At 54.8% G+C, this 54876-nt stretch carries 62 protein-coding genes, 2 tRNA genes and 1 pseudogene (2 of these 65 running past the window's edge); 28 read left to right on the plus strand and 37 right to left on the minus strand.

The genetic code is table 11. From position 1 onward, the window contains the following. A protein-coding gene (gene icd, locus AO726_RS14105; protein ID WP_058068694.1) for an NADP-dependent isocitrate dehydrogenase crosses the window boundary here: on the plus strand, positions 1 to 628 show its 3' portion. 629 nt of this gene lie to the left of the window's left edge; only the last 628 of its 1257 coding nucleotides appear in the window; the start codon falls outside the window, past its left edge; its stop codon occupies positions 626 to 628. 59 nt (positions 629 to 687) lie between these two features. Here icd and cspD read toward each other — a convergent pair whose 3' ends face one another. Then, the gene (cspD, locus tag AO726_RS14110) at positions 688 to 933 is read right to left on the minus strand and encodes a cold shock domain-containing protein CspD (RefSeq protein ID WP_058068846.1); all 246 of its coding nucleotides are present in this window, start codon (positions 931 to 933) and stop codon (positions 688 to 690) included. A gap of 229 nt (positions 934 to 1162) precedes the next feature. On the opposite strand from cspD, the gene clpS reads away from it, so the two are divergent. Beyond that, positions 1163 to 1525 carry an ATP-dependent Clp protease adapter ClpS gene (clpS, locus tag AO726_RS14115; RefSeq protein WP_058068695.1) on the plus strand — a complete coding sequence of 121 codons (363 nt, stop codon included), beginning with the start codon at positions 1163 to 1165 and terminating at the stop codon, positions 1523 to 1525. A gap of 28 nt (positions 1526 to 1553) precedes the next feature. Next, positions 1554 to 3824 carry an ATP-dependent Clp protease ATP-binding subunit ClpA gene (gene clpA / locus AO726_RS14120; RefSeq protein WP_058068696.1) on the plus strand — a complete coding sequence of 757 codons (2271 nt, stop codon included), beginning with the start codon at positions 1554 to 1556 and terminating at the stop codon, positions 3822 to 3824. 89 nt (positions 3825 to 3913) lie between these two features. On the opposite strand, the gene infA is transcribed toward clpA, so the two are convergent. The 4 genes from infA to trxB form a co-directional block, all read right to left on the minus strand. Next, positions 3914 to 4132 carry a translation initiation factor IF-1 gene (gene infA, locus AO726_RS14125; protein WP_002553999.1) on the minus strand — a complete coding sequence of 73 codons (219 nt, stop codon included), beginning with the start codon at positions 4130 to 4132 and terminating at the stop codon, positions 3914 to 3916. Positions 4133 to 4231: 99 nt separating this feature from the next. Then, the gene (locus AO726_RS14130; RefSeq protein WP_058068697.1) at positions 4232 to 4939 is read right to left on the minus strand and encodes an arginyltransferase; all 708 of its coding nucleotides are present in this window, start codon (positions 4937 to 4939) and stop codon (positions 4232 to 4234) included. Positions 4940 to 4993: 54 nt separating this feature from the next. Beyond that, positions 4994 to 5674: a leucyl/phenylalanyl-tRNA--protein transferase gene (gene aat, locus AO726_RS14135; RefSeq protein ID WP_058068698.1), complete on the minus strand. Its 681-nt coding sequence runs from the start codon at positions 5672 to 5674 to the stop codon at positions 4994 to 4996. Between the two features lie 50 nt (positions 5675 to 5724). Further along, entirely contained in the window at positions 5725 to 6675 is a 951-nt protein-coding gene (gene trxB, locus AO726_RS14140; protein WP_058068699.1) for a thioredoxin-disulfide reductase, read from the minus strand. 231 nt (positions 6676 to 6906) lie between these two features. On the opposite strand from trxB, the gene ftsK reads away from it, so the two are divergent. The 6 genes from ftsK to cysG all read left to right on the plus strand — a co-directional run bounded on the left by ftsK (position 6907) and on the right by cysG (position 14524). After that, positions 6907 to 9312 carry a DNA translocase FtsK gene (ftsK, locus tag AO726_RS14145; RefSeq protein ID WP_082629136.1) on the plus strand — a complete coding sequence of 802 codons (2406 nt, stop codon included), beginning with the start codon at positions 6907 to 6909 and terminating at the stop codon, positions 9310 to 9312. 11 nt (positions 9313 to 9323) lie between these two features. After that, positions 9324 to 9947, plus strand: coding sequence for an outer membrane lipoprotein chaperone LolA (lolA, locus tag AO726_RS14150; protein WP_058068700.1), 624 nt, complete (start codon positions 9324 to 9326; stop codon positions 9945 to 9947). Positions 9948 to 9970: 23 nt separating this feature from the next. Then, positions 9971 to 11296 (plus strand): replication-associated recombination protein A, encoded by a 1326-nt coding sequence (locus tag AO726_RS14155; protein WP_058068701.1) that lies wholly within the window; start codon positions 9971 to 9973, stop codon positions 11294 to 11296. Continuing rightward, the gene (crcB, locus tag AO726_RS14160; protein WP_058068702.1) at positions 11293 to 11673 is read left to right on the plus strand and encodes a fluoride efflux transporter CrcB; all 381 of its coding nucleotides are present in this window, start codon (positions 11293 to 11295) and stop codon (positions 11671 to 11673) included. Before AO726_RS14155 ends, crcB begins: the two co-directional genes overlap by 4 nt. Positions 11674 to 11777: 104 nt before the next feature. Then, positions 11778 to 13058, plus strand: coding sequence for a serine--tRNA ligase (serS, locus tag AO726_RS14165; protein WP_058068703.1), 1281 nt, complete (start codon positions 11778 to 11780; stop codon positions 13056 to 13058). Positions 13059 to 13129: 71 nt separating this feature from the next. After that, positions 13130 to 14524, plus strand: coding sequence for a siroheme synthase CysG (cysG, locus tag AO726_RS14170; RefSeq protein WP_058068704.1), 1395 nt, complete (start codon positions 13130 to 13132; stop codon positions 14522 to 14524). Positions 14525 to 14560: 36 nt separating this feature from the next. On the opposite strand, the gene AO726_RS14175 is transcribed toward cysG, so the two are convergent. From AO726_RS14175 to AO726_RS14195, 5 genes are all read right to left on the minus strand, one after another. Then, positions 14561 to 14896, minus strand: coding sequence for a TusE/DsrC/DsvC family sulfur relay protein (locus tag AO726_RS14175; RefSeq protein WP_058068705.1), 336 nt, complete (start codon positions 14894 to 14896; stop codon positions 14561 to 14563). Then, the gene (tusB, locus tag AO726_RS14180) at positions 14893 to 15186 is read right to left on the minus strand and encodes a sulfurtransferase complex subunit TusB (RefSeq protein ID WP_058068706.1); all 294 of its coding nucleotides are present in this window, start codon (positions 15184 to 15186) and stop codon (positions 14893 to 14895) included. Before tusB ends, AO726_RS14175 begins: the two co-directional genes overlap by 4 nt. Further along, a complete protein-coding gene (gene tusC / locus AO726_RS14185; protein WP_058068707.1) occupies positions 15186 to 15545 on the minus strand; it encodes a sulfurtransferase complex subunit TusC in 360 nt (119 codons plus the stop codon). Before tusC ends, tusB begins: the two co-directional genes overlap by 1 nt. A 1-nt stretch (position 15546) precedes the next feature. Beyond that, positions 15547 to 15939 (minus strand): sulfurtransferase complex subunit TusD, encoded by a 393-nt coding sequence (tusD, locus tag AO726_RS14190; protein ID WP_058068708.1) that lies wholly within the window; start codon positions 15937 to 15939, stop codon positions 15547 to 15549. A gap of 123 nt (positions 15940 to 16062) precedes the next feature. After that, complete coding sequence (locus AO726_RS14195; protein ID WP_058068709.1) at positions 16063 to 16731, minus strand: Bax inhibitor-1/YccA family protein; 669 nt, start codon at positions 16729 to 16731, stop codon at positions 16063 to 16065. Between the two features lie 129 nt (positions 16732 to 16860). On the opposite strand from AO726_RS14195, the gene AO726_RS14200 reads away from it, so the two are divergent. The 3 genes from AO726_RS14200 (at position 16861) to umuC (ending at position 19002) form a co-directional block, all read left to right on the plus strand. Then, a tRNA-Ser gene (locus AO726_RS14200) sits at positions 16861 to 16950 on the plus strand. A gap of 350 nt (positions 16951 to 17300) precedes the next feature. Beyond that, a complete protein-coding gene (locus AO726_RS14205; RefSeq protein WP_058068710.1) occupies positions 17301 to 17732 on the plus strand; it encodes a LexA family protein in 432 nt (143 codons plus the stop codon). Beyond that, positions 17725 to 19002 carry a translesion error-prone DNA polymerase V subunit UmuC gene (gene umuC / locus AO726_RS14210; RefSeq protein ID WP_058068711.1) on the plus strand — a complete coding sequence of 426 codons (1278 nt, stop codon included), beginning with the start codon at positions 17725 to 17727 and terminating at the stop codon, positions 19000 to 19002. Before AO726_RS14205 ends, umuC begins: the two co-directional genes overlap by 8 nt. A 3-nt stretch (positions 19003 to 19005) precedes the next feature. Here umuC and AO726_RS21610 read toward each other — a convergent pair whose 3' ends face one another. The 3 genes from AO726_RS21610 to AO726_RS21445 all read right to left on the minus strand — a co-directional run bounded on the left by AO726_RS21610 (position 19006) and on the right by AO726_RS21445 (position 20187). Further along, a complete protein-coding gene (locus AO726_RS21610; protein WP_058068712.1) occupies positions 19006 to 19428 on the minus strand; it encodes a DUF4952 domain-containing protein in 423 nt (140 codons plus the stop codon). A gap of 3 nt (positions 19429 to 19431) precedes the next feature. After that, on the minus strand, positions 19432 to 19704 hold the full coding sequence (locus AO726_RS21440; protein WP_241492113.1) for a hypothetical protein: 273 nt from the start codon (positions 19702 to 19704) through the stop codon (positions 19432 to 19434). A 138-nt stretch (positions 19705 to 19842) separates the two neighbouring features. Beyond that, positions 19843 to 20187 carry a hypothetical protein gene (locus AO726_RS21445; RefSeq protein ID WP_241492114.1) on the minus strand — a complete coding sequence of 115 codons (345 nt, stop codon included), beginning with the start codon at positions 20185 to 20187 and terminating at the stop codon, positions 19843 to 19845. A gap of 313 nt (positions 20188 to 20500) precedes the next feature. Between AO726_RS21445 and AO726_RS14225 the strand changes: the two genes are divergently transcribed. The 8 genes from AO726_RS14225 to AO726_RS14260 all read left to right on the plus strand — a co-directional run bounded on the left by AO726_RS14225 (position 20501) and on the right by AO726_RS14260 (position 28423). After that, a complete protein-coding gene (locus tag AO726_RS14225) occupies positions 20501 to 21976 on the plus strand; it encodes a flavin-containing monooxygenase (RefSeq protein WP_058068713.1) in 1476 nt (491 codons plus the stop codon). Further along, the gene (locus tag AO726_RS14230; RefSeq protein WP_058068714.1) at positions 21960 to 22889 is read left to right on the plus strand and encodes an alpha/beta hydrolase; all 930 of its coding nucleotides are present in this window, start codon (positions 21960 to 21962) and stop codon (positions 22887 to 22889) included. Before AO726_RS14225 ends, AO726_RS14230 begins: the two co-directional genes overlap by 17 nt. Before the next feature lie 270 nt (positions 22890 to 23159). After that, positions 23160 to 23492 carry a ribonuclease E inhibitor RraB gene (locus AO726_RS14235; protein ID WP_058068715.1) on the plus strand — a complete coding sequence of 111 codons (333 nt, stop codon included), beginning with the start codon at positions 23160 to 23162 and terminating at the stop codon, positions 23490 to 23492. A gap of 96 nt (positions 23493 to 23588) precedes the next feature. Next, on the plus strand, positions 23589 to 24299 hold the full coding sequence (locus AO726_RS14240) for a type 1 glutamine amidotransferase (protein ID WP_058068716.1): 711 nt from the start codon (positions 23589 to 23591) through the stop codon (positions 24297 to 24299). Between the two features lie 165 nt (positions 24300 to 24464). Then, positions 24465 to 25874: a circularly permuted type 2 ATP-grasp protein gene (locus AO726_RS14245; RefSeq protein WP_058068717.1), complete on the plus strand. Its 1410-nt coding sequence runs from the start codon at positions 24465 to 24467 to the stop codon at positions 25872 to 25874. A gap of 98 nt (positions 25875 to 25972) precedes the next feature. Beyond that, positions 25973 to 26923, plus strand: a complete 951-nt coding sequence (locus AO726_RS14250; protein ID WP_058068848.1) for an alpha-E domain-containing protein — start codon at positions 25973 to 25975, stop codon at positions 26921 to 26923. Then, complete coding sequence (locus AO726_RS14255) at positions 26920 to 27717, plus strand: transglutaminase family protein (RefSeq protein WP_058068718.1); 798 nt, start codon at positions 26920 to 26922, stop codon at positions 27715 to 27717. The genes AO726_RS14250 and AO726_RS14255 overlap by 4 nt, the downstream gene beginning before the upstream one ends. Before the next feature lie 106 nt (positions 27718 to 27823). After that, the gene (locus AO726_RS14260; RefSeq protein ID WP_058068719.1) at positions 27824 to 28423 is read left to right on the plus strand and encodes a cysteine hydrolase family protein; all 600 of its coding nucleotides are present in this window, start codon (positions 27824 to 27826) and stop codon (positions 28421 to 28423) included. Between the two features lie 78 nt (positions 28424 to 28501). Here the strand turns inward: AO726_RS14260 and AO726_RS14265 are convergent, their stop codons facing one another. Together AO726_RS14265 and AO726_RS14270 are read right to left on the minus strand one after the other, a co-directional pair. After that, positions 28502 to 29317 (minus strand): cytochrome c, encoded by an 816-nt coding sequence (locus AO726_RS14265; protein ID WP_241492115.1) that lies wholly within the window; start codon positions 29315 to 29317, stop codon positions 28502 to 28504. Continuing rightward, entirely contained in the window at positions 29314 to 29670 is a 357-nt protein-coding gene (locus AO726_RS14270; protein WP_058068720.1) for a rhodanese-like domain-containing protein, read from the minus strand. The genes AO726_RS14265 and AO726_RS14270 overlap by 4 nt, the downstream gene beginning before the upstream one ends. A gap of 656 nt (positions 29671 to 30326) precedes the next feature. Between AO726_RS14270 and AO726_RS14275 the strand changes: the two genes are divergently transcribed. Together AO726_RS14275 and AO726_RS14280 are read left to right on the plus strand one after the other, a co-directional pair. Then, positions 30327 to 31532, plus strand: coding sequence for an acetyl-CoA C-acetyltransferase (locus AO726_RS14275; protein ID WP_058068721.1), 1206 nt, complete (start codon positions 30327 to 30329; stop codon positions 31530 to 31532). Between the two features lie 52 nt (positions 31533 to 31584). Further along, on the plus strand, positions 31585 to 33729 hold the full coding sequence (locus AO726_RS14280) for a 3-hydroxyacyl-CoA dehydrogenase NAD-binding domain-containing protein (protein ID WP_058068722.1): 2145 nt from the start codon (positions 31585 to 31587) through the stop codon (positions 33727 to 33729). An 86-nt stretch (positions 33730 to 33815) separates the two neighbouring features. On the opposite strand, the gene AO726_RS14285 is transcribed toward AO726_RS14280, so the two are convergent. The 3 genes from AO726_RS14285 to AO726_RS21235 form a co-directional block, all read right to left on the minus strand. Beyond that, entirely contained in the window at positions 33816 to 34706 is an 891-nt protein-coding gene (locus AO726_RS14285) for a pirin family protein (RefSeq protein ID WP_058068723.1), read from the minus strand. A gap of 238 nt (positions 34707 to 34944) precedes the next feature. Continuing rightward, on the minus strand, positions 34945 to 35157 hold the full coding sequence (gene ptrC, locus AO726_RS14290) for a type III secretion system co-regulatory protein PtrC (RefSeq protein ID WP_058068724.1): 213 nt from the start codon (positions 35155 to 35157) through the stop codon (positions 34945 to 34947). 18 nt (positions 35158 to 35175) lie between these two features. Next, entirely contained in the window at positions 35176 to 35337 is a 162-nt protein-coding gene (locus AO726_RS21235) for a hypothetical protein (protein WP_160320965.1), read from the minus strand. A gap of 584 nt (positions 35338 to 35921) precedes the next feature. Between AO726_RS21235 and AO726_RS14295 the strand changes: the two genes are divergently transcribed. Beyond that, entirely contained in the window at positions 35922 to 36656 is a 735-nt protein-coding gene (locus AO726_RS14295) for an amidotransferase (protein WP_058068850.1), read from the plus strand. A 43-nt stretch (positions 36657 to 36699) separates the two neighbouring features. On the opposite strand, the gene AO726_RS14300 is transcribed toward AO726_RS14295, so the two are convergent. The 5 genes and pseudogenes from AO726_RS14300 to AO726_RS14315 form a co-directional block, all read right to left on the minus strand. Next, a complete protein-coding gene (locus AO726_RS14300) occupies positions 36700 to 37671 on the minus strand; it encodes a magnesium and cobalt transport protein CorA (protein ID WP_058068725.1) in 972 nt (323 codons plus the stop codon). An 88-nt stretch (positions 37672 to 37759) separates the two neighbouring features. Then, complete coding sequence (locus AO726_RS14305) at positions 37760 to 38485, minus strand: 1-acylglycerol-3-phosphate O-acyltransferase (RefSeq protein WP_058068726.1); 726 nt, start codon at positions 38483 to 38485, stop codon at positions 37760 to 37762. Between the two features lie 118 nt (positions 38486 to 38603). After that, positions 38604 to 39431 carry a methyl-accepting chemotaxis protein gene (locus tag AO726_RS21615; RefSeq protein WP_446737428.1) on the minus strand — a complete coding sequence of 276 codons (828 nt, stop codon included), beginning with the start codon at positions 39429 to 39431 and terminating at the stop codon, positions 38604 to 38606. 30 nt (positions 39432 to 39461) lie between these two features. Then, positions 39462 to 40487 (minus strand): annotated as a pseudogene (locus AO726_RS21620) (HAMP domain-containing protein); the annotation flags it as partial. Positions 40488 to 40643: 156 nt separating this feature from the next. Beyond that, entirely contained in the window at positions 40644 to 41333 is a 690-nt protein-coding gene (locus tag AO726_RS14315; RefSeq protein ID WP_058068728.1) for a crotonase/enoyl-CoA hydratase family protein, read from the minus strand. A gap of 497 nt (positions 41334 to 41830) precedes the next feature. On the opposite strand from AO726_RS14315, the gene AO726_RS14325 reads away from it, so the two are divergent. Continuing rightward, positions 41831 to 41920 (plus strand) — tRNA-Ser (locus tag AO726_RS14325). Positions 41921 to 42014: 94 nt separating this feature from the next. Here the strand turns inward: AO726_RS14325 and AO726_RS14330 are convergent. The 14 genes from AO726_RS14330 to AO726_RS14385 form a co-directional block, all read right to left on the minus strand. Beyond that, positions 42015 to 42278, minus strand: coding sequence for a Txe/YoeB family addiction module toxin (locus tag AO726_RS14330; protein WP_058068730.1), 264 nt, complete (start codon positions 42276 to 42278; stop codon positions 42015 to 42017). Further along, positions 42275 to 42517 (minus strand): type II toxin-antitoxin system Phd/YefM family antitoxin, encoded by a 243-nt coding sequence (locus tag AO726_RS14335; RefSeq protein ID WP_058068731.1) that lies wholly within the window; start codon positions 42515 to 42517, stop codon positions 42275 to 42277. The genes AO726_RS14330 and AO726_RS14335 overlap by 4 nt, the downstream gene beginning before the upstream one ends. A 55-nt stretch (positions 42518 to 42572) precedes the next feature. After that, positions 42573 to 43562 carry a phage integrase gene (locus AO726_RS14340; RefSeq protein ID WP_058068732.1) on the minus strand — a complete coding sequence of 330 codons (990 nt, stop codon included), beginning with the start codon at positions 43560 to 43562 and terminating at the stop codon, positions 42573 to 42575. After that, positions 43562 to 44839, minus strand: coding sequence for a hypothetical protein (locus AO726_RS14345; protein ID WP_058068733.1), 1278 nt, complete (start codon positions 44837 to 44839; stop codon positions 43562 to 43564). Before AO726_RS14345 ends, AO726_RS14340 begins: the two co-directional genes overlap by 1 nt. A gap of 143 nt (positions 44840 to 44982) precedes the next feature. Next, the gene (locus AO726_RS14350) at positions 44983 to 46164 is read right to left on the minus strand and encodes a zonular occludens toxin domain-containing protein (protein ID WP_058068734.1); all 1182 of its coding nucleotides are present in this window, start codon (positions 46162 to 46164) and stop codon (positions 44983 to 44985) included. Between the two features lie 11 nt (positions 46165 to 46175). Continuing rightward, entirely contained in the window at positions 46176 to 46502 is a 327-nt protein-coding gene (locus AO726_RS14355) for a DUF2523 domain-containing protein (RefSeq protein ID WP_058068735.1), read from the minus strand. Then, positions 46502 to 47836: a virulence factor TspB C-terminal domain-related protein gene (locus AO726_RS21450; RefSeq protein ID WP_241492116.1), complete on the minus strand. Its 1335-nt coding sequence runs from the start codon at positions 47834 to 47836 to the stop codon at positions 46502 to 46504. Before AO726_RS21450 ends, AO726_RS14355 begins: the two co-directional genes overlap by 1 nt. Positions 47837 to 48088: 252 nt before the next feature. Beyond that, the gene (locus tag AO726_RS14365; protein ID WP_058068736.1) at positions 48089 to 48298 is read right to left on the minus strand and encodes a major capsid protein; all 210 of its coding nucleotides are present in this window, start codon (positions 48296 to 48298) and stop codon (positions 48089 to 48091) included. Positions 48299 to 48308: 10 nt separating this feature from the next. Beyond that, positions 48309 to 48524: a hypothetical protein gene (locus AO726_RS14370; protein WP_058068737.1), complete on the minus strand. Its 216-nt coding sequence runs from the start codon at positions 48522 to 48524 to the stop codon at positions 48309 to 48311. Then, entirely contained in the window at positions 48521 to 48706 is a 186-nt protein-coding gene (locus AO726_RS14375) for a hypothetical protein (protein WP_058068738.1), read from the minus strand. Before AO726_RS14375 ends, AO726_RS14370 begins: the two co-directional genes overlap by 4 nt. Before the next feature lie 11 nt (positions 48707 to 48717). Continuing rightward, on the minus strand, positions 48718 to 49086 hold the full coding sequence (locus AO726_RS14380; protein WP_058068739.1) for a hypothetical protein: 369 nt from the start codon (positions 49084 to 49086) through the stop codon (positions 48718 to 48720). A 282-nt stretch (positions 49087 to 49368) separates the two neighbouring features. Next, on the minus strand, positions 49369 to 49587 hold the full coding sequence (locus AO726_RS21175; RefSeq protein WP_152987291.1) for a hypothetical protein: 219 nt from the start codon (positions 49585 to 49587) through the stop codon (positions 49369 to 49371). Between the two features lie 4 nt (positions 49588 to 49591). Then, positions 49592 to 49927, minus strand: a complete 336-nt coding sequence (pflM, locus tag AO726_RS21010; protein ID WP_082629137.1) for a lysogeny maintenance protein PflM — start codon at positions 49925 to 49927, stop codon at positions 49592 to 49594. Between the two features lie 3 nt (positions 49928 to 49930). Further along, positions 49931 to 50185 (minus strand): hypothetical protein, encoded by a 255-nt coding sequence (locus AO726_RS14385; protein ID WP_058068740.1) that lies wholly within the window; start codon positions 50183 to 50185, stop codon positions 49931 to 49933. Between AO726_RS14385 and AO726_RS21455 the strand changes: the two genes are divergently transcribed. From AO726_RS21455 to earP, 4 genes are all read left to right on the plus strand, one after another. Beyond that, a complete protein-coding gene (locus AO726_RS21455) occupies positions 50161 to 50547 on the plus strand; it encodes a hypothetical protein (RefSeq protein WP_241492117.1) in 387 nt (128 codons plus the stop codon). The genes AO726_RS14385 and AO726_RS21455 overlap by 25 nt on opposite strands. Before the next feature lie 179 nt (positions 50548 to 50726). Further along, the gene (locus AO726_RS21330) at positions 50727 to 51377 is read left to right on the plus strand and encodes a hypothetical protein (RefSeq protein ID WP_206542516.1); all 651 of its coding nucleotides are present in this window, start codon (positions 50727 to 50729) and stop codon (positions 51375 to 51377) included. A gap of 167 nt (positions 51378 to 51544) precedes the next feature. Then, complete coding sequence (locus AO726_RS14395; RefSeq protein WP_206542517.1) at positions 51545 to 53260, plus strand: hypothetical protein; 1716 nt, start codon at positions 51545 to 51547, stop codon at positions 53258 to 53260. Positions 53261 to 53776: 516 nt separating this feature from the next. Next, positions 53777 to 54876, plus strand: the 5' portion of a protein-coding gene (gene earP, locus AO726_RS14400; protein ID WP_058068742.1) for an elongation factor P maturation arginine rhamnosyltransferase EarP. It continues 34 nt past the right edge of the window; the window shows 1100 of its 1134 coding nt (coding positions 1–1100); its start codon is at positions 53777 to 53779; the stop codon falls past the right edge of the window.

The following is a 54876-nucleotide window of genomic DNA, read 5'->3' on the forward strand; positions in this document are numbered from 1 at the left end:
TCTGGCGCGCAAGGCGCTGCAGTATGCCGTTGATAACAACCGCTCTTCGCTGACCATCGTGCATAAAGGCAACATCATGAAGTTCACCGAGGGTGCCTTCAAGGAGTGGGCCTATGAGGTTGCGGCTGAGGAATTTGGGGCAACGCTGCTGGATGGCGGTCCTTGGATGCAGTTCAAAAACCCGAAGACTGGGAAGAACATCATCGTCAAAGATGCTATCGCTGATGCAATGCTTCAGCAGATCCTATTGCGTCCAGCTGAATATGACGTGATCGCAACGCTAAACCTTAATGGAGACTACCTCTCCGATGCCCTTGCTGCCGAAGTGGGCGGTATTGGCATTGCGCCGGGGGCTAACCTGTCTGACACCGTTGCTATGTTTGAGGCGACACACGGCACCGCGCCGAAGTACGCGGGTAAGGATCAGGTCAATCCGGGATCATTGATTCTCTCAGCAGAGATGATGCTGCGTCATATGGGCTGGGTGGAGGCTGCTGATCTGATTATTAAAGGCATGAATGGCGCAATCGCTGCCAAAACCGTGACCTACGACTTCGAGCGTTTAATGGAAGGCGCGACTCTGCTGTCCAGCTCGGCATTCGGGGAGGCGGTTGTCTCACATATGTAAGGGGCAAAAAATAAGGCCGGTCATTGACCGGCCTTTTTATTTCAAATCGGAGTGACGAACTACGCTTCCCCTTGGCTAGGGTCCGCTTGTTCGGCAGCTGCGCTTGGGGCACTGATATTAACTGCGTGGAGCCCCTTGGGACCCTGAATAATATCAAAGCTCACAGGCTGTCCAGCCTTGAGCGTTTTGTAGCCATCCATCTGAATGGCGGAGTAGTGGGCGAACAGGTCCTCATCTCGACCATCGGCCAGGATGAACCCATAGCCTTTGGCGTTGTTGAACCACTTGACCTTACCGCTAACCATGCTGATATCCCTCTGCAAGGACTCCATCACTGGAGTATCATCCACTTCTGTTTCGCACTTTGCCGGACGGACCGGTCAATCTTGCGAAGCACCTTAATACCCCAAACGGGTATTCATTGTTTGTAACATCCTTTGGCCGATAGTCAAGGCAGTGCCTTGAATGGTTTTGACGCCGATCAAGCTCCGTCTATCCCTTCAGTCAATTTGTCTATCAATGAAACTATCCAGCATGCATGAAGACCGCGAGATTCGACTAACATTCAATCAGGATCGCTCTGAAGAGCATGAAGACGACAGTTTTGGCGTTGCAATTCAAGAGTCAAAACCTGCTCTTCAGAAACCTCCAATGTATAAAGTGATCTTGTTAAATGATGACTACACCCCCATGGATTTTGTGGTGGAGGTGCTGGAGGTGTTTTTTAACCTGAATCGTGAGTTGGCAACTAAGATCATGCTCACTGTCCATACGGAAGGTAGGGCAGTTTGCGGGTTATATACTCGGGATATAGCTGAAACCAAAGCGATGCAAGTGAATCAATATGCGAGAGAGAGCCAGCATCCGCTACTCTGTGAAATAGAGAAGGACGGTTAAGTCCGGCCACGTGGCATGAGGTGAAGCTATGCTAAATCGAGAGCTCGAAGTCACCCTCAATCTGGCTTTCAAGGAGGCCCGGAACAAGCGTCATGAGTTCATGACGGTAGAGCATCTGCTGCTTGCTCTGTTGGATAATGAGGCTGCCGCCAGCGTTCTTCGCGCCTGTGGTGCGAATCTGGACAAGCTGCGCAATGATCTTCAGGAGTTTATTGACTCCACTACTCCTTTAATCCCTCAACATGATGAAGACCGCGAAACTCAGCCGACGCTGGGCTTCCAAAGGGTGCTTCAGCGCGCCGTTTTTCATGTTCAGAGTTCTGGTAAGCGCGAAGTAACCGGAGCAAATGTGCTGGTCGCGATTTTCAGCGAACAGGAAAGCCAGGCTGTGTTCCTGCTTAAGCAGCAGAACATTGCGCGTATTGATGTCGTCAACTTCATTGCACACGGAATTTCCAAGGTGCCCGGCCAAGATGCTCAGGGCGAGCATGATCAGGATGTGCAGGATGATGAGGGGGGCGAAACCAGTACTTCAGGCAATCCTCTGGATGCCTATGCCAGTAACCTGAATGAGCTGGCCCGCCAGGGACGAATTGATCCGTTGGTGGGGCGTGAGCACGAGGTTGAGCGGGTTGCGCAGATTTTGGCGCGTCGCCGCAAGAATAACCCGCTTTTGGTGGGTGAGGCGGGGGTTGGCAAGACTGCCATCGCTGAGGGTCTGGCTAAGCGTATCGTCGATAACCTTGTTCCTGATCTGTTGGCAGGCAGTGTGGTTTACTCCCTCGACTTGGGGGCGCTTCTGGCTGGTACAAAGTACCGCGGCGATTTTGAAAAGAGACTGAAGGCGTTGCTTAACGAGTTGCGTAAGCGCCCGAATGCAATCCTCTTTATCGATGAAATTCACACCATTATTGGGGCTGGTGCAGCATCTGGTGGTGTTATGGATGCCTCCAATTTGCTCAAGCCAATGCTGTCGTCGGGTGAAATCCGCTGTATTGGTTCGACTACTTTTCAGGAGTTCCGTGGCATTTTTGAGAAAGACCGCGCGTTGGCGCGTCGTTTCCAGAAAGTCGATGTTGTTGAGCCGTCCGTCGAGGACACTATCGGCATCCTGCGTGGACTAAAAGGTCGTTTCGAGCAGCATCACAATATCGAATACACCGATGAGGCTTTGCGTTCTGCTGCGGAGCTGGCGGCGCGTTATATCAATGACCGACACATGCCTGATAAGGCAATTGATGTGATTGATGAGGCGGGTGCTTATCAACGCCTACAGCCTCAGGAGAAGCGGGCGCAGCGTATTGACGTGCCTGAGGTAGAGGATATCGTGGCAAAAATCGCCCGAATCCCGCCTAAGCATGTCAGCAGTTCCGATAAGGAGTTGCTGCGTAACCTTGAGCGTGACCTGAAATTGACGGTATTTGGTCAGGATGCTGCCATCGACTCACTGTCGACAGCGATCAAGTTGTCCCGTGCGGGTCTGAAAGCGCCTGATAAGCCGGTTGGTTCGTTCCTGTTTGCCGGTCCGACCGGGGTTGGTAAGACAGAGGCTGCGCGTCAGCTTTCCAAGGCGCTTGGGGTTGAGCTGATTCGCTTCGATATGTCGGAGTACATGGAGCGTCACACTGTGTCGCGTCTGATCGGTGCGCCACCTGGATATGTCGGCTTTGACCAGGGCGGCTTGTTGACTGAGGCGATTACCAAGACACCTCATTGTGTGCTGTTGCTTGATGAGATTGAGAAGGCTCATCCAGAAGTCTTCAACCTGCTGCTGCAGGTTATGGATCATGGCACGCTGACGGATAACAACGGTCGTAAAGCGGATTTCCGCAACGTGATCATCATCATGACGACTAACGCAGGTGCCGAGACAGCGTCGCGGGCGTCGATTGGCTTTACGTATCAGGATCACTCATCTGACGCGATGGAAGTCATTAAGAAGAGCTTTACGCCCGAGTTCCGCAACCGTCTGGATACCATCATTCAGTTTGGTCGCCTCAGTCATGAGGTCATCAAGAGCATCGTCGACAAGTTCCTCACTGAGCTGCAGGCTCAGCTGGAAGATAAGCACGTTACTCTGGAGGTCAGTGAAGCAGCACGTAGCTGGCTGGCAGAGAGCGGTTACGATGTTCAGATGGGTGCGCGTCCGATGGCGCGTCTGATTCAGGACAAGATCAAGCGTCCGTTGGCTGAGGAAATACTCTTTGGAGAGTTGTCCGACCATGGTGGTGTGGTTCATGTCGATATCGACAATGGCGAGCTGACGTTTGAGTTTGAGACGACTGCAGAGCTGGCTTGATTCTGGTTTTCAGGCACACAAAAACGCCCGGCAATGTCGGGCGTTTTTCTTGGCAAGTGCTATGGCCGAGGAGCAAGGCTCCGGGGCTATTAGCGGGCGCGGTAGGTAATGCGACCCTTGCTCAAGTCGTAAGGTGTCAGCTCAACGCGAACCTTATCACCCGTCAGAATGCGGATGTAATTTTTGCGCATCTTCCCAGAGATGTGCGCAGTAACGACATGCCCATTTTCCAACTCCACGCGAAACATGGTGTTAGGCAGGGTGTCGACGACAGTACCTTCCATTTCGAAGCTGTCTTCTTTCGACATGCAGTAAAGCCCTCGGTATCCAGATAATGGCCCGGTGCAACTGGCCCCAGGCAAAGCGGCGTGCATTGTGCCCGAAAAGTGGTCTTTGCGCCAAGGGCTTCAGTTAAGAGATACCCAGCGTTGGTTGATAAACAGCTCAATGGGGCGGTATTGAGTCTTGTAATTCATCTTGCGGCAGTTCTTGATCCAGTAACCCAGGTAGACAGCTTCGAGGTGCTGGCGTGCACACTCGGTTATCTGCCAGAGGATGGCGTAGCGGCCAAGGCTGCGCTGTTCTTCATCTGGATCGTAGAAGGTGTAAACCGCTGATAGACCGTTTGGCAGGACATCGGTGACTGCAACCGCGAGCAGTCGGCCGTTGAGGCGAAATTCATAGAAGTGCGAGAAGCTCAGGTCGCGAACCAAAAAGGTGGTGAATTGTTCTCGGTTAGGCGGATACATGTCTCCGTCAGAGTGACGCAGTTCAATGTAGCGGGCGTAAAGCTCGTAATATTCCTCTTTGAATGAGGGGCGGGCCTTGGTTACGGTCAGATCTTGATTGCGTTTGAAGATACGCCGCTGCTGACGATTAGGCGTGAAGCGATCCGTCGGTATGCGCGCCGGGACGCATGCCGTGCAGCGTTGGCAGTGTGGGCGGTAGAGGTGGTCGCCACTGCGGCGGAAGCCCAGCTCTGAAAGCTCGGCATAGACCCCTGCATCCATTGGCTGACTGGGGTCGAGGAACAGGGTGGTTGCCTGTTCGTCGGGCAGGTAGCTACATGGGTGGGGTTGTGTCGCGTAAAACTTCAGCCGGGCCAGCTCGGTCATGTTCGGTTCTCGACGTAGGCTTGGCTTAAGTGTATGCCAGCCTTGCTAGCTCGCCTAGGCGAGCCAGTCAGCCTTGTTAGGCTGGTCAAGATGTTTATGTAGGTAGTCAGCAAACTCGCTACGGCTAATGCTGTGTGCGCCAAGGCTGATCAGGTGCTGAGTCGGCATTTGGCAGTCTATAAGGACAAAACCCCATTCCTGCAGATGTTGCGTCAATGTCACAAAGCCGATTTTGGATGCGTTATCGACTCGGCTGAACATGGACTCGCCAAAGAATAGCTGGCCCATCGCCAGTCCATAAAGGCCGCCGACAAGTTGGTCCTCTTTCCAGACTTCAACGGAATGGGCAATGCCGCGTTCATGCAGAGTAATGTAGGCATCCTGCATTTCGCGGGTGATCCAGGTTTCATTGGCATAGCTGCGCGGTGCCGCACAGGCGTGGATCACCTGTGTGAATGCTTCATCGAAACTGACGCGGTAGCGACCTTGCCTGAGTAGTTTGGCCATGCTGCGCGAGACATGCAGTTGATTTGGCAATAAAACCGTTCGTGGATCGGGAGACCACCAAAGAATAGGCTGGCCATCCTGATACCAGGGGAAGCAACCGTGGCGATAGGCTTGAATCAGTCGCTCAGGGCTGAGATCGCCGCCAGCCGCTAACAATCCGTTTGGATTGCGCAGGGCCTTGGAGAGTGGGGGGAAATCGAATGAGTCGCGTTGCAGCCACGTCAGCATGGGCTTGGCCGGAGTAGGGCAGGGCGGATTTGGTATCCGCCCTGCGTGGATCAATTGTGGTCCAGGTATTTTTCTACATCGAGGGCTGCCATGCAGCCCGCGCCGGCCGAGGTAATGGCCTGGCGGTAGACGTGATCAGCCACGTCACCAGCAGCAAAAACGCCTTCAATATTGGTAGCTGTGGCGTTGCCTTCATTGCCGCCTTTGACCACGAGATAGCCATCGCGCATTTCCAGCTGGCCTTGGAATAGGTCAGTGTTCGGCTTGTGACCGATAGCAATGAACACGCCAGCGAGCGGTAAGTCAGTGGTATTGCCGGTTTGGGTGCACTTCAGTCGCGCACCGGTAACACCAGTGTTGTCACCAAGCACCTCGTCCAGCTCATGATTCCAGTGCAGGACGATATTGCCGTTGGCGGCTTTGTCGAAGATTTTGTCCTGGAGAATTTTCTCGGAGCGCAACTTGTCGCGACGGTGAACCAAGTGAACTTCTTTGGCGATATTGGACAGATACAGTGCTTCTTCAACAGCCGTATTGCCGCCGCCGATCACGGCTACAACTTGGTTGCGATAGAAGAAACCATCGCAGGTTGCGCAGGCGGAAACGCCTTTGCCGGAGAAGGCTTCTTCAGAGGGCAGTCCCAGGTACTGAGCAGACGCACCAGTGGCGATGATCAGCGCATCGCAGGTGTAGGTGCCGCTGTCACCCTTAAGAGTGAACGGGCGGGATTGCAACTCAGCGGTATGAATATGGTCGTAGATGATCTCGGTTTCAAAGCGTTCAGCGTGTTTTTGCATGCGCTCCATCAGTGCCGGGCCGGTCAGACCTTCAACGTCACCGGGCCAGTTATCGACCTCAGTGGTAGTGGTCAATTGGCCGCCAGGCTGCATGCCGGTGATAATGACCGGCTTGAGGTTTGCGCGAGCAGCATAAACGGCAGCGCTGTAACCGGCAGGTCCGGAGCCCAGGATAATCAAGCGTGTGTGCTTGACGTCACTCATAAAAACACCTCATAAGCCTTTGTCACAAAAGAAAATGCATGCTCAAATTGGGCAGCACGGACGACATTGGTGATTATGCTACACCGAAGTAGTGTACGGCGGGAGTCAGGTACAGATGCTCAGGCAGCAATTTATAGTGTGCCGGTGACTGCCTGGCTAAAATCGTACAATCGCTGCATATTTCGCCATTAATTACTCATTCGGCACCTTTGGTGCAGGAACAGATGCGTTTTGAAGAAATCTAGCTCAACTCCCAAAGCTCTCCCGATCTGGCGTCAGCAATTGCCTTCGCGTTTGAAAGAAGGCGCGCTGATTGGTCTGGGAGCGCTCTGCCTTTATATGTGGATGGCGCTGCTGACATACGATGCAGGCGATCCGGGTTGGACTCACACAAGTACGGTTGATCAGGTGCACAACGCAGCAGGGCGTGCTGGTGCCTGGATGGCTGACATCCTGTTTATGGTTCTGGGCTATTTCGCCTACGTGTTCCCGCTGTTGCTGATGATCAAGACTATTCAGGTATTCAAAACCCGGCATCAACCATGGCAGTGGAGTGGTTGGCTGTTTTCCTGGCGCATGATTGGCTTGGTGATTCTGGTGCTGGCGGGCGCAGCGCTTGCAGATATCCACTTCACTGCTGGGCAGGGGCTGCCCGCATCGGCTGGTGGAGCCGTCGGTGAGAGTATTGGTCAGTTTGGTATCAACGCCCTGAACGTGCAGGGCAGCACGTTGTTGTTTATCGCGCTGTTCCTCTTTGGCCTCACTATTTTTGTGGACCTCTCCTGGTTCAAGGTTATGGACCTGACCGGAAAGATCACACTCGACTTGATTGAGTTGATTCAGGGGCTGGCCAACCGCTGGTGGAGTGCTCGTCTTGAGCGCAAACAGCTGGTGGCTCAATTGCGTGAAGTCGATGAGCGCGTTTCTGAAGTGGCGGCTCCGGTGATTCCAGATCGTCGTGAGCAGGCCAAGGTCAAGGAACGCCTGATTGAGCGCGAGGAGTCGCTGAACAAGCACATGACTGAGAGGGTCAATCGCCCAGCTCCGGTGATTGCCGCACCTGAGGCTCCGAAAGCGCCTGAGCCCAGTAAGCGTGTTCTGAAAGAGAAGCAGGTCAGTCTGTTTGAAGACAGTGCCTTGGCTGGCACTTTGCCGCCAATTTCGCTGCTCGATAAAGCTGAAAAGATCCAGAAGAGTTATTCGCCGGAGTCTCTTGAGGGCATGAGTCGCCTTCTGGAGATCAAACTCAAGGAGTTTGGGGTTGAGGTTCAGGTTGAGTCTGTTCATCCGGGGCCAGTGATTACCCGCTTTGAAATCCAGCCTGCTGCTGGGGTTAAGGTCAGTCGTATCTCCAACTTGGCTAAGGATTTGGCGCGTTCGCTGGCGGTGATCAGTGTTCGGGTTGTTGAGGTGATTCCTGGCAAGACCACTGTGGGTATCGAAATTCCCAACGAAGATCGGCAGATCGTGCGTTTCTCTGAGGTGCTGTCTTCAACGGAGTACGACGAAGCTAAATCGCCAGTAACCCTGGCGCTTGGTCATGACATCGGCGGTAAGCCCGTTATCACTGACTTGGCGCGTATGCCACACTTGCTCGTTGCCGGTACAACCGGTTCCGGTAAGTCGGTGGGTGTGAACGCCATGATCCTGTCGATCCTGTTCAAGTCGACGCCGGAAGAGGCACGGTTGATCATGATCGACCCGAAAATGCTTGAACTGTCCATCTACGAAGGCATTCCGCATCTGCTCTGTCCGGTTGTGACAGACATGAAAGAAGCAGCCAACTCTCTGCGCTGGTCGGTGGCTGAGATGGAGCGCCGTTACAAGCTCATGTCCAAACTCGGCGTGCGTAACCTGGCGGGCTTTAACCGCAAGGTTAAGGATGCGATCGAGGCCGGCGAGCCGCTGCCTGATCCGCTGTACAAGCGTGAAAGCATGGAAGATGAAGCGCCACTGCTCAAACCGTTGCCTACTATTGTGGTAATTGTCGACGAATTCGCCGACATGATGATGATTGTGGGCAAAAAGGTTGAAGAGCTGATCGCCCGTATCGCGCAGAAGGCCCGTGCGGCGGGTATCCACTTGATTCTTGCCACGCAGCGACCTTCGGTGGACGTGATTACCGGTTTGATCAAGGCCAACATCCCGACCCGTATGGCCTTCCAGGTTTCCAGCAAGATCGACTCGCGGACCATTCTGGATCAGGGCGGTGCGGAGCAACTGCTGGGACATGGTGACATGCTGTACATGCCGCCGGGCACGGGCTTGCCGATTCGTGTGCACGGTGCTTTCGTCTCTGATGACGAGGTTCACCGTGTGGTTGAGGCCTGGAAGCAACGTGGCGCGCCGGATTACATCGAGGACATTCTCTCAGGTGGTGAAGAGGCAGGCAGCGGCTTTGAAGGCGGTGGTGAAGGTGGCGGAGAGGGAAGCGAAGAAGACCCTCTGTACGATGAGGCCGTGCGTTTTGTGACCGAAAGCCGTCGTGCGTCCATTTCCGCTGTGCAGCGCAAGCTTAAAATTGGCTACAACCGTGCAGCTCGAATGATTGAAGCCATGGAAATGGCTGGCGTTGTAACCTCAATGAACACTAATGGCTCGCGCGAAGTCATCGCGCCGAGCCCGGTCCGAGACTAAAAAGGATTCCCATGCGTTTAATTCGCTTGATGTTCGTGGCCGTACTGAGCCTTGCCAGCGTGACTGCAGTGGCAGATGAAGTGGCGGCCAAGCGCCTGGCCGATCTGTTGACTCAGGCTCAGACGATTACGGCTCGTTTCTCCCAACTCAGTCTGGATGCCAGCGGTACACAGCTACAGGAAACTTCGGGGCAGCTGGTACTGAAGCGTCCGGGACTGTTTCGTTGGCACACTGATCAGCCGATGGAGCAGTTGCTGGTCTCCAACGGAGAGAAAGTCTGGTTGTACGACCCGGACCTGCAGCAAGTCACCATTCAGGCGCTGGATCAGCGTTTGACCCATACACCTGCGCTACTGCTTTCCGGTGATGTCTCGAAGATTCGCGAGAACTTCGAGATCACTCACAATGAAGGCGGCAACGTGGTGGATTTCATCCTCAAGCCCAAAGCCAAAGACAGCCTGTTTGACAGTCTGCGTCTGTCGTTCCGCAACAGTGTCCTGAATGACATGCAACTGATCGACAGTATTGGTCAGCGCACCAATATTCTGTTTATGGGCGTGAAAATGAATGAGCCGCAGGACAACGCTCAGTTCACGTTTGAAATTCCTGCTGGCGCGGACGTCATTCAGGAATAACCCCGAGGCATTACACGCACGTCATGGATTTATTCGGTAAAGCTCCTGTCGCACAGCCACTGGCTGCTCGCTTGCGCGCAACCAGTCTGGATGAGTACGTCGGGCAGGAGCACTTACTAGCCCGAGGCAAGCCGCTGCGCGAAGCCTTAGAGCAGGGTGCGCTGCACTCAATGATCTTCTGGGGGCCGCCCGGCGTTGGTAAAACCACCCTGGCCAAGCTGCTCGCGCAGGTCACTGATGCGCATTTTGAGACCATCTCAGCCGTGCTGTCTGGCGTGAAGGAAATCCGTCAGGCCGTTGAAGTGGCGCAGCAGCATGCAGCGCAGTATGGTCGCCGCACCATTTTGTTTGTCGACGAAGTGCACCGCTTCAACAAGTCTCAGCAAGACGCCTTTTTGCCGTATGTGGAAGACGGCACGCTGATCTTTATCGGCGCGACCACGGAAAACCCATCCTTTGAGTTGAACAACGCTTTGCTGTCGCGGGCGCGGGTTTATGTGCTCAAGAGTTTGGATGAGGCCGCGATGCGCAAACTCGTGGAGCGAGCTCTGACTGAGAGTAAAGGACTTGGGGATCGTCACCTACAGTTGCCGGAAGAGAGTTTCAAAATTCTCATGTCTGCAGCGGATGGCGATGGCCGCCGCCTGCTGAACTTTCTCGAAAATGCCGCCGATCTGGCGGAAGACAACGGTGAGATCGGCACCGAGCTGCTTCTGGATTTGCTGGGCGACAGTCGCCGTCGCTTCGATAAGGGCGGAGAAGCTTTCTACGATCAGATTTCGGCGCTGCACAAGTCGGTACGCGGCTCCAGTCCAAATGGCGCGTTGTATTGGTATGCGCGGATGCTGGATGGCGGTTGTGATCCGCTGTATATCGCCCGTCGTGTGGTGCGCATGGCCAGTGAAGATATCGGCAATGCTGACCCGCGAGCGCTGACGCTGTGCCTTAATGCCTGGGATGTACAGGAACGCTTAGGCAGTCCTGAGGGGGAGCTGGCAGTGGCGCAAGCCATCGTCTATCTGGCCTGTGCGCCGAAAAGCAATGCGGTTTACACCGGCTTTAAGGCGGCTATGCGCGATGCGTCTGAGTTTGGTTCGTTAGAGGTGCCGCTGCACTTGCGCAATGCGCCGACCAAGCTGATGAAGCAGTTGGGCTATGGCGATGAATACCGTTATGCCCATGATGAGCCAGATGCTTTTGCGGCGGGCGAGGATTACTTCCCGGAAAATTTCGAGCCGCGTGAGTACTACCAGCCAGTGCCGCGCGGCCTTGAGCTGAAGATTCGCGATAAATTACAGCACCTGAAAAATCTCGATGCGAGCAGCCCCCGGCAGAGGCGTAAACCATGATGCGACTGGCATTGGCGATTGCTTTGGGTGGGGCTGTCGGCTCGGTTATGCGTTTTTTTCTCGGTCAGTGGGTTGTAGCGCAATGGCCACGTCATTTCTATCTCGGCACTCTGACCGTAAATGTTCTTGGCTGCTTGCTAATTGGTGTGCTGTCGGCATTGTTTCTGATGCGCAGCGATCTCCCGGTTGAGTTGCGTAGTGGGCTGATTGTTGGCGTGTTGGGAGGCTTTACCACCTTTTCCTCGTTCAGCCTTGAGTTGTTCAAGTTATTTGAAGGTGGCCGCACCGCTGAGGCACTGGCCTACCTCGCCGTGAGTGTGGTGACTGGCATTCTGGCTGTCTGGGCTGGCTTTGCCTTAGTACGTATTTATCATTAACGCCCGGTGATGTGGCAACAAGGCCGTCTAAAGCCTTAAACTGCACTATTGCTTGCGTGGTTCAGCCATGCAAAACCCATTTTTGAAGTGTTGAGACTCCAAACATGCTCGATTCCAAACTCGTTCGTACCCAGCTCCAGGAAGTGGCTGAGCGCTTGGCGACCCGCGGCTTTGTCCTCGATGTCGCGCGCATTGAAGCCCTGGAGGCGCAGCGCAAAACTGTACAAACCCGCACAGAACAGTTGCAGGCCGAACGTAACAGTCGCTCAAAATCCATTGGCCAGGCCAAGCAGCGTGGCGAAGACATCGCGCCGCTGATGGCTGAAGTCAATCAGATGGGTAACGACCTGGAAGAGGGCAAGCGTCAGCTGGATGCAATTCAGACTGAGCTCGATCAACTGCTGCTGAGCATCCCTAACCTGCCTGACGCTTCCGTGCCGGTTGGCGCTGACGAAGACGACAACGTCGAAGTGTCCCGTTGGGGGACGCCGCGTGAGTTCGACTTCCCGGTACAGGATCACGTCGCGCTGGGTGAGAAGTTCGGCTGGCTGGACTTTGAAACAGCCGCCAAGCTGTCCGGTGCCCGCTTTGCTTTGCTACGTGGTCCGATTGCCCGTCTGCACCGTGCGCTGGCCCAATTCATGATCAACCTGCACACCGCAGAGCATGGTTATGAAGAGGCCTACACGCCTTATTTGGTGCAAGCTCCGGCGCTGCAGGGCACTGGCCAGCTGCCGAAGTTTGAGGAAGACCTGTTCAAGATCGGACGTGATGGCGAGGCGGATCTCTACCTGATCCCGACTGCTGAGGTGTCGCTGACCAATATCGTGGCTGGTGAAATCCTTGATGTGAAACAGCTGCCGCTGAAACTGGTTGCTCACACACCTTGCTTCCGCAGTGAAGCGGGCGCTTCCGGGCGTGACACCCGCGGCATGATTCGTCAGCACCAGTTCGACAAGGTCGAGATGGTTCAGGTTGTCGAACCGAGCAAGTCCTTCGAAGCACTGGAAAGCCTGACCGCCAACGCCGAGCGTGTGCTGCAACTGCTTGAACTGCCATACCGCAAACTGGCGCTGTGCACCGGTGATATGGGCTTCGGTGCGGTTAAAACCTATGATCTGGAAGTGTGGATTCCGAGCCAGGACAAGTACCGCGAAATCTCTTCTTGTTCCAACTGCGGGGATTTCCAGGCGCGTCGTATGCAAGCCCGTTACCGCAACCCGGAAACCGGCAAGCCGGAACTGGTGCATACCCTGAACGGTTCTGGTCTGGCGGTTGGCCGTACATTGGTTGCAGTGCTGGAGAACTACCAGCAAGCCGACGGCAGCATCCGTGTGCCGGAAGTGCTCAAGCCGTACATGGCAGGTATTGAAGTTATCGGCTAAGCCTTTGCTGATGCCGTAACGGGGTGGCTGCGGCCGCCCCGTTTTGTTTTGAACAATCGAGTGTGCGCGTCATGGAATTTCTCCCTCTGTTTCACAAGCTGCAAGGCCGCCGGGTATTAGTTGTAGGTGGCGGTGAAGTGGCGCTGCGCAAAGCGCGCCTGCTGGCTGATGCCGGTGCCACGCTGCGCGTGGTGGCGCTGGATATTGTGGGAGAGCTTGAGCAGTTGGTTCGGGCAGTGGGCGGTGAATTGCTGCTGCGGGGGTATCAGGCGGCTGATCTGGATAAGACGGTGCTGGTTATCGCCGCAACGGACGATTCAGAGCTGAATGCGCAAGTGTCGGCGGACGCTCAAGCGCAGGGTATTCCGGTCAATGTGGTGGATGCTCCGCAGCTGTGCAGCGTGATTTTCCCGGCTATCGTTGACCGTTCTCCGCTTGTGGTCGCGATCAGTAGCGGTGGTGATGCGCCAGTTTTGGCCCGCTTGGTGCGGGCCAAGATTGAGACTTGGTTGCCAGCCACTTACGGGCATCTGGCCGGTTTAGCCGGGCGTTTTCGGCATCGGGTTAAGGCATTGCTGCCGAATGTCCAGCAGCGCCGAGTTTTCTGGGAAGAGGTGTTTCAGGGGCAAATTGCCGAAAGCGTCTTTGCAGGCAAGCAGCAGGAAGCTGAGCAGTTGCTGGAGAACAAGCTGGCGGGCAATGCTGAGCGTAATGTCGGTGAGGTGTATCTGGTTGGTGCAGGACCGGGTGATCCCGACTTGCTCACCTTCCGTGCTCTGCGCCTGATGCAGCAGGCGGATGTGGTGCTGTATGACCGTCTTGTTGCGCCAGCCATCATTGAGTTGTGCCGGCGTGACGCAGAGCGCATCTATGTCGGCAAGCAGCGCTCTGAGCATGCGGTGCCGCAGGATCAGATCAATCAGCGTTTGGTTGATCTGGCCAAAGAGGGTAAGCGTGTGCTGCGCCTGAAGGGCGGTGATCCCTTTATCTTTGGGCGTGGTGGCGAGGAAATCGAGGAGCTGGCATCCCATGGCATTCCGTTTCAAGTGGTGCCGGGCATTACCGCAGCCTCTGGCTGTGCGGCATATTCAGGTATCCCGCTGACGCACCGGGACTATGCGCAGTCCGTGCGTTTCGTCACCGGTCACCTGAAAGATGGTACGACCAACTTGCCGTGGACTGATCTGGTCGCACCAGGGCAAACCCTAGTGTTCTACATGGGGTTGGTTGGCTTGCCGTCGATCTGTCAGCAACTGATTGCCCACGGCCGCTCAGCTGATACCCCAGCGGCGCTGATCCAGCAGGGCACGACGCAGAATCAGCGGGTCTTCACTGGCACGCTGGCGACCTTGCCGCAGCTTGTGGCTGAGCATGAGGTGAAGGCTCCGACACTGGTTATTGTCGGTGAGGTGGTTAGCCTCAGGGGTAAACTGGCTTGGTTTGAGGGCGCTCAATCCCAGCTCTAAAGCTGGTGATCAGGGCCCTGCGTGAGCCCTGATGCGTCAGAGGCAGTTGGTCGGCTTGGGTAAACCTGCCAGCTTGGCTGCCAGCTTAGCTGGGGTGCCGTTGAATAGGCGATTCAAGTGCAGGCTGTTGCCTTTGTCGGTGCCAAGGTGCAGGGCTGCGTATTTGATCAGCGGGCGGTTCGCGGGTGACAGTTGGAATTCGTCGTAGAACTTGCGCAGTAAGTGCAGGATTTCCCAGTGTTCAGGGCTGAGCTCGATCCCTTCCTGAGCCGCCAGCGCTTGAGCGGCGTCCTCAGACCAATCTGTCAGTTCAACCAGATAGCCATCCTTGTCCAGAGGCAGTTCGCGCCCTGCAACCTGTAATGTGCTCATAGCCACGAATTCACTTTGTCGTACTGGTAGCAAAGCTCAACGAACGCGTTGTAATCCACCAGTTGGACGTTGTGGTCAGAGCTGATGTTGCGAGCCGTAACGTCCTCTTCCAGCGCATACAGCGCTTTTGTGGCTTGCGTAAGTTTGCCGTTGGCGTCAGAGCCGGTTTGCAGGGCATAAACCGCATCACCGCTCAGTAGCAGGCCGTCTTGCTCGCCCAGCAAGCGCAGACAGCTTTCAAGGCTGCTGTTGGAGTAGGGCGAGTGGGATAGTACATGCAAGGTAGCCATTAGATCGTAATCACCTGGTCAAAGCGGTCTATCAGGGCACGGATATCAGCTGGTGCCAGTTGCTCTGCGGGCAAGGCCATAGGAGCGTCGAGGAGACCGCGGGCTTGCAGGCTGTGCTGGCAGGCAAATAACGCGTCGACACCGAATATGGGCAGCGCTTGCAGGTTGGCGCTCAGGTCTTTTTGCTCAAGGTCGCGGGGCTGCTGGTTTGCACTGAGCTGAAATACGCCGTCATCCATAAACAGCATGGCAATTGGCAGATCGAAAGCGCCTCCGGCTAAGGCGATATCCAGCGCTTCACGTGCCGATGGGCCGCTCCATGGAGCTTGGCGGCTGATGATCAGCATCGACTTGGCCATCTCAGTTGTCTCCAAAGCAGATTAGACGATCAGCAAGCTGAGAGGCCTCGTGCAACTGGCCCAAGCCGGAAAGCTCCCATGGCGCGTGAGTGTTAGCCGCAGGTCGATTGTAGCGCTGCGCTTCCTGCTCATTCAGTATGCCCCGGCGAAGGGCCGCAGCAATGCAGATGACGGCATCTAACTGATGTTTCTCGATCAACGCGCGCCATTCGCCCGGTAGATCCAACTCATCTTGCGGGCTGACGATATTGCTCGATGCTGTGTGAACGCTGTCCTGATAGAAGAACAGGCGCACGATTTCATGCCCAGAATTCAGGGCTGCTTCGGCAAAGCGCAGAGCTCGGCGTGAAGAAGACGCGTGAGGTGGAGAAAACAGAGCGATTGCGAATTTCATAGCGGGCCACATAAAGCAATTAGGGCGAATGATAAGGCCTTGCTGTCCCATACACAAAAGCGCAGGCAACAAAAAAGCCCTGCCGGCGCTTGCCTGGCAGGGCTTTGAGGTTAACCCTCTGCATTAGTCGTCGCTGCCCATGATGCCGAACAGCTGCAGCAGGCTTACGAACAGGTTGTAGATCGACACATACAGGCTGATGGTGGCCAGGATGTAGTTGCGTTCGCCGCCATGAATGATGGCGCTGGTCTGGTACAGGATGCAGACCGAGGAGAACAGTACAAAACCAGCGCTGATCGCCAGTTGCAGGCCACTGATCTGGAAGAAGAAGCTGGCAACCACGGCGCCTAGCAGGACAAAGAAGCCGGCGGTGATAAAGCCGCTGAGGAAGCTCATGTCTTTGCGGGTGGTCAGCACATAAGCAGACAGACCGCAGAACACCAGTGCCGTCATGGCAAAGGCGGAGCTGATAACTTCAGCGCCATTGGCCATGCCCAGATAGCGGTTAAGGATTGGGCCAAGGGTGTAGCCCATAAAACCGGTCAGAGCGAGGGTAGAAACCAGGCCCCAGCCAGAGTTGCGCAGTTTTACCGTAAGGAAGAACAGGCCGTAGAAGCCGATCAGCACCACGAAGATATTCGGATAAGGCAGGTTGGCCTGCTGAGAGAAGTAGGCCACCAGACCGCTGAAAGCGAGCGTGATTGCCAGCAGGCCGTAAGTATTGCGCAGGACGCGGCTTACCTCCTGCTGTTCCGCCTGGGAGTGATCCAGTGCGTAATTGTGTTGAGTCATGTTGAAACTCCTGATTTCTGGTGAATCCATACTAAGGATACCGGCGACTATAGCAGAGCTTTTTCATCTTCCTGCACGAAGAGTTTGACAGTGTGTAACTATCAGGTAAGATTGCCGCCCGCAAACGCCGGAAGCGTGGCAGAGCGGTTGAATGCAACGGTCTTGAAAACCGTCGAAGGGGAAACTCTTCCGTGAGTTCGAATCTCACCGCTTCCGCCATATACGAAACCAAAGCCCCGTTTTATACGGGGCTTTGGCGTTTCTGAGGCAGGGGTTTTGCGCAACTCATCTCCTGATTTTTTAGCCTTCCGCCCCATCCCAGCAACTGGTATCAAAGCCGCTATATTGATGGCGGACTCTAAAGCCTGCTGCTACTGAAAGCGGGGAGGCGTAGCCCGGTCTGTTTTTGTTTGGGGGGCGTTGAAACATTGCTGTAGCTCAGTGAGCGTACGGGCAACAGCCTGCTGCGACATCGGTCAGGCAGTTGAGAGGCCAACTGACAACTGGCTTCATTTTTCAGTAATGGCACATTTATACTGTATGTATGTACAGCTTTTGTGGTGTGTGCCATGCCCTTCGACTACCTCGGACGAATTTCCCACGGAGGGGGAAGCTATCCGTTCTTTTCTTTCCGGGTGCCCGCTGGCTTCCCGAGCCCTGCGCAGGATCACCTGGAGCGGGATATTTCCTTAGACGAACTGTTCAATCTGCGGGCTCCGCATACGTACATAGTGCGTGTGACCGGGGATAGCATGGTGCAGGCAGGTATCTTTGACGGTGATCTGTTGCTGGTGGATCGCTCTAAAGAGCCGCGCAGCGGGGATATCGTCATTGCGGCGTTGAATAGTGAGCCGCTTGTGAAGCGCTTCAGCATTGAAGGGCAGATGACGGTGCTGCGTTCTGAGAATCCTAAGTATCCGCCACGCTACATTTTGGAGTCCGATGAGCTGTCTATCTGGGGTGTGGTGCGTTTCAGTGTGAGAAGCCACAACCATGGCTGAGCGAGTCTTTGCGCTGATCGACTGCAATTCTTTTTATGCGAGCTGCGAGCGGGTGTTCCGGCCCGATCTGGCGCGTGTACCTATCGTGGTACTGTCGAACAATGACGGCTGCGTGATTGCCCGTTCGGCGGATGCTAAGCCGTTCGTGAAGATGGGCGAGCCGTATTTTCAGATCAAGGACAAGCTGCGTAAGCACGGCATTGTGGCGTTCTCAAGCAATTACGCGCTGTACGGTGATATGAGTCAGCGGGTGATGACGGTCATAGAGTCGATGGTCCCGGCGCTTGAGGTGTATTCGATTGATGAGGCGTTTGTAGAACTGACCGGCCTGCCAGCAGGCGCGATTGAGCGGCTATGCCGGGATATCCGTGCCCAGGTGCTGCGCTCTACGGGCATTCCAACTGGGGTTGGTATCGGCTCTTCGAAAACACTGGCCAAACTGGCGAACCATGCGGCTAAACGCTGGCAGCGGCAAACGGGTGGGGTGGTGGACATTCTGGACCCGGTGCGCCGCGACAAGCTGCTGAAGGCGGTGGAGGTCAGCGAGGTGTGGGGCATCGGCAAGCGGATGACGGCTCACCTTGAGGCTATGAGCATCAAAACTGCATGGGACTTGGCGCAGGCCGATGCCTGGACGCTGCGTAAGCAGTTCAGTGTGGTGGTGGAGAAAACCGCCCGTGAGCTGCGGGGGATTTCGTGCCTGGAGCTGGAGCACGTTGTACCCAATAAACAGGAGATTTGCTGTTCCAGGATGTTCGGCAAACGGATTCGTGAGTTACCTCCTATAAAGGAGGCGGTGGCCAGCTACGCGGTGCGGGCGTGCGAGAAGCTGCGCCGGCAGAGGTCGTTGTGCAAGAAGGTGCGCGTCAGTATCCGAACCGGCATGTTCAACCCTGAGGAAGCAAAGTACGCACGAGGCTTGATCTGCGAGTTGCCGTACCCAACGGATGACACTCGGGTCATCACCAAAGCGGCAGTTGAGGGCGTTGAGCAGATTTTCAGGGTAGGGCACGCATACGCCAAAGCAGAGGTGCTGCTGATCGATCTGTGTCAGCGCGGCGAGTACACAGACGATCTGTTCGCTACTACCCAGCCAGCTGCCGCCGAGAAGGTCATGAAGGTCATGGACACTATCAACGCCCGATGGGGCAAAGGCACCCTGCGTCCAGGTGGAGTCCCAGCAACTCCCGGTTGGTCCATGCGCCGTGAGCTGCTAAGCGCAAGCTACACGACGCGGTTGGATCAGCTGTGGGAGGTGGGGGCTAAATAACGGCTAAGGCAGTTCGTTGTAGCCGCTCACGAGGATGTAGAAGTAGGGGATTTGCGACCAATGTTCCCGTTCACTGATGGTGGTCTCTTCTGAGGCCATGATGACGGTGAAGTTATGGCCAGTTCCTTCGTCTATGTATGAACCATTGGGGGCATCCCACTGGCAGCATGAACGCCTGAGCGCGGGCATGCCAAACGTAGCGCTTAGATACGCTTCCGCTGCTGTGGCGTCAACACCTTTCACTCGGTAACGGGCTGTGAAGGGTTGGCCCTGTCTGTCTTTTTCTACAGTGCAGCTTTGGTACTCAATGGCACTTGGTTTGTTTCCAAGATCATCAAGTAAGTCTCCACAGCTGAGGTCTGCGTTGGCGCAGCCTGAAAGTCCTAGCAGAAATGTCAGAGCGAGAAGGGGAAGTACGTTTCTCATAATTCAGGCCGTCACGATCAGGTCGCCAATGAATTTGCCGTTGTTACCTCGTTCCCGTTTGTTGATGAGGTAGTCATAGATGGCATTCCATTTGAGCAGTTCGTAGAAGGTTACGCAGCCTTCCGAAAGATGACCAATGTGAATGTAGCGGGAGCTGTTGGTGGTTGTACCTTGCAGAGCTATCGGGAACCAGACGTCTGTGCAGCGGATTTGACCAGGGTGCGCGGCACGGTAGCCACTCGTGGGGATGTTGGCGTGTGAGTAGTCAGGGGCCATGATTTTGTGACGCCCCACTGGGATTGGGGTGTAGCCGTGACCCCACACGCTGTTGAGGGTAACTCTGGCTGTGTTGCCATTGAACGTTGTAACTGCCCATTGCTGGGGGTTGGTGTCTCCACGGATCTCTGAACGTATTTACTCAGGTTTCCCTGCATATTTGACCTGCACCGTGGCTGGGCCTGAAACGCCGCCAGTTTTCAGAAACTTTGCCGCATTTCCGTCTTTTAGGCTGGCCTCTCTGCCGACATATTCGCCGTTTCCATCGGCTATCCGAAAGTAAGTCCTGCCGTTGGTTTTCCTGATGAGTGTCACTTTGGTGTACTCACAGATGAAAACGACAGGGCCGCTAGGCTCCAGTTTTACGCCGAGCCAGCCAGTATCGTCTGCCCTTCGGCTGTAAAGCATTTGAACTTGTATTGTGTGAGTGCTTCCGCTGACTGAGTTTGAGGCCGAGCGGTTGTTGGCCAGTACGTTGGTCATCCCTACATCCCTTTGCTTTGGGTTAGTCAGGCGAGCTCGTCCAGCTCAATCTGAATCTCTTCTTCGCGGGTAGTGGGTATACGCCGTGTTTTGCCAAAGGCGTCAGTCGTACCTCTGAACACTTGGCCAGAAGGCTGCCGTCCTGATGGCTAGATCACAACCTGCCCCCACCTCAACGCAGTCATAACCAATGTGAAGCAATCTACGTAGGCACGCAGACATCTAATTACTGACTTTTGGCCGTTTAGGCCACCTTCGGTTTTGCCTGATGCGATTACTATGCGACCACGCATCATCCATATTGGGCATAACAATGAATAACAATTTACCCAATGCACCTCATGTACAGGTGCTGATTGTTGGCAGTGGCTTTGCCGGTTTAGGCATGGCGATTCAGCTGCAGCAGGCGGGGTACAGTGACTTTCTGCTGCTGGAGAAAGCGGCTGAGCCTGGGGGCACGTGGCGCGATAACAGCTATCCGGGAGCGGCTTGTGACGTGCCGTCCCATCTCTATTCGTTCTCCTTTGAGCCTAAGCACGACTGGAGTCGCAAGTTCGCGCCTCAGGCGGAAATCCATCAGTACAGCTTGCATCTGATCAGTAAATACCGACTCGCCGAGCGCATCCGTTGCAATGCCGAGGTCAGCAGTGCGGCCTTTGTGGAGGAGAACGGCGGCTGGCGTGTGACCCTGAGCGATGGGGAGGAACTGACCTGCGATGTGCTGATCAGTGCCTGTGGCCAGCTCAATCAGCCGGCGTATCCGGCGTTGCCGGGGTTGGCACAGTTTCAGGGGCAGGCCTTTCACTCTGCGCGTTGGCGGCATGACCTGGATTTAGAGGGTAAGCGCGTGGCGGTGATTGGTACGGGGGCGTCGGCCATTCAGTTTGTCCCGCAGATTCAGCCCAAAGTGGCGCAGTTGATGCTGTTCCAGCGTTCGGCAGCTTACGTGCTGAGTAAGCCGGATCGCGCCTACAGCCGGTGGGAGCAGGGTTTGTTCAAGCGTGTTCCGCTGTTACAGCGGGTGAATCGAGGCCTGATGTATCTGCATCATGAGGTTCGCGGTTTGGCGTTTATCAGCCTGCCGTGGCTGATGACGTTTATGCGCCGCAGCTTTGACCGGCATCTGCGCCAGCATATTACTGATCCGGCCTTGCGCGAGCGTTTGCAGCCGGATTACCCCATGGGCTGCAAGCGCATTCTGATCAGCAACGATTACCTGCCGGCGTTGGCGCAGCCGAATGTGCAGGTAATAACCGATACCATCAGTGAGGTCCGGGCTCATTCAATTGTTACGGCGGATGGACGCGAGCACGCCTGCGATACGCTGATTTACGGTACAGGCTTTGCTGCGACGGAGTTTCTTTCGCCCATGCATATCACCGGGCGTGGCGGGCAGGTGCTTAACGAGGTGTGGCGCGATGGCGCAGAAGCGTACAAAGGCATCAGTGTCAGTGGTTTTCCCAATCTGTTCATTCTGTATGGGCCGAACACCAACTTGGGCCACAACTCGATTCTGTACATGCTGGAAAGCCAGTTCCGCTATGTACTTGGCTGCATGCGGTTGATGACGCAGCGGGGCCTGCGCTGGATCGATGTGAAGGCAGACACGCAGGCCCGTTATAACCGCACCGTGCAAGCTGATTCCCATCGCACGATCTGGGAACAGGGATGCACCAGTTGGTACAAACTTGCATCAGGCAAGAATACCAATAACTGGCCGGGTTATACCTTTACATACCGCTTTCAGACCCGAAAACCGGAGCTGCATGACTATGACTGTCACCGCTGAGTTCATTACACCTGCGTCTGAGCAGGGATTGCTGCGCGCGATTCTGCGCGGGGGATTGCGCCTGTTTTTCCGCAGTTTGGTGCGGCCGCCCATGCCGATTGCCGGTCAGCGTGCGGTGCTGCGCATGCTGACTGCCATCAGTCCGCCGCCTGCCGGGGTTGTGCGCAGCGCTGGAACATTGGCGGGCAGGGGCTGTGAGTGGCATCGACCAGCATGTAGCAGTGGCACGGTACTGCTGTATCTGCATGGCGGGGCTTATCTGATCGGTGGGCCTAATACGCACCGGGCCATCTGTGCTCACTTGGCCAAGCGCGGGCAGATGGATGTGTGCGCGCTGGATTACCGGCTGGCTCCTGAGCATCCCTATCCGGCCGCGCGGGAGGATGCTGTGGCGGCGTTTCAGGCACTGATTGAGCAGGGCTACAAGCCCGAGCAGATTGTGATTGGCGGAGACTCGGCTGGCGGAAATCTGAGCTTGATCACCAGCCTCTACCTCCGTGACCAAGGCTTACCGCAACCTGCCGCGTTGGTGTGCTTTTCTCCGGTGACGGATTTTACCGGTGAACACATTCATCAGCCGCCAGCAGGGGATCCGCTGCTGTGTGAGGCCTGGATGCACCAGGCGGTTTCACTGTATTGCCCGGCCGATGTGCAACCGGGCGATCCTGGTGTTTCGCCGCAATATGCTGATTTGACCGGGCTAGCGCCGCTGCTCATTCAGGTTGGTGAAGATGAGCTGCTGCGTAATGACAGTTTGCGTTTTGCTGAAAAGGCCCAAGAAGCTGGAGTAGAGGTGCAACTCCAGCGCTATGTGGATCTGTGGCATGTGTTTCAGGCGCATGCCGGGTTGCTCAAAGTTGCTGATCGGGCGCTGGCTGATGTAGTCAGTTTCATACGGGCTCGCGGTTGCTGAGCACCGGGCGCAAATGGTGTATCCGTTTGTAAGATTTCTCGCTTAAGACGGATTGCGGAACTAGTCTGCGTATATGACTGCCACAGTTAGGCTTAGGCAGTTATAGGCATCGGCCGGAGATCATCCGGCATTCCGCATCACTCGCTGTGTTAATCGAGCATCGGCTGTAATGCATGTTGCAGGGGCCGTTCTGTTGTCTCCCAACGGCCTGTTTCAGGTACTGAATCGCTTCAGAGGTAATCATTTATCGTCGCAGAAGGAGATCAGATTATGGGCAGGGCATTGCATGAGGAGAACCGCGACAACCTGTTCCGCCGCATGAAAGAGGGCGGCTTTGATTTTTCCCGCTTTTATCCCATCGAGTTTTACGCCGTATTTCCAGATGAACAACGAGCCCGCGAGGCCACCCGAAAGTTTCGCGGAGAATCCCTGCACGCCCAGGTTTCGGAACGTGAGGACGGTGTCTGGAGCCTACAGGTGTGCAAGGTGATGTCAGCAACGCGTAATGGCATTGGTGATTTTGAGCAGGATCTTGAGTCAGTGGTGATTCCGCTGGGTGGGGAACTGGATGGCTGGGGAGTTACGCAGGAGGCCAGACCTTAAGCCATATTGACCGTGCCGCCTGCAACGGGTGGCGCGGTGTTGCACTGCCTCGACCGCAAAGGCGCCTTAGGGCATGCTGCGCGGTGGAGGCGAACGATGACCGATATTCTGATTTTGACCCACAGTGAATACTGTCCACCAGCTTACCTGGCTGACGTGCTGGATGCGGCGGGTTGTGCTTATCAGGTGCTGCGTGCCGATCACGGCGAACTCAACGGCATCGACCTGGACCGGCCCAAAGCCGTAGCCATTATGGGCGGGCCGATGAGCGTGAATGATCCGTTGCCCTGGTTGGATACTGAACTGGCCGCGATTGCTCATCTGCTCAAGCGTGAGGTGCCCATGATTGGCCACTGCCTGGGTGGCCAGCTACTGGCCAAAGCGCTGGGGGCACCGATTGCGCCCATGGGTTACACCGAGAGTGGCTGGCAGATCATGACTCGCTGCGATCAGGTGCAACCAAGCCCATGGTTGGAGCATGTACCTGATCAGTTTGCGATCTTCCAGTGGCACGGCGACACCTTTGCCGTGCCTGAGGGGGCGCAGCCCTTGCTGAGCAGCCCGTGGTGCGCCAATCAGGGGTTTAGCTGGGGCGATAAAGTGTTGGCCTTGCAAGGCCACCCGGAAATGACTGAAGCGCTGGTGCGCGAATGGCTGACAGATTGGTATCACTTGCTTGATGAGACCCAGCCAAGCCAGCAAAGCCAGGAAGTTATGTTGGAACAGTTGCCAAGACGCGTGGCAGAGCTGAACCAGGTGGCAGCGGGCTTTTACCGACGCTGGCTGGGGTTGGCCGGGCTCAATTGAGCTCGCTGTAAAATGGCGCGTTCGCTGAAAAAGCTAAGGGGAGCGTGCACGATCTTGGTGCGACATTCATTCTTTATGTTTGTAACTTGTTGAATTGGAAGTAAATGCCGTGCTGGCGCGGGCTTTGCTACGACTATGCCATGTCTGGATGACAAGGAGTTCGGCATGGCCCGCACCTTCTATGATGAGATGTACGACGCGAGTGGCGCTGTCCGCCCGCATTACCAGGCATTCGCCCGCTGGTTGGCAGGCACTCCGGAGGAGCTGCTGGCACAGCGCCGCCGTGAGGCCGATCTGCTTTTCCACCGCGCGGGGATTACCTTCACCCTGTATGGCGATGATCAGGACACCGAGCGCCTGATCCCATTCGACATCATCCCCAGAGCCATTCCAGCTAGCGAATGGCGGACCATTGAGCGCGGCTGCATCCAGCGTGTGCAGGCGCTGAATATGTTCCTCGCAGACCTTTATCACGAGCAACGCATCATCAAGGCCGGGATCATTCCGGCGGAGCAGGTGCTGGCCAACGATTGTTATCAGATTGCGATGCAGGGCCTGACGCTGCCGCATAACCTCTATGCCCACGTAGCTGGGGTTGATCTGGTGCGCGATGGCGACGGCAGCTACTACGTGCTGGAAGACAACCTGCGCACGCCCAGCGGTGTCAGCTACATGCTGGAAGACCGCAAGATGATGATGCGTCTGTTCCCGGAGCTGTTCGCGGCGCAGCGCATTGCGCCGATTGATCACTACCCGAGTCTGCTGCTCGACACCCTGAAATCCTCCAGCCTGATGGACAACCCCAACGTGGTAGTGCTGACACCTGGCCGTTTCAACAGCGCTTACTTCGAACATGCCTTCCTGGCGCGGGAAATGGGGGTTGAGCTGGTGGAGGGGGCGGACCTGTTTGTCCGTGATGAAAAACTCTTTATGCGCACCACCGCAGGGGCTAAGCAGGTGGATGTGGTGTACCGCCGTCTGGACGATGCCTTCCTTGATCCGCTGGCATTCAATCCTGAAGCCGTGCTGGGCGTACCGGGCCTGCTCTCGACGTATCGCAGCGGCAATGTGGTGCTGGCCAACGCGATTGGTACAGGCGTAGCGGATGACAAATCCATCTATCCCTATGTCGGCGAGATGATCCGCTTCTATCTGGATGAAGAACCGATCCTGAAAAACGTGCCGACCTGGCAGTGCCGCAATCCGTCGGAGCTATCCCATGTGCTGGCCAATCTGGGGGAACTGGTGGTCAAGGAAACCCAAGGCTCCGGCGGCTACGGCATGCTGGTTGGCCCAGCGGCAACTAAGGCGGAGATCGAAGCCTTCCGCCAGCGCCTGATCGCCAAGCCGGACGGTTACATCGCCCAGCCGACTTTGTGCCTGTCGACTTGCCCGACCTTTGTTGAGAGCGGCGTGGCCCCCCGGCATATCGACCTGCGTCCGTTTGTTCTGTCCGGCAAGGAAACCCGGGTGGTGCCCGGTGGCCTGACCCGTGTGGCGCTGCGTGAAGGTTCGCTGGTGGTCAACTCATCCCAGGGTGGCGGTACCAAGGACACGTGGGTGGTTGAGGATTAAGTACCACCCGCAACGAATGCTTCGAACGGTTTAAAACGACCATCAAAACACTGGCAGGCTGCATGGTTGCAGCCTATGACCAAGAGGACACCCTGACTATGCTGAGTCGCACGGCCTCTGATTTGTACTGGATGTCACGCTATCTGGAGCGCGCGGAAAACCTCGCACGCATGCTGGATGTGAGCTACTTGTTATCACTGATGCCCCATGACGACCGCGGCAATGGTTTGGAAGAACTGACCATGCCCCTGGTGATCACGGGCACGCTGGAAGACTATCAGGTGCGTTACGGTGAGCTGCATGCTGAGCGCATGCTGCACTTTTTCGCCCTGGATGCGAGCAATCCGGCCAGCATCTACTGCTGCCTGCAAGCAGCACGGACAAACGCCCATGCGGTGCGCGGGCGGATTACGGCCGATATGTGGGAGAACATCAACGCCAGCTGGCTGGAAGTGCGCGGTATGGCCGATCAGGGCCTGGGCAGCTATGGCATCAGCCGCTTCTGCGAGTGGGTGAAAGAGCGTTCGCACCTGTTCAGAGGCGCGACCTTCGGCACCATCATGCGTGGTGATCCATACCGTTTTATTCGCCTGGGAACCTTTATTGAGCGCGCGGACAACACCCTGCGCCTGCTCGATGCCCGTTATGAAATGCTTGGTGAGGACATCGACGAAATCGATGGCCGCCCAGCTCGCAGTTACTACCAATGGACGGCGCTGTTGCGGGCGCTGTCATCTTTCGAGGCATTTGCCGAGATTTATCTCGGCTCGCCCGGCACCCGCAAGGTGTCCGAGCTGTTGTTGCTGCGCCCGGAACTGCCCCGTTCGCTGCGCTCATGCATGGATGAACTGAGCCAGATCCTCGCCAGTATTCCCGGTGAGAACGGCCGCCCGGCCCAGCGTTTAGCGGCGGAGCTGGTGGCACGCCTGAGCTATACCAGCATTGATGAAGTGCTGGATGAAGGTCTGCACACCTGGCTCACCGGATTTATCCAGCAGATTCGCCTGCTGGCTCAAGCCATCCACAGCTCCTATCTGGAGGTCGCATGAGACTCTCAATCAGCCACGACACCACCTATCACTATGAAGATCAGGTACGCACCAGCATTCAGTATCTGCGTATGACGCCCCACAAAAGTGAGCGCCAGCAGGTATTGAGCTGGACGCTGGAGTTGCCGCGCCCGGCGCGTCCGCAGCTCGATCCTTACGGCAACATTCTGCACGTGCTGACGCTGGATGAGCCGCATGAGTCTATTGTCATCCGCGCCAAGGGCGAGGTGGATATTGATGATCTGCGTGAAGCCGAACATGAAGCCGGATCACCCTTGCCGTTCCTGCGCTCAACCCGGTTGACCACGGCTGATGAAGCGCTGCGTGAATTTGCCATCATCAATAGCGGAGGGCGGCGCGACCGCACTGGGATGATCGACCTGATGCACGCGCTGAACGAGCACATTGCCTATCAGCCGGGCGCTACAGCGGTGGATACCAGCGCGGCGGAATCATTTGCCGGGCGTAAGGGGGTGTGTCAGGACCACGCCCATACGTTTCTGGCTTGTGCCCGCAGCTTGGGAGTTCCTGCGCGTTATGTGTCCGGCTACCTGTTCACTGAAAGTGAGGAACATCTGGCCAGCCACGCTTGGGCGGAAGCCTGGTTGGATGACGGTTGGTACAGCTTTGACGTGACGAACAGCCTGGCCCGACCGGAGCGACACCTGAAACTGGCAGTCGGTCTGGATTATCTCGATGCCTGCCCGGTGCGCGGTATGCGCCGTGGCGGCGGGGCTGAGCAGATGCACGCCAAGGTTGAGGTTGCATCGCTAATGCAGGCGCATCAGCAGTAACGACTGGTCCGATGGACGGTTGCAATTACTACCAACGAACGATGGTGATAGCTGACGCATCGGGGAATATGGGGTGACTGTCGTTCATTGAATACGAGGTCACCCCATGAGTGCTTTAACCACGTTGCGCCAACTGTCTGGATTACCTGCGGCTCCGGCTGCTTTGAGCGAGTCGGCGCTGATCATTGTGGATGCGCAGAATACCTATCGCACTGGCGTTATGGCGCTTGAAGGCGTGGAAGCCGCGCTCGATCAATGCAAGCTGCTGCTGGAGCGTGCGCGTCAGGCTGGCATTCCGGTCATTCATATTCAGCACGATGCGGGCGAGGGTTCACCATATGACATCAGCGCTGAGATTGGTGCGATTGCCGATAAAGTTGCGCCGATTAGCGGTGAGCCGGTAATCGTCAAACACTACCCAAGCTCCTTTGTGCAGACCGACTTGCATGAGCAACTCCAAAAGATCGGAGTTAAGAACCTGATCATCAGCGGGTTTATGACCCATATGTGCATCAACTCAACCGCGCGCGGAGCCTTTAGCTTGGGCTATTCCGTTTTGGTAGCTGCCGACACCACCGCAACTCGGGCACTGCCTGCTATTGATGGCGCAGCTGTGAGTGCCGCAGACGTACAGCGCAGCGCGCTGGCCATGTTGGGCGATCTGTTTGCAGTGGTGGTTCCGCGTCAGGCTGATATTCCTGACTGAGTGCTTCGGATCGGCCTCAGCTAGTGCAGCAAAGGCGCTGTTTTAAAGAGTGTTGCGGTGAGTACCGTTTCAGCCTAATCAATCCGGCGCGCCGAGCTGCTTTCTGCCAGCCATATGTCTGAGATAACTGATCAGGTCGCCAAGGGCCTGATCACTCAATACTTCAGCGGAAAAGCTTGGCATTCGCCCTTGAGGCCATTGCCGCAGGCTTTGCGGGTCGCGGATGTACTGGTACAGAAAGTTGCCACTGAAATACTCCGTCGGGTTATACGGCACATTCAGGTCAGGGCCAAACTGCGCATCGCCCTCACCATTAAGCGTGTGGCAAGCCAAGCAGTTCTTCTGAAACTGGATAAAGCCATTGTTTACGGCGACATCGGCCTGCGGGGCGGGCAGAAGCTTGGGGAAACGCTCATCGACGGGGGCCAACTGGCGGATAGCGGCTACCTGAAATGGCCATTGCTCAGGGCCAATTTGGCTGGCGGCCGGGTTTTGCCATACCAGATAGAAGGGGCCTGCGCTGGGTTTGTGTTGACTGATGCGGGGCCAGGGTTGCGCGGGGTCTTCAATGGCCAGCCAAGCTTTGCTGCCGGTGGCACTAAGTAAAGGAGCTGCCGGTATTTCTGCGGCGAATCCATCGGTTGCCTGTACTTGCAGGTGATCACCGGCGTTAACCCCATCAAGTAATGCCGCGATCGGCACCGCACGGTAGCGCATGGTGCGTTTATAGGTGACGTCGTCGGCTATCTCGATCAACTGAGTTTGAGGGTGTTCGAGCAGCGCTTCGGTGCTGAGTGCTTTACTGGCGGAACCGAGCTCAAGGCGCAGTACCGCGGCATACAGTGGGCTGCTGACAGCAAGCGTCAGCAGCACTAGGGCCAGATGTTTTCTCAATCCTGTAATTCCAACGCGTCTTTCAGTTCTTTATAACCGCCTGCGTTAATCACGTGGGTGTAACCCAGCGCCCGTAAGCTGTCGAGGGCGATGCCTGAGCGGCGGCCGCTACGGCAATAGAGGACGATTGTGGTGTCTTTATCCGGGGCCAGCGTAGTGATTTGCTCGGCGATGTGTTCGTAGCTGATGTTTTCCGCGCCGTCCAATGCTCCTTCAGCGAATTCGGCCTCAGTTCGAACATCAATCAGTACGGTTTCAGGGGATTGCAGGGCATCCACAGCGGCGGTGATTTCCGCTTCGCCGGCAAATAGTGTGGTGCTGAAGAGCAGTGCAGCTGCAGCTAATGAACGCATGGCAGAAACTCCGTAGCAGGACGGAGACTACCCTAGCATGGCTTACGCCTGGCTGCGCGTTTCGCAGTAATGGATACGCGGCTTGCCTGTTTGCGCATCGGCAGACAAGGCAGCCGCGCCAACATCAGCTAACGAGTTGGGTCAGATTGGGCAGGATCAGAACAACGGCGGTGGCAAAGACAATCATGCCGGCCTGGCGAATTTTGATTGAGTTATGCATGGCGATTGGCCTGTTGTTTTTTACGGCGCAGTCACGCGCTGTTTATTCAGCGCTGTATAGACCTGGCCTCGGATTGATCAAGTAAGCGCCCCGGCAAAACCCGGCGGCAGCGTGGTTATAGATGGCTCCACGGCTGAAAGAGTCACCTTTTTGAACTCTAGAATTCAGGCTGCGTGACCATAGATGCATTACTTCCTAAAAGGTGACCGCTGCGTCATTTTCAGTTATGACAAATGACGCCAAATCGGGCTTCGCCTCAGGCGGCAGAGCGGTTTCGCTGCAGCTTTCGGATTGCGACCGTTTGTCTGAGCGCAGGTGTCAATTGCCCTGAGCGCTTCGGTCATTGAGCCTTGAGAGCGGCGGCGTAAGGTAAGCCAACCTAACAAGAACAGGCGCGTATAGCGCTGCGCCTAACCACTGCAAGTCTGAGGACGCCATGACCGAAGCATTTATTTTCGATGCGGTGCGCACGCCCCGCGGCAAGGGCAAGAAGGACGGATCGCTGCACAGCGTCAAGCCAGTTGACTTGGTCGCTGGCTTGCTAAAGGCCCTGCAAACGCGCAACAACCTCGACACCAGCCAGGTTGATGATGTGGTGCTCGGCTGCGTTACGCCTATTGGTGATCAGGGCGCAGATATCGCTAAAACCGCTGCCATGGTCGCGGATTGGGATGTGAGTGTCTCGGGTGTACAGCTCAACCGCTTCTGCGCCTCGGGCCTTGAAGCGGTGAACATCGGCGCAATGAAGGTGCGCTCCGGCTTTGAGGATCTGGTTGTAGTCGGCGGCGTGGAGTCCATGTCCCGCGTACCGATGGGCTCCGATGGCGGCGCCTGGGTGATGGACCCGGCCACCAACATGCACACCCATTTCACGCCGCAAGGCATCGGTGCCGACCTGATCGCTACGCTGGAAGGTTTCAGCCGCGAAGATGTCGACAACTTCGCTTTGCGCTCCCAGCAGAAGGCGGCGCGCGCCAGCAAAGACGGCAGTTTTAAAAAGTCGCTGGTTTCGGTTACCGATCAAAACGGCATCGTGCTGTTGGATCACGACGAATTTATCCGTGGCGACTCCACCCTAGAAGGCCTCGGCAAGCTCAAACCGAGCTTCGAGATGATGGGGCAGATGGGCTTTGATAGCACCGCCTTGCAGGTCTACAGCCACGTAGAGCAGATCAACCACGTGCATACGCCGGGCAACAGTTCGGGCATCGTTGACGGCTCGGCGCTGATGCTGATCGGCTCTGAGGCCAAGGGCAAAGAGCTGGGACTTAAACCGCGCGCGCGTATCGTCGCCACCGCTGTCACCAGTACCGACCCAACCATCATGCTTACCGGCCCGGCTCCGGCTACGCGCAAGGCACTGGCCAAAGCCGGCCTGAGCGTTGAAGACATCGACCTGTTCGAGGTCAACGAAGCCTTCGCTTCGGTCGTCATGAAGTTTATGAAGGACATGGGCGTCAGCGAAGACAAAGTCAACGTCAACGGCGGCTCCATCGCGATGGGCCACCCGCTGGGCGCAACCGGTTGCGCCATCCTCGGCACGCTGCTGGACGAGCTTGAGGCGCGTCAGTTGCGCTACGGCCTGGCCACCCTGTGTGTGGGCGGCGGCATGGGTATCGCCACCATCATCGAACGTATCTGAGCGCAACGGGATAGCCCGGTGCTTAAGCACATTTGGCAAGAGAACTCTAACAATGACTGACGCCATTCGTTATGAAAAAGGTCAGGACAATATCGTCGTCCTGACCATGGATATGCCCGGCCAGAGCGCCAACACCATGAACGCCGTGTATCGCGAGGCGATGGGCGCAGTGGTGGATCGCCTTGAGGCGGAAAAAGACAGCATCGCCGGGGTGATTTTGACCTCTGCAAAAAAGACCTTCTTTGCCGGTGGCGATTTGGGGGAGTTGATCAAAGTCACCAAGGCCGATGCCAAAGACTTCTACGAGATGATCCTGCGCATCAAAGGCCAGCTGCGCCGTCTGGAAACCCTCGGCAAACCGGTTGTGGCAGCGATCAACGGCGCTGCTCTGGGCGGCGGTTGGGAAATCGCATTGGCCTGTCATCACCGGATCGCGCTGGATAACCCAAGCGTGCAACTGGGCCTGCCGGAAGTCACTCTCGGCCTGTTGCCGGGCGGTGGCGGGGTGGTGCGCATGGTGCGCCTGCTGGGGCTGGAAAAATCACTACCGTATCTGGCAGAAGGTAAAAAGGTGCGCCCGGATGCAGCGCTGAAAGCAGGGCTGATCCATGAATTGGCCACTGATGTAGACGACATGCTAGCCAAGGCACGCGCTTGGATCGCAGCCAACCCGACAGCGGTGCAGCCATGGGATGTTAAAGGCTACAAAATCCCCGGCGGCACACCGTCCACCCCAAGCGTGGCACAGATGCTGGCCATTGCCCCGAGCGTGCTGCGCGACAAAACCAAAGGCTGCTTCCCTGCGCCGGAGAAGATCATGTGCGCTGCTGTGGAAGGCGCGCAGGTGGACTTCGACACCGCACAGATCATCGAAGCCCGTTACTTCACTGAGCTGACCACCGGTCAAGTGGCCAAAAACATGATTGGCACCTTCTGGTTCCAGCTCAACGAAATCAACGCCGGTGGCTCCCGTCCGCAAGGCTTTGCGCCGTACGTGACCAAGAAGGTCGGCGTGCTCGGCGCGGGCATGATGGGCGCAGGTATCGCCTACGTCTCTGCGGCTGCCGGGATCGACGTCGTGCTCAAAGACGTTTCAGTGGAAGCGGCAGAGAAGGGAAAGAGCTATTCCGCCAAGCTGCTGGATAAGAAAGTCAGCCGTGGCCATATGACCGCTGAGAAGCGCGATGCGGTGCTGGCGCGGATCAAAACCACCGATAAAGAAGCTGACTTCGAAGGTTGCGATTTGATCATCGAAGCGGTGTTTGAAGACCGTGAACTGAAAGCTAAGGTCACCGCAGCAGCAGAATCTGCGGCCCTGAGTGATGCGGTAATCGCCTCCAACACCTCAACGCTGCCTATCACAGGCCTGGCCAATGCGGTGCAGAAGCAGGACAAATTCATCGGTCTGCACTTCTTCAGCCCGGTCGACAAAATGCCGCTAGTGGAAATCATCAAAGGCGCCAACACCAGCGATGAAACCCTGGCTCGTGGTTTTGACTACGTGATGCAGATTAAGAAAACGCCGATTGTGGTCAACGACAGCCGTGGTTTCTTCACCTCCCGCGTGTTCGGCACCTTCACCAACGAAGGTCTGGCCATGCTGGGGGAGGGCGTGTCTGCTGCAATGATCGAGAACGAGGCGCGCAAAGCCGGCATGCCGGTTGGCCCTCTGGCGATCAGTGACGAAGTGTCCATGAGCCTGATGGATCACATTCGCAAGCAGACCATCAAAGACCTGGCTGCCGAAGGTAAGCAGATCCCGGATCATCCGGCTTATGCGGTGATCGACCTGATGCTCAACGAATACAAGCGTCCGGGCAAAGCCGCTGGTAGGGGCTTCTACGAGTATCCGGCTGGCGGTAAGAAATTCCTCTGGCCTGAGCTGAAAGCGCGTTTCGAGAAGGCCGACGCGCAGATTTCGCAGGAGGACGTCCGCGACCGCATCCTGTTTATCCAAGCCATCGAAACCGTGCGCTGCGTGGAAGAGGACGTGCTCAAGTCGGTTGCTGACGCCAATATCGGCTCCATCTTCGGCATTGGCTTTGCCGCCTGGACCGGCGGTGCGCTGCAGTTCATCAACCAGTACGGCATTAAGGACTTCGTGGCCCGCGCCCAATATCTGGCTGAACAATATGGCGATCGCTTCCTACCACCAGCTTTGTTACTGGAGAAGGCGGCCAAAGGCGAGCATTTCTAAGGTTGGCTGAGTAAGGTGTTCAGACGAAAAACCGGCCCTAGTTAATCGGGCCGGTTTTTGTTACCGGATGAATCGCCTAAAGCAGATTAACGCCACACCGGAATGGTACCGGAGGCAGTGCGGCGGTCACCGGCCTGTCTGAGGGTGCGGGCCAGTTCAGCAATGCGTTGTTCGCCTTTCTCCAGTGCCGCTGCAGATGAATGCACGGAGTAGCTGCCTAAGTGCAGCGGGTGTGGGTGAGGCACGGCCGAGCCGAGTACAAACACGGCGTCTTCATCAGAAGGATTTTCCAGGTCAATGGCGGCGCTGCCGGCCGCAAATGTGGCCATTTCACCGGCATGCAGCGCAATGCCTGCCCCCAACTGCCCTTTGGCGATAGCCAGCCAGGCAAGGCTGTGACCGCTTGGTGGCTGATAAATCCAGTGTTCCCCGGCCTTTAAGGTAACCAGCAGGTAATTAATGCCTGCCGGAGCATTTACCGGACTGCGGCTACCTTGGTACTCCCCGATGATGACGCGGGCCGGGCCGTTTTCAGGAATGGACTTGGCTTCGAAGTACTGACTTTCAGGCTGGCCGTTTTCCAGCTCTGGGGGAAGCGCCAGCCACAGCTGGAAGCCGGTCAGACGCGGGACGTTCTCCACGATCATCTCTTTGCCATGCCAAACCCCGGCAGCGGCTTTCATCCACTCAACGCCGCCATAACTGATGGTCCCGGCACCAGACTCCGGAACGTCAAAGCGCATGCTGCCCTCCGGCAGGACGGTGACAGTGGCAAGACCCGAGTGCGGATGCAGCGGCATAGAACCCAGTGCCTGAATATTTGCACCATGCGCCTTGAACAGATCAAGAAACACAAAGGGCTTGAGAATTTGTCCCAAGTCGGATGGGCTCATCAAGCGAGTGATCGGCCCATGGCTGTGACCTTCCGTGACATGAATGACAGGCCTTGCGGATAAGGCACGGTTGCTGGTGTTCATCAAAGTGCGTCCTGCGATTGAATAGGGGGAGTGGGCAGTGTTCTGCTGCACTGAGTAGTGCGAATGCTGTCATCAAAAGCATACGTCCTGCCGGGCATTGACTAAGCGCAACAAGATGGCCGGCAGAGGCTCTGGAAAGCAGCTTTTGGCACATTAAGAGCAGCGCTTTCCGGGCGTCTGGTGGGAGAGCTGACGTTGCACCGCCAGCACTGTTCCCTCTCAGAGCTAAAACGATCTGCTACGCCGTACACGTCTGCTGTAGCGGGCAGCGCTTAACAAACTGCTCAATAGCGCTGTGCTCGCTGGCATCGGCCGGAATCGACAGTGTGGTGACGCTGCCGTCATTAAGGTGAATGGCTGCTTCTGTCTCAACATGCAGGCCACTCTGGTCAATGGTCGCGTGGCTGACGCGGTAGACGTTCGGCAGCCACAGCAATGACTTAATGCTCACGGCGATACTCCTTAGCGATTATTTGTCGCTTGGCTGCGGATTCTTCAGCGGTGTGTTCTGCACGCTGAGTGAGGGCTGAGCTGAGTGAGTCGATTTTGGCTGCGCGAAGTTGCCATCGTGATGATGGAGGGTGTAGCTGGATGCAGTGGCAAGACTGGCGATGAAAGAGAAATTAAGCATGGTCTGATTCCTTTGCTAACCAGGGCGACTGGCCCGATGAGTCAATAATCTGCCTAAGCTCGGCACTGAGAGTGCCTAACAGAGGGGAAGGCTGAATCAATGAAAGGTGGGCTACTGACCTGTTGTTGGTAGTCCACCTTTCACTGAGAAGATCGTATGCAAGGACAAGATGTGGCGTGGTGCTGGTGCGGTTCTATTTCAGGCGGTTTTATTGCTGTCTTTCTGCTGGGACTGAGAGCCGGCTTTGAGGTCAGCGACTTGCTGAGGTTGAGCATTGGTAGGCTGGGGGGATGGTTGGTAATTGATGTTTCCAGAGAAAACTGATGCTGCAATCAGGCTGGCAATAGCTGAGTAATTAACCATTTTTACAGTCCTCCTTGTTTCATGGGCGACGTGCCCTGTGGGGCTGATAATCCCCCTCCGGAGCCGGATGAAGAAGTGAATGGCAGTTATGTTGCGTATCAACGCTGGTAATGGTGACAAAAGGTCGATTTAAAGGCCCCAAGGCTATTGCCTTGCAGCGCCGTTGGGGGCACCCTTGCGCGCTTAAAATTTGCCCCTTTGCCCGTCAGGTGAACGCTTCCATGCCGCTGCAGATTTGCATTCTTGAAACTGATGTCCTGCGTCCGGAACTGATTGATCAGTTCGACAGTTATGGCCGAATGTTTGAGCGCTTGTTTGCACAACAGCCAATCCCGGCTGAATTCAAGGTGTATAACGTCCTTCAAGGACACTACCCTCCCGAATCGGAGCGTTACGACGCCTATCTGGTGACGGGCAGCAAGGCTGACTCGTTCGGTCCGGACGAGTGGATTCAAACCCTGAAAACCTACCTACAGGATCGCTTCAAGCGTGGCGATAAACTGCTGGGCGTCTGTTTTGGTCATCAACTGCTGGCGCTGGCTTTGGGTGGACATACCGAGCGGGCGGTGCAGGGGTGGGGCGTGGGTATTCATCGTTACGACCTACCCAACAAAGCCCAGTGGATGAGTCCTGATCTGGAGGACCTGACGCTGTTGATCAGTCATCAGGATCAAGTTACCAAGCTTCCGGAGAACGCCACCTTGCTGGCTAGTAGCGAGTTCTGTCCGATTGCTTCCTACTGCATCGGTGATCAGGTGCTGTGCTTCCAGGGCCACCCTGAGTTCGTCCATGACTACTCCAAAGCGCTGCTCAATGCGCGTCAGGAGCACATCGGTGAGCTGGTGTATACCCAAGCAATGAACAGTCTGACGCAGGCTCACCAAGGCCAGACCGTAGCTGAGTGGATGATGCGTTTTGTTGCGCAAGGTCGCTCAGAGCTTGAGCAGGCAAGCTAGACATCCGCAATGAAAGGCCGCTGATTCAGCGGCCTTCTTGCATCTACACCCAGCCGTAGTGCTTGAAGCAGCCATACAGCGTTAAACAGCCGCCGCTGATCACCCCCAGCACTGCAAAGTAGCCATAGTGCCAAGTGAGCTCAGGCATGTTCTGGAAATTCATTCCGTAAATTCCGGCAACCGCAGTGGGAAAGGCCAGTATCGCTGCCCAGGCGGCAAACTTGCGCTGGGTGACGCTTTGCCGGGATGACTCCAATAACAGGCCGATTTCGATGGCGTGATCGGCCATTTCACGCAGGCCAGTCAGATCTTCCAGCAGGCGTTTAACGTGAATGCTCACGTCCCGGAAGTAGGGCCGCATGTTCTTGTCGATAAACGGAAACTCGAGGCGCTGCAGTTCCTGGCAGATTTCCGCTAGCGGGCCGATATAGCGGCGCAGGCGTAGCAGGTTACGGCGCAAGGCCTGAATGCGCTCCACATCGGATTGGCTCAGCGGATGCTTGAGCACGTGCTGTTCAATTTCCTCCAGCTCGCTGTGGAAGCTATCGAGCAGTGGCCGGTAGTTCTCGATGACAAAGCTTAGCAGGGCATAGATCACAAAATCCTCACCGTGCTCCAACAATAGTGGACGTGCCTCACAGTGCTGGCGTACCTGAGCATAGGAGGCCGAGTTGCCATAGCGGGCACTGATGACATAACCGCTTCCGGCAAACAGCTGGGTCTCGATGAACACCAGCTCGCCATCAGTCATCATGGGCGTGTAGAGCACCATGAACAGCGCGTCGCCAAAGGTTTCCAGCTTGGGGCGGGTATGCCGTTGCAGGGCGTCCTCGATTGCCAGCTCGTGCAGGTCGAACTGTTTTTGCAGAGTGATCAGTTCTTCCTGCTGCGGCTCGTGCAGCCCGATCCAGACAAAGTGGCCTGGCTTAGCTGCCCAGGCTCGGCCTTCTTCAAGGCTGATGTTGCTGATTTTGCGGCCCTTGCAATAAGCGGCTGCGGCGATGACTTGCCCCATTGACGTTTCCTTACCTGCGACACAATGCCGATCAGCTTAGTCGCTCGACCATCTATGGGGAATCTAGGCTAGCCGATTACACACCGTATCAGCGCTGCTGCTCGACCTTTGCGTCCAGCTCTGCGATGCACTGCAGCATCTGTTGGCGGCAGGTATCCATTAGGTCAGGTAGATCCTTCTTGCCCAGGCCTTCAGTTGGGATGGCGTCAAGCGAACGCAGGTAGATGGTGCCGCCATTCCAGCTGTTCAGTTTTACGTGTTGAGGGTAGGTGCTGACACAGACGGGAATGATTGGTACGCCCGCTGCGACAGCCATTTGAAACGCGCCTTTTTTAAACGGCTGCAGACCTTTGCCACGGTTGCGGGTGCCTTCGGGGAACACCCAGATGGAGGTGTTCTTGTTCTTGAGGGCATTGGTAGTGGCAACCAGTGAGTGACGGGCACGAATGGCATTATCGCGATCAATCAGAATATTGCCCGCCAGCCAGTAGATTTGCCCGAAGAAGGGCACCCATTTCAGGCTTTTTTTACCAACACTGACGGTGCGTGGTGGCACGATGCGACTGAGCACGTAGAGATCATAGTTGGACTGGTGATTGGCAATGATGACGCAGGCGCCGTGGCGTTCGGTCAGGGAGCGTACCTCAGCCTTAAGCTTCCAGCGCAAAATCCATAGCGCCGGGATGCTGTAAAGCCTGCCACAGATGCGGCTGTTATCCGGGTTAAACGGGCGGCAAATACAAACCAGAAGTCCGATGAGACTAGCCAGAATGAATTGCACGCCCATTGCCAGCATGCGCAAGAGAAACAACATCCGTAATGCCCGTCTTGGTGAACAGCTGGCGAGTGTAAGGTTGTGCCCGGATTTCGGCAATTAATGAGGGCTGTGGCCGCAGAGGGTGCTGTGTCAGTGGGCACAGCACTCTCATTGTTTAGACGCTGAATCGGCCCAGCAGACGGTCTTGTTGGCTCACTTGATCCACCATCAGACTGCACTGACGCACCTGCTCTTCAGAGCCGGTGGACACTTCATAGCTGATGTCGCGGATGTTGGTGGTGTTGCGGTTGATCTCCTCGGTCGTGGCGCTTTGCTCTTCCGCCGCAGTGGCAATCTGCAGGTTCATATCGTTGATGCGGGTGATCGCTTCGCGGATGCGCGTCAGCATTTCGTTGGCAGCGCTGGCATCTTCGGCAGTTTTGCTGGCCGAGTCGCGGCTCTGCTGCATGCGTGCTTCCGCCTGGCGCACGCCGGATTGCAGTTGATCGATCATCTGGCGGATTTCCTGGGTGGATTGCTGCGTGCGCGAGGCCAGCGAGCGCACTTCATCCGCGACCACGGCAAAACCACGGCCGGACTCACCGGCGCGTGCCGCTTCAATGGCAGCGTTGAGGGCGAGCAGATTGGTCTGGTCGGCGATGCTGGTGATCACCGAGAGGATCGACTCAATATTCTGGCTGAGTTTGGACAGCTCATTAATGGAGCTGCTGGTTTCGTTCATTTCCTCGGCCAGATTCATGATCGCTTCGGTCGAGCGCGAAACTACGCGCACGCCGTTCTCCGTCTGCTCGTTTGCCACCACTGCGGCTTGAGCAGCGGACTGCGCATTGCGGGCGACTTCTTCGGCGGTTGAGGCCATTTCTTGCATGGCTGTGGCCAACTGATCCAATTCCTGCATCTGCTGTTGCAGGCGGGATGCACTCTGATTGGCCGCGTTAGAAGTCAGAGTAGTGCTTTCCCGGACTTGGCGGGAATTGCCCATTACATCGCGGATCAGGTTCTGCAGGGTTTCGATAAAGCTGTTGAAGTCGCGGGCGAGCAAGGAGATTTCGTCATTTCCGCTTGCAGGCAGGCGGCGGGTCAGGTCGCCCTGGCCGCTGTTTACTTCACGCAGCGAATTGTGCAGTTGGGCCAGTGGTTTAAGCAGAGCATTCATCAAGGCAATCAGCACAAACAAACTGATGACCACGCCCAGCACCGTACCGATTACAGCGCGCCAGCTCAGGGCATTGGCCTCAGCCATGATCACGCTTTTGTCCAGCACTACGCCGATGTACCAGTCCATTCCTTTGAGGTTGGTCAGCGGGGTGAAGGACACCAGTAGATCTTTATCGGCCGCACTGATGTCGGTGAGGTCCGATGTCAATGCAGGCGATTGTCCATCGAACAGCTCGCTGTAGCGTTTGCCATCCAGCTCATGATTCGGGTGGGCGATGATGTTGCCGTTCTTGCTCATCAGAAAGGCATAGCCCGCGCCATTAAAATCCAGCGTGTTGATAGCGTCGGAGATAGTGTTTAGGCGGATGTCGCCGCCAATGGCTCCGAGAATGGTGCCGTTATCGCTCAGCGGTACGACAGCTGAAATCAGTGTCTCGCTGGTGGTGCTGTCCACATAAGGTTCTGTCAGCACGGCCTGCTTGGCGGAGATTCCCAGTGCGTACCAAGGGCGCTTACGGCCATCCCAGTCGGCAGCAGGTTTCCAGCTATCGGTGTTTTTGATGGGTTTGCCGTCGGCGGTGAGTGTGCCGAACACCAGAATAAATTCGTTGCTCAGCGTTGTGGTGGTAATCACGCGCTGAGTCTCTTCCGCGCTGTAGTTGCGGTCGATGGTCTGTGCCGCCAAATCCATCAGCTTGAGTTTTGCGTTAAGCCAGTTCTCAATCTGTCGAGCCAGTGCACCGCTTGTTTCGTCGATGCTGGCACTGACTTGGGTGTACAGGGTTTTGCGAACTTGCGTCACCTGTGCGACTGACAACAGCGTAGTGGTCAGCAGAAGGACAGTGGCGGCTGCCAATCCCACCCGGTGAGAAATTTTCATGGGGGCACTTCCTCGTTGTATTTTTTTTATGTTGTCGGCTCGAAAGCAGTTAGCTTGAGAGATACTCGAGTTAAAGCTACTCAACAAGCATAGGCGTGTTGCGAGCGGGCATGAAAAACCCGGCACAAGGCCGGGTTTATAAGGTTGCAGGGCTTATCAGAGAGGATGTTGCTTATCCAGCTCTACAGCAGCCGCCAGTTCGTCAAGCAGAGCGCTGCGCACTTTCAGCTTGGTATTTTTATGCGCTTTCATGTTCATTTTTTTCATCTGCTCAGCCACTGCCAATGCAGTAGCTTGCAGTTGCTCTGCAGGGACTACCTTGTCGAGGAAGCCGGCTTCAAGTGCACCATGCGGATCAAACATCTCGCCGTTGATTACCGAGCGCTGAAAGAAGTGTTTCTGAAGGCGATCCCGCGCAAGGGCGATCCCGGCATGGTGCATGGTCATGCCGATCAGCACTTCATTCAGACCGATGCTGAAGGGGCCTTCGACGCCGATGCGATAGTCTGCCGAGAGCAGCAGGAATGCGCCTTTGGCAACTGCATGGCCCGGGCAGGCAACAATGATAGGAAAGGGGTGAGCCAGCATGCGCCGAGCCAGTGTGGAGCCGGATGCAACCAGATTGATGGCGTTTTCCGGGCTTGAGGTCATCACTTTAAGGTCGTATCCGCCCGAGAGGATGCCTGGTTGGCCAGTGATGATAACGATGGCGCGGTCCTGTTCTGCGCGATCCAGCGCTGCGTTAAAGGCGGCAACAACATCTGGAGAAATGGCGTTGACCTTGCCATTGCTCAGGGTCAGCGTGGCAATACCATTTTCGAATTGGTAACTGATCAGCTCGCTCATGAACGGGTTCCTTATTAGAGAGTGTGCAGACGTTACTCATCACCTAAGCGACGGTAAAGCCCTGAGAATGACTCGGCAGTCACCCTGCAGAGGCAATGACTATGGACTATATAAGCTTTACCAATTGGCCGTCTGTGACCGCCACAAATAGATTGCGCGGTTTGAGCCACAGGAGCGATCAGTGTGTGGAACAGCAACTGTAAATTCCGCTGGGGCAGCTGTCTGGCTCTACTGCTTTTAGGCGCGCTGATGTGGGCATCGACTGGGGAGGCCTCACAGGAGAGAGCGGGGCTAATCGCGATTTTTGCCTTGAGCCTGTTCATCTCGCTTGGCTTTATCCTCTTCGGACGTGAGCACATCGACAGCAAATCCGATCCTGTGGTCCGGAAAGAGTAAATTCCCATAAGCGCATGAAATTTTTGAAAAAAACCTTTGCGTTTAGAGAAACCTTCGGATAAATTAGCGCACCTCGAAACGGCAAACGCCTAACGAGATCCGGTGAAGTGTCCGAGTGGTTGAAGGAGCACGCCTGGAAAGTGTGTATACGGGAAACCGTATCAAGAGTTCGAATCTCTTCTTCACCGCCACTTTCAAATACTTAAAGCCCTGAAAACAAACGAGTTTTCGGGGCTTTTTGTTTTCCGCCTCAGCAAAGTGTCGAAAAAGTGTCGAAGGCCTGAGCTATTCGTAGTGTGACCAGAGCCGTAGCACTTTTACGGTTTGTTCCTCCTGGAGCACCTGATAGACCAGCCGATGCTGAATGTTGATTCGTCTGGAGTAGGCCCCGAGTAAATCCCCGACCAATTTTTCGTACGGGGGAGGGTTCTGGAACGGGTTTTCTCTGATCACTTCCAGCAACGCCTTAGCCTTATCTTTCAATCCAGCTGAGGCGAGTTTCTGGGCATCTTTCTGTGCTTGTTTCGTATAAACGACTTGCCAACTCACCAGTCCAATTCCTTGGCACATTCATCAATGGGTTCTTCCATTCCTTCCTTGATCGATTCGCGCATTCCCGGCACGGAAAGCAGATACAAGGTTTCCTGAATGGCTTGCCAGTCTTCAGCCGAAATCAGCACAGAGCTGTTCCGCTTACCGGTGATGAAAATAGGCTGATGGGATTCGGCAGACTGATCGATCAGTCGATAGAGGTTTGTCCTGGCCTCGCTTGCAGTCAGTGTACGCATGAGCGCATGTCCTCCTGATGTGAGTCCAGAATCGTACGCTAAAACGTACGGCATGTTAATGTCCCTCGTCGTGTAGTGGATTGAGACGCAGTGCATCCTGTAAGTGGTCAGGAGCCAGATGGGCATAGCGCATGGTCATCGTCAGTGAGGCATGGCCAAGGATTTTCTGTAGCGTCAGGATGTTTCCGCCGTTCATCACGAAATGACTGGCGAAGGTATGCCTCAGTACGTGGGTAGCCTGACCCTTTGGCAGTTTGATCGAGGTTTTATCCAGTTCCCGGCTGAAACTCAGCATGCAGTTGGTAAAAGTGCCGTATTGCCGGAAGTAGGCATGCAGGGCTTTTTCCAGTGGTGCCGTGATCGGGATTGTCCGTGTCTTCTTTGACTTGGTATTGGCAAACGTCACTGTGCGGTTTCTGACCCGTTCAGGAATCAGCGCTTGTGCTTCTCCCCATCTGGCACCCGTTGTCAGGCACACGCGGGCAATCAGAGCCAACTGAGGGTTTTCCCGTTGATCCAGTGCGGTCAGCAACTCTTCGATCTGGTGCGACGTCAGAAACGATACCGGACGCTCTTGAAGGCGAAGAGGGCGGACGTTCAGCAAGGGGTTGGGGTAGTCAATTTCACCTAACCGGATCAGCTCATTGAACGCCGCTTTCAGGTAGCCAAGTCGAGTGTTAAGCGTCTTGCCCTGAATGCCTGAAGTGAGCAGTTCACTTCGCGTTTCACAGAACGAGTTAGCCGTAAGGTTTGCGCCAACCGGATTACCCAATTCCTTTGCCATAGCGTCCAGCGTGCGCTTGATACCGTCAGCATAGGCGAGGGTATGTCCATGCAGTTGATGGTAGCGGTCGATCAGCTCTGACAGCTTGCGTCGATCTTTGGGCTTTGGCGTCCACGTAGGCGTTTCAATAACCTTGGCCCGGCATGTTGCTTCAAAACGCTGGGCTTCCATTTTGGTCTTAAACGTCTTGCGAAAGCGCTTGCCTTTGATTGGCTCTATATCGACCTTCCAGCGGCCTGCAGGGGTTTGCTCAATTGCCATCAGACAGCACGTCCCCATCTGACCTGTCGTTCCTCAAGTAGATTTTTGATGTGCTGGTAGATGTCGTACTCACTTAATTCCTTTGAAGCGTAGTGATCCCTGATAACGGGCCAGCAGTCCCATTGTTTTAGGGTGGAGAACGCCTTTTTTGCGCCCACTCGCTCCCTAGCCAGCAGGCTTACGAAGTTTCCCAAGAACAGCTCCACGTTTTTGCCGGAGAAGCCGCGAGAGGTCTTGTAGTAGCGTTTGTACTCAGTGTCTTCCAGCAGGGAGTCAACCGGCAGATCAACGTGCACGTCGTCTCTGATCAAGGTCCAGATGGCTTCAAAACGGCCGGGACGAGTCAGCAGCTTGAATTGACCCAGCCCATAGCGCCACAAACCGTCCAGGTGCGGAGCAAACCCGGCAAAGGATTGGGTTTCGAGTGTCTTGCCGGTTTTCAGGTCGATGGAGCCGCTGGCAAATTGCTGAATGATCGAGTGGTGATAGCGCAGCTCGATACGCCATACGGGTTGTTCAGGGTTGTAGTTGTCAGGATCGGCAGCATCCAGAGAGTCCCGGCGCTTCCAGACGCTTTCCCAGAAGTCGAGCTTATCGGTGGCCTTGGCCTGTTCGGTTTTGTTGTAGATACACAGCTGGACGCCACCCGCAGAGCCAAACATGGACGTTTCCCCGCGCCCATACACACTGGACTTAGTGGCCCAGTTCACCTCATTGATCCCGGAAATGTCCCGGTGAGTTCTGGCGCGACAATGCATCCGTGCTACCAGATCAGTCGGTGGTATCCAGCCTTGCAGATCTAGCGCCAAATGGACGGCACACTGGTTAATTTCAATGTGGGTCAGTACTTCGCTGGCGTAGAAGTCCAAGCGGGCTTGCAGGCGCTCGGGAGACAGGCTGTCGATGGTGTGAGGTGATACTTCGATTTTCAGATGTGGACCAATACTCTCCAACTTGGCGTTGAAGTTTTTGATCAGGAGGACGATCCCCAGATCAGCGTTTTGCAGCTTGTACTGATACCCGGAGTCACGCCCAACACGACCCGAGTGCCAGCGCTGGCCCGCGAAATCGACCATTACGCCCGGTTTCTCAAACAGGGCCATGACCTCAGGGCGGATCAGCCCTTTGTACAACTGGCGAACCGTATCGACGCCACAGCGGAGCAGACGAACGTCTGTCAGGTCTGTGATCGTTGCGGTGCCATCATCAAAGAAAACCCGACCGGTTTTCGATTCATTAAAAACACGATCTAAACGAATCTGGTCTTTTGCTTTCATGTCTTGAATCTCCTTTTTGTGACGAATTGAGACGTTTGGAACTGGTTTATCTGACGTGTTACAGGGGCGTCAGCGCCGCGCTTTTGGCGCAGCACTCGTACCGCGTGCATGCGCGCAAAAGCCTCTACGCAGCCGCTTGGGGCTCACCACAGGAACTTTCCATTTTCGTGCTCAACAACCGTTACGGTAGATTTAGGTTCAGTTGGCACAAGCGGCTGTTGAGGCTGCTGGTTCGGCTGTTGAGGTGGCTGTTGTAGCTGCGCATGCTGCTCTGATCGATCAGGAATACTCGGGTCGAAGTAGCCGTTCTCCACCACGTTGCTGCAAAAGATGAAGTCGGTTTTCACGCGGGTGCCTTGCTGGGTGTAGCACTGGCAAACAGTGGGCTTGCCATTCACTACAGCACTCGACATACGACTAAACTCACGGGCGTATGTGGTGGGGTCGGTGCTGGACATGCAATACAGCCGCGGGTAAGCCACAGGCTGCGTAAGCTGGTCATAGATGGGGGCCGATGCAGGTATTTGCGGGATACGCGGGGCGCGCTGCTCAAGGTATTGCGCAGGGCTTTGTGGGCGGTCTGAGGGATCGGCTTGGCCAGCAGGTTTGATGAAAGCACCCACCGTTGATTTAACCTGATCAACCATACTGCCCGGCATTTCGGCTGCGCCTGGCTGGGTTTTGACCTGCTCAGATGCATAGCGATCATAGGCCCGGTAGACCAGCACCCCAGCCCCTGCAATTACCATCATGGCCAAGATGAACTTGGTCGGTAGCTTGGTCTGAAAGTGGTGCTGGGCGTTACTGCTGGTGTAAACCGCGAAGTACTTCTTATCCAGGCGTAACGACTTTTTGTCCGCATCCTTAAAGCTGGTTTTGGTCTCGACCTTTTCTATCACCGCCTCTGACTCAAAGCGCAGCAGTTGCTGCGATTTGAATACCCGCCAGTAGTGAATATGGCCATTGCACAGGCGGCGCAGATGGACGTCGATATAGCGCGGGTCTTGGGTGACCAAATGCACTTCGTGGCCGTTGTGGCGCATGGTTTCGAAGCGGGTGATGTGCTCCGGGGGGCGCGCCCGTGGGTCACGCGCACCAAACCACCCCTGGGCTTCATCCACCACAATGATGGAGTCAGCAGGTAGCTCAAACCATTTTTCAGGGTCATCAAAGGAAAACCATGGAGCGCGAAGCTGCTCTGGCTTGAGGCCGTTGATGTTGTGGAAATAAACCGTGCGCCCTTCAGAGTGGGCCTTTTGATCCACCTCACGGATTGTATTGAGGGTTTTGCCGTGGCCGGGCTTGCCCGTGCGTATATAGAGCATGGGAAGTATCCTTAGGCCTCAATAGAAGTGCCGCCCGGCTTACGCCAGACTTGGTTTCGCCTGCTGTCAGTGGCCTTATCAATACCGGCCAGCATGAAACGGGTAGAAATGGCGGCAAAGTAGAGGTTTACCACCACATCGAATTTGGCGAGGCCGAGGAGCTGTTGAATGACCGGGCCAATCTCACCCATGCGGGCGAACAGGTAGGACTGAGCTTCACCAATGATCAGATTGAAGCCAACGTAGGTAATGAAACCGAAACCTACGATGCGCAAAACCATCTTTACCAACGGCCCAAGGATGATGATCAGCAGTTGGGCAATATAGAGAAAGTGCATCAGTTACCTCCTACGGAGCGACCGACATAGAGCGCGGCCAATACGGTGGCAACCGCGACGAACAGACCACTAAGGTCTGTTGCAGCGCGGCACAGGGGCTCATAACTGAGAGTGAAGGTGCGACCACCCGCAGTGGTCAGAGAGAAGCTTTCAGCGGTTGGGCAAGATGCAGGCAGGAAGCGCGTGCCTTTGCTGATAAAGGTCGGCACATCAATATCGCCACTGCCTTCATCGAGTTTGAATTTGTCACCCTGGCCTTCAAACAGGCCTTTTATATCGTCCTTGTTTTCCTCAAAGTCCCCGGCCTCTTCAAAATCACAACGGGCCTCATACTGCTGACTAAGAATGGCGCACTGGACGGCATCACCATCGCACACAGGGGCTGCATCACAGGTTTGGCCACCAGACACGCTGCTTTCACTTTCGTCTTGCTCTTCTTCGCGGTCTTCTTGGGTTTTACCGTCAGAGTCCGGACAGGCTGGGCCAGTACAGGTAGTGGACTCGCCACCCGGAGTGCCGTCCGATTTTGTGTGGTTGTTGGTAACTGACGTGGTGGTACTGCTTGAACAAGCGTTAACACCAGAGCAGTTGGTGGTGGTCGTAGTTGTTGTAGTGGTGGTGTCTTTAGAGCCATCAGGGTTGGTCTTTTCAGTAACCTCAACCTCAGTGGTTTTATCTGACAGTTTGGAGCCCGGTACTTTCGGCTCGCAGCGATACTCACCGCCCGTTTCAAACTGGCCGCAGTTCATGTCGCCTATATCAATGTATTTTTCTGTGGCCGTGCAGGTGAAATGCTGACGTCCCTCAGCATCCGTCACCTTATTGGTGCATTCGCTGTTGCTCTCAGCCGACGGCGTGCTACTTGCGGGCTTTTCACGGGCCGCTTCATCACCCGTACAGGACACGCCATTGCCCTTATAGCCGTAGTCCGCAAATACACCCGAAGGGTCGCCATTTACAAACCGATAAATTCTAGATGGCGCTTGCTGGCCGAAGGCGTACTGACAACCGCCATCACAAACAACACCCGGCGTTTCAACGCGACCGCCAATGACGCCGCGACCAGTGAAATCACCTAGCCGGTGCTGATGGCTGACATTGCTACCGGAAGACGATGCACATTTATCAAGTTCAGGCTTAACGCACTGGCCATCAATCAACTGATTAGGGACCTCACAAGAGGCCAGACAAACCGAGCCGTTATCACCGTACTGACAAGTTACTTTGCTTACGTTGCCCTTTTCCCCTCCTACACACCGATAAACTTCCCCTTCAATTTGCCAACCGCCATATTCCATAGAATGGCCACATGCAGCCTCAATGGTGCGATGCATGGTGCGATCCCCCCAAAGACGCTGCCAAAGAGTCGAAGCAACCCCAAACTGCCCCCACCCCAACAGGCTGAGAGCAAGCAAAACTCGAAGCACAGCGAATGGCCGCATCACAATCACACCCGCCCAAAGAAAACGAGGTAAAACGCCAGTGTGGTGAGGATCAGCACGTACAGTTCATAGCTCATGGCGGCTTACCTGAAAGAAAACCCCGCCGAAGCGGGGCTTAGTGCATCGGCTTGAACGCGTAGCCCCTTACAGAGCGCGGCGCATGTACTTGAAGGCCATTGCCGCGATGATCACGGCAAACACACCCCAACCGATGGTGCCAACGTCAGTACCGGCGGTATCCAAAGAATCGGTGGCCTCAGTCGGTACAGCCGCATAGGCTTGCTGAACAGTCAGCAGGCCAACCGCAGCAGCGGCACCGAGGGAGCGTTTCAGGTTTTGCAGATTGCGTTTCATAGGTGTTACCTCACTGTTTGAGAACTTTCTTCAACACGAGGAAGCCGAAAACAGTGGCGAACAGGATGATTGCTTCGCCCTGGAGCTGTTGAACGTCTTCCCAACTCAGCGCAGAGCCGTACAAACTCTGCATTTCCTCGACCGTGAGAGAAACCAGCGCGCCGGTGCAGGTGGGCGAGCCATCCGCGCCGATCAACCAATCCCCCTCACAGGCAAGAAAATTCACGCATCGCCCTCCAACTGCTTACGGGCTGCTGCTTCATTCCTTTCCCGGCAATCCGGGCAAATCGCGTAGTCCGGGGCCGTACGGAAATCGCTGATCCAGTCGCGCTGGTCGGCTGGCATGTCGTACAGCTGGCCGATTACACACAGGCACTGGTCACACACAACGCGATCAACAATCAGCACGGCCCGAGTCCTTACGCCTTGGCCGAGTCAGCCGCAGGCTTAGCGGGCTGGCTTGGGGTTGGTTGGGCTTGTGGAGTGGTAGTGCGGGCCGATGGTTTGGCGTCTACCGGCTCGATATGCAGGGCGAGGTTTTTGCCCTTGTTCTGGCCGCCGCGAGCGACTTCGAAGGTAATACGCACCAGCTGCAACGGGTCGATGTTTGCGCCAGCGGCGAACACCTCATTGGCGACTTCATCCGCAATCGCCATACCGATGATGGACAGGCCGTGCTCAGTCTTGCCGTCCGGCTCGTCGCCATAAAAAACCTTGGCGTATTTGGTTTCCTCGACTTGAGTCATTTGAGTGCCGAGAAATGCAACTTCCATAGTTGAACGTGCCATCTTTTGTAACCTCGTTTAGTTGCGCTTAAGAGCGCTGGTTTAGCTTTTTGCAGGCCGAACGATCCCGAGCAGCGGAACTGATAAAGTTCTGCAACTGCCTGATTTAGAGCGGCTTGTAAGGGTTAGCTGTGATCAGTTATACGCGATAAAAACAGTAAAAATTCATAGATAGTTAAATGTCATGGTTAAACTTTTTCTGTGCCGAATAGTGAAACACTGAGACAGTTGGAAACCTCCTTGATTAATTGTGTTAATCGAAAAACACCAAGGGCCATGCCCTTGTCATCCCGTTTCGCCGCCATCACCCGCGACTGGCAGATGAAGTCGTGTTGAATCAGTTGCATCGTTGGGGCCAGTCACGGATGCCGGAGGCGACAGCCATTCGAAAATCTCCCTGACAGCTTCAAACGATGCAGGCAGATACGGCCCAGCCACTGCATAAATAAGCGTGAAGAAGAGCAGGCCGAGAAAAACATCCAAAGCCCAAGACGGCAGTTTCATACTGTTACCCCACTAGCTCGAAAGGTTCGTGAATCGGCACAAAAGGCACCGGCTTGCCGATGTTCTCGACAACGCGCCAAAACGGCTGAGGGCGCTGGCTGGGCGTGTGTTTCGCGCAGGTATAGGCCGGTATCACCTGCCACTGCGAAATCAACGGTGTCCAGATGCCAGAAACTTTGCCTACCTTTAGTATGCGTATCCGTTGAACAAACGCGGGGCGGCATTGGTCGCAGGGTGTGAATAGGCAGCGAGCGGGTTTCGCCATTTCTGTTTTTGACCAACAAACAGAGCAGGTGCAGTCCGGGTTGTGCGGTACGTGCCTGTAACTGGATTGCTTCATAAGTCATACGGACCTCTTCAGCAAAGCAGCATGTAGGGTAGGGGCAGCGTTCCAATCCTGTTGGGTTAACCAGGAGCGCACGAGAGCAGCATTGATCATGCGCAGCTTGCCAACCTTTACAGAGGGCAACACACCACGATAGACCCAGCCGCGCACCGTGCCGCAGGTAAGGCCGTTGCGCTCAGCCCATGTTTTGATGGACTCGAGGTCTTGATAAGGTGTGATTAGGTTCGATGGTTCTAACTCTTCCAGTTCCATGTGCGTTCCGTCACTATTCAAAGCAATTTGTACCGCTGAGTTGGACTGACAAATTATTTGTCACGCCGCAACGCTACAGACAAATTATTCGTCAGACAAATTATTTGTCATTATTTTTAGAGCTTTTAGGAATGATAGAAGAGCGTCTTAGAACACTTGTTCGGCATATCGGAGCTGCACGGCTGGCTGAGATGACTGCTATCAAGAATCGCCGTCGATGGCAGACAGTTGCTACTGATTTGAAGGTTAAGGCGCGTGTTGAAGATCTAGAGGAAGTGTTGAGGGTCTTTCCCGAATACGAGTTGTGGATATTGAAGGGGGAGGTCGATGATCAAAAGGGACAGATCTCGCCAAGTGATTAAGCTCTATCGATTTTTAATTAATAATTTAAATTAATGTTGTAGTGGTAGGAAAACCTGAGGGCGCTTGAATATTGAAAAAGCGATTGCTTCAAAAGTAAATTATCGACACTGAGCTTCTTGGTCTATTGATAATGGTGCGAATTTAAATAACTTCTGTTTATATTATTGCAGGATTTTTTATGGATAGATCGATCGATACGCGTCGGGCGTTAGTTGAAATTGAAAAGCACTCGGAGCTTCGTGAAGGGAATGAAGCAGCTACTCGTCTTAAAGTCATAAATCGAATTCTCATAGATATACTTGGTTGGACTGATGAGGATATACATCCTGAGGAGCATGTTACTGAGGATGGTTACACTACTTATGCTGATTACATTCTTAGAACGGCAAATACTGCAATAGTAGTAGAAGCAAAGAAATATGGTGCGGCTTTTAATGTCGAGCCAAATCAAAGAAAGGTAAAGTTGACTAATAAATTCCTGCAAAGCGAAATCGGTGAGGCGATAATTCAGGCTAGGGACTACGCCAGAAAAATGTCTATAGATTTTGCAATTGCGACAAATGGCTCGGTATGGGCGGTGTTTCCAGCTCAGCGACATGACCAGGTTAGATTTAATGAATCTTACGCGCTCATATTTTGGTCACTTAGCGACTGTCTTGATGAAAATTATAGTGAGTTTTATGATCTGCTCAGCAGAGAGGCTGTAATAACAGGTAGTCTAGAGGCGAATTTAATCGGTCGCTTTGTAAATCAGACAGAAAATAGAAAGTTAGGAAGTTTTTTTTCAACTAATGTCAAGGGGCGTCAGGTAATCCAATTTTCCACATAATCGAGCATGAAGTAGTTTCTGCTTTTTCAGATTCTATAGTCGGGTTGAGTCAAGAGTCGTTTGAGCGGTGCTATGTGGCTGCCCCTGAGACAATAAAGTTTGATCGCAAGATCAGGATGAATGTTTCTCGTAGGCAATCTGTTGTAGGGGGTAGTGTTAATAGGCCTATGAAAGAAACTGACAGGCTTGCCCTTGTTGAAAAAATAAGAGGGGCTCAACAGGGCTCTAGGAATGGCCTAGTTAACTCAAAGCCTTTGGCAATTCTGTTATTAGGTACTGTTGGTGCGGGAAAGACAACTTTCTTGCATTATATGCGGAAGTCTAGAATTAAAGAGCTTTTTGCTCGGAATGAAGGTCAGATTGGTCACCATTGGGTACATTTGGATTTTCTTAATAATCCATCTGAGACCCCCGCGAGTCATTTTATTTACAGATCCTTACTCGATTATATCAATCAGGATGTTTTTTTGTCTGACGGCAAAAAATGCATTCAGCATGCATATGCGGAAGAAATTGGAGCTATTAAACGTAATCTATCTTTCCTGGACTCTTCAAAGATTTCAGCCGATGATAAAATAGCACAAATCATCACGTCGGATTTTGAAAAAGTTCAACCGTATGTGGAAAAGGTTATAAGATTCGCTACAAAGCAATGTTCATTTTTTTTGATTATTGATAATGTGGATCAGATAGAGTCTGAGGAAATCCAATCTACACTTTTTGCAGAGGCTCTTTCGATTGCTAGAGCATTGTCTTTGAACTTGATTCTTTGTCTTAGGCAATCTACATATGCAAGACATCGTAGTTCACCAGCAATAGATGCATTTGATTTTGATACAGTGCAGATTGATCCACCGAAAATATCATCGGTAATTGCTAAGCGGTTTGCACTCGTAAAATATTTGGTGGCAGGACGAAAGGCTGAGTTTACTGCTGAAAATGGCGCAACTGTAAAGATGGATGATGCGTCAGATATAATTGATTTACTTCAAGGTTCTGTACTTGGTACTGAAATAGGGTCGAGGATTGAAGTTTTAGCGACTGAAGACGTTCGCCTAGCTCTAAGGATGACCCGAGAATTTCTCGAGAGAGGCTATACAAGTCCCGGTAAAGCGATTGAGTACCATCGTAAAACTGGTAAGTATACCCTTCCAAGGCACGAGGCTTTTCGTGCGATCATGCTTGGTACGAGTCCTGTGTATAGCGAACAATATTCTCCAATCGGTAACCCCTTTGACTCACGTTTGTCTGTGAGTACGTCACAGTTATTACGGCTATATCTATTGTCCGCGATAGTTTCATATGCTAGCGAAACTGGATTTAGGTTTGTTGATGGTGCGTTGATAGCCGACTGCATGAAGAAAGTTGGATTTGGTGAGTCCTATATCAACCCTGTGTTAAAGGATCTTTGCAGGTTGCGTTTTATATTTACGGCAAGTCACGGGGAGCCAACATTGGCTTCTAGTTACATTCCGTCGAGATTGGGTGGTTACATAGTTCGTGACTTGATTTCAAACTTTACTTTCATAGAAAACGTCATGTTTGATACGTATATTTCAGATCATAAAGTTTGGAGTGAGCTTAAGAGTCTTAGTCATAAAATAGAATCTGAGAGAAACATTATTCGCAGAGTAATCCTGCGAAGTCAAAGGGTTAGAAAGTTTTATGATTATATGCACGGGTTACTGAGGATCTTAGTTATCGAGGGACAAAAAAGGGGTCTTCCACCCCAGTGGTGCAGCGATGTAATGAAGGAAAGGCGTCCTGATCTTATTCGGGAACTTAGAAGGGTTAGGAGGTCTGCTGAGTATAACTACGGCCAAAAAGATACGCGTAGGCTGGCTGACATCGAAGATATTGATGAGCTTGAAGCTTTGGAATAATGCTTCCTTTACCAAGCGGGCAGGTCAGGGCATATCTTACCGAGGCTAGTTGTGCCACAGCTTTAAGTGGAGATGCTTCCAGCTGAAAGGTCAATTTGTAGTGTGTGGCTGGCTGAACGCTAATCAATTTTCCTGTCGAACGTGTCCCGGAGTCGTAAAGTGTCGAAAAAGTGTCGAAAACACTGTGAATAATTGAGACGAATCGACCATCAGAACACCCCTGAAAGCCCCGGTTTGTGCGGAATAGTGAAGAATTGAGACGGTCCCTAAACGAGTTCGAATCTCTTCTTCACCGCCACTTTCAAAAAAGCCCCGTAGCTGAAAAGTTACGGGGCTTTTTGTTTTGATCTCCGGTTTGAAACCGCATAACCACTTGCAATTGCTTCAGTTGACGCACTGGTTGCCCTGTCTTCCAGAATGGGTTTCTGAGAACGTCCTGCTCACAGGATCTCCTGGTCTGTTGCTCTGCATGCTGACAGCTTTTAAGGTGTGCGCCTGATTCAGCGGAGCCGGTTCATGCGCGTAACCTGGGATATTTTCTGCAGCGTTGTCGATAACTACGGCGACATTGGCGTCACTTGGCGCTTGGCTCGGCAGTTGGTGGCTGAGCACGATGTGGCGGTGCGTTTGTGGGTGGATGATCTGCTGTCATTTGTGCGCATGTGCCCGGCGGCTGATCCTGCGGCACTGGCACAGGTTCAGCAGGGTGTGGAGGTGCGCCTCTGGGCTCAGGAGTGGCAAGCAGTTGAGCCGGCTGATGTGGTGGTTGAGGCGTTTGCCTGTGAACTGCCAGCTGCTTATGTGGCTGCGATGGCTAGTCGTGAGCGCAAGGTGTTGTGGCTGAATCTTGAATACTTGAGTGCCGAAGATTGGGTAGAGGGCTGCCATGGCTTGCCTTCTATGCAGTCGGGTGGTTTGGCCAAGTTCTTCTTCTTTCCTGGGTTCTCTGCGGGTACAGGGGGCTTGCTGCGTGAGCGCGATCTATTGGTCAGGCGTGATGCCTTTCAGGCTGATACGAAGGCCCGCGTGGAGTTTCTCCAAGGCCTTGGCGTTGAGCTGCTTGCCGGCGCTCGTCTGATTTCTTTGTTCTGCTATGAGAATGCGGCACTGGCCAGTTGGTTAGATGTGCTCGCCGGCGATACTGTCCGGACGCAGCTGCTTGTACCTGAGGGGCGCGCCCTTGCAAGTGTCACGCACTGGCTGGGGGAGGGGGAGTTAAAAGTAGGTGCTGTGCTGCGCCGGGGCGCTCTGCAGATTCATGTTGTGCCTTTTATGAGCCAGGATGAATACGATCTCTTGTTGTGGAGCTGCGACTTCAACGCAGTGCGCGGTGAGGACTCCTTCATCCGGGCGCAATGGGCTGGAAGGCCGCTGCTGTGGCATATCTATCAGCAGGACGAAGATGTCCACCTTGATAAGCTCAATGCGTTTATAGCGCTCTATACTCACGGCTTGCCTGCAGAAGCTCAGGCGTGCCTGAGCAGTTTGTGGTTGGCCTGGAACACTGGCGCTGATGTGGGTGGGGCGTGGCGGCAGGTGCATAACGCAGCGCCAGAGTTGGATCAGCACGCCGCAAAATGGGCACTGGAGCAGGCTTCTCGGCCTGATCTTGCCGC

Origin of the sequence: Pseudomonas sp. TTU2014-080ASC (assembly GCF_001446935.1) — a bacterium.
Classification (GTDB): domain Bacteria; phylum Pseudomonadota; class Gammaproteobacteria; order Pseudomonadales; family Pseudomonadaceae; genus Aquipseudomonas.

Coding starts and splice junctions, on each gene's coding strand:
- cspD (WP_058068846.1), bottom strand. CDS start 933: ATGGTTAGCGGTAAGGTCAAGTGGTTCAACAACGCCAAAGGCTATGGG.
- clpS (WP_058068695.1), top strand. CDS start 1,163: ATGCATGAAGACCGCGAGATTCGACTAACATTCAATCAGGATCGCTCT.
- clpA (WP_058068696.1), top strand. CDS start 1,554: ATGCTAAATCGAGAGCTCGAAGTCACCCTCAATCTGGCTTTCAAGGAG.
- infA (WP_002553999.1), bottom strand. CDS start 4,132: ATGTCGAAAGAAGACAGCTTCGAAATGGAAGGTACTGTCGTCGACACC.
- AO726_RS14130 (WP_058068697.1), bottom strand. CDS start 4,939: ATGACCGAGCTGGCCCGGCTGAAGTTTTACGCGACACAACCCCACCCA.
- aat (WP_058068698.1), bottom strand. CDS start 5,674: ATGCTGACGTGGCTGCAACGCGACTCATTCGATTTCCCCCCACTCTCC.
- trxB (WP_058068699.1), bottom strand. CDS start 6,675: ATGAGTGACGTCAAGCACACACGCTTGATTATCCTGGGCTCCGGACCT.
- lolA (WP_058068700.1), top strand. CDS start 9,324: ATGCGTTTAATTCGCTTGATGTTCGTGGCCGTACTGAGCCTTGCCAGC.
- AO726_RS14155 (WP_058068701.1), top strand. CDS start 9,971: ATGGATTTATTCGGTAAAGCTCCTGTCGCACAGCCACTGGCTGCTCGC.
- crcB (WP_058068702.1), top strand. CDS start 11,293: ATGATGCGACTGGCATTGGCGATTGCTTTGGGTGGGGCTGTCGGCTCG.
- serS (WP_058068703.1), top strand. CDS start 11,778: ATGCTCGATTCCAAACTCGTTCGTACCCAGCTCCAGGAAGTGGCTGAG.
- cysG (WP_058068704.1), top strand. CDS start 13,130: ATGGAATTTCTCCCTCTGTTTCACAAGCTGCAAGGCCGCCGGGTATTA.
- AO726_RS14175 (WP_058068705.1), bottom strand. CDS start 14,896: ATGAGCACATTACAGGTTGCAGGGCGCGAACTGCCTCTGGACAAGGAT.
- tusB (WP_058068706.1), bottom strand. CDS start 15,186: ATGGCTACCTTGCATGTACTATCCCACTCGCCCTACTCCAACAGCAGC.
- tusC (WP_058068707.1), bottom strand. CDS start 15,545: ATGGCCAAGTCGATGCTGATCATCAGCCGCCAAGCTCCATGGAGCGGC.
- tusD (WP_058068708.1), bottom strand. CDS start 15,939: ATGAAATTCGCAATCGCTCTGTTTTCTCCACCTCACGCGTCTTCTTCA.
- AO726_RS14195 (WP_058068709.1), bottom strand. CDS start 16,731: ATGACTCAACACAATTACGCACTGGATCACTCCCAGGCGGAACAGCAG.
- AO726_RS14205 (WP_058068710.1), top strand. CDS start 17,301: ATGCCCTTCGACTACCTCGGACGAATTTCCCACGGAGGGGGAAGCTAT.
- umuC (WP_058068711.1), top strand. CDS start 17,725: ATGGCTGAGCGAGTCTTTGCGCTGATCGACTGCAATTCTTTTTATGCG.
- AO726_RS21610 (WP_058068712.1), bottom strand. CDS start 19,428: ATGAGAAACGTACTTCCCCTTCTCGCTCTGACATTTCTGCTAGGACTT.
- AO726_RS21440 (WP_241492113.1), bottom strand. CDS start 19,704: ATGGCCCCTGACTACTCACACGCCAACATCCCCACGAGTGGCTACCGT.
- AO726_RS21445 (WP_241492114.1), bottom strand. CDS start 20,187: ATGACCAACGTACTGGCCAACAACCGCTCGGCCTCAAACTCAGTCAGC.
- AO726_RS14225 (WP_058068713.1), top strand. CDS start 20,501: ATGAATAACAATTTACCCAATGCACCTCATGTACAGGTGCTGATTGTT.
- AO726_RS14230 (WP_058068714.1), top strand. CDS start 21,960: ATGACTGTCACCGCTGAGTTCATTACACCTGCGTCTGAGCAGGGATTG.
- AO726_RS14235 (WP_058068715.1), top strand. CDS start 23,160: ATGGGCAGGGCATTGCATGAGGAGAACCGCGACAACCTGTTCCGCCGC.
- AO726_RS14240 (WP_058068716.1), top strand. CDS start 23,589: ATGACCGATATTCTGATTTTGACCCACAGTGAATACTGTCCACCAGCT.
- AO726_RS14245 (WP_058068717.1), top strand. CDS start 24,465: ATGGCCCGCACCTTCTATGATGAGATGTACGACGCGAGTGGCGCTGTC.
- AO726_RS14250 (WP_058068848.1), top strand. CDS start 25,973: ATGCTGAGTCGCACGGCCTCTGATTTGTACTGGATGTCACGCTATCTG.
- AO726_RS14255 (WP_058068718.1), top strand. CDS start 26,920: ATGAGACTCTCAATCAGCCACGACACCACCTATCACTATGAAGATCAG.
- AO726_RS14260 (WP_058068719.1), top strand. CDS start 27,824: ATGAGTGCTTTAACCACGTTGCGCCAACTGTCTGGATTACCTGCGGCT.
- AO726_RS14270 (WP_058068720.1), bottom strand. CDS start 29,670: ATGCGTTCATTAGCTGCAGCTGCACTGCTCTTCAGCACCACACTATTT.
- AO726_RS14275 (WP_058068721.1), top strand. CDS start 30,327: ATGACCGAAGCATTTATTTTCGATGCGGTGCGCACGCCCCGCGGCAAG.
- AO726_RS14280 (WP_058068722.1), top strand. CDS start 31,585: ATGACTGACGCCATTCGTTATGAAAAAGGTCAGGACAATATCGTCGTC.
- AO726_RS14285 (WP_058068723.1), bottom strand. CDS start 34,706: ATGAACACCAGCAACCGTGCCTTATCCGCAAGGCCTGTCATTCATGTC.
- AO726_RS21235 (WP_160320965.1), bottom strand. CDS start 35,337: ATGCTTAATTTCTCTTTCATCGCCAGTCTTGCCACTGCATCCAGCTAC.
- AO726_RS14295 (WP_058068850.1), top strand. CDS start 35,922: ATGCCGCTGCAGATTTGCATTCTTGAAACTGATGTCCTGCGTCCGGAA.
- AO726_RS14300 (WP_058068725.1), bottom strand. CDS start 37,671: ATGGGGCAAGTCATCGCCGCAGCCGCTTATTGCAAGGGCCGCAAAATC.
- AO726_RS14305 (WP_058068726.1), bottom strand. CDS start 38,485: ATGTTGTTTCTCTTGCGCATGCTGGCAATGGGCGTGCAATTCATTCTG.
- AO726_RS21615 (WP_446737428.1), bottom strand. CDS start 39,431: ATGGGCAATTCCCGCCAAGTCCGGGAAAGCACTACTCTGACTTCTAAC.
- AO726_RS14315 (WP_058068728.1), bottom strand. CDS start 41,333: ATGAGCGAGCTGATCAGTTACCAATTCGAAAATGGTATTGCCACGCTG.
- AO726_RS14335 (WP_058068731.1), bottom strand. CDS start 42,517: ATGCGTACACTGACTGCAAGCGAGGCCAGGACAAACCTCTATCGACTG.
- AO726_RS14340 (WP_058068732.1), bottom strand. CDS start 43,562: ATGGCAATTGAGCAAACCCCTGCAGGCCGCTGGAAGGTCGATATAGAG.
- AO726_RS14345 (WP_058068733.1), bottom strand. CDS start 44,839: ATGAAAGCAAAAGACCAGATTCGTTTAGATCGTGTTTTTAATGAATCG.
- AO726_RS14350 (WP_058068734.1), bottom strand. CDS start 46,164: ATGCTCTATATACGCACGGGCAAGCCCGGCCACGGCAAAACCCTCAAT.
- AO726_RS14355 (WP_058068735.1), bottom strand. CDS start 46,502: ATGCACTTTCTCTATATTGCCCAACTGCTGATCATCATCCTTGGGCCG.
- AO726_RS21450 (WP_241492116.1), bottom strand. CDS start 47,836: ATGCATCGCACCATTGAGGCTGCATGTGGCCATTCTATGGAATATGGC.
- AO726_RS14365 (WP_058068736.1), bottom strand. CDS start 48,298: ATGAAACGCAATCTGCAAAACCTGAAACGCTCCCTCGGTGCCGCTGCT.
- AO726_RS14380 (WP_058068739.1), bottom strand. CDS start 49,086: ATGGCACGTTCAACTATGGAAGTTGCATTTCTCGGCACTCAAATGACT.
- AO726_RS21175 (WP_152987291.1), bottom strand. CDS start 49,587: ATGAAACTGCCGTCTTGGGCTTTGGATGTTTTTCTCGGCCTGCTCTTC.
- pflM (WP_082629137.1), bottom strand. CDS start 49,927: ATGAAGCAATCCAGTTACAGGCACGTACCGCACAACCCGGACTGCACC.
- AO726_RS21455 (WP_241492117.1), top strand. CDS start 50,161: ATGGTTCTAACTCTTCCAGTTCCATGTGCGTTCCGTCACTATTCAAAG.
- AO726_RS14385 (WP_058068740.1), bottom strand. CDS start 50,185: ATGGAACTGGAAGAGTTAGAACCATCGAACCTAATCACACCTTATCAA.
- AO726_RS21330 (WP_206542516.1), top strand. CDS start 50,727: ATGGATAGATCGATCGATACGCGTCGGGCGTTAGTTGAAATTGAAAAG.
- AO726_RS14395 (WP_206542517.1), top strand. CDS start 51,545: ATGAAAGAAACTGACAGGCTTGCCCTTGTTGAAAAAATAAGAGGGGCT.